This window comes from Providencia sp. PROV129 (assembly GCF_028482245.1).
In the GTDB taxonomy this organism is placed as follows: Bacteria; Pseudomonadota; Gammaproteobacteria; order Enterobacterales; family Enterobacteriaceae; genus Providencia; species Providencia vermicola.
The window spans coordinates 115,343-173,013 of sequence record NZ_JAMPQD010000015.1 but is presented as its reverse complement, the minus strand read 5'-3'; the positions used below and the strand labels follow the sequence as shown (position 1 = coordinate 173,013).

General features: G+C 43.0%; 51 protein-coding genes (2 of these 51 running past the window's edge). 34 read left to right on the top strand and 17 right to left on the bottom strand.

Annotated features, from left to right (window positions below):
- A protein-coding gene (narX, locus tag PSF27_RS11585; protein WP_272539359.1) for a nitrate/nitrite two-component system sensor histidine kinase NarX crosses the window boundary here: on the bottom strand, positions 1–94 show its 5' end (the start). The gene continues 1,634 nt to the left of window position 1, outside the view; 94 of the gene's 1,728 nt are visible here — the first part of the coding sequence; it begins with the start codon at positions 92–94; its stop codon lies beyond the left edge, outside the window.
- A 334-nt stretch (positions 95–428) separates the two neighbouring features.
- On the opposite strand from narX, the gene PSF27_RS11580 reads away from it, so the two are divergent.
- From PSF27_RS11580 to narI, 5 genes are all read left to right on the top strand, one after another.
- Positions 429–1,826 carry a NarK family nitrate/nitrite MFS transporter gene (locus tag PSF27_RS11580; protein ID WP_272539358.1) on the top strand — a complete coding sequence of 466 codons (1,398 nt, stop codon included), beginning with the start codon at positions 429–431 and terminating at the stop codon, positions 1,824–1,826.
- A 69-nt stretch (positions 1,827–1,895) separates the two neighbouring features.
- Positions 1,896–5,657 carry a nitrate reductase subunit alpha gene (locus PSF27_RS11575; RefSeq protein ID WP_272681488.1) on the top strand — a complete coding sequence of 1,254 codons (3,762 nt, stop codon included), beginning with the start codon at positions 1,896–1,898 and terminating at the stop codon, positions 5,655–5,657.
- The gene (narH, locus tag PSF27_RS11570) at positions 5,657–7,198 is read left to right on the top strand and encodes a nitrate reductase subunit beta (protein WP_206083358.1); all 1,542 of its coding nucleotides are present in this window, start codon (positions 5,657–5,659) and stop codon (positions 7,196–7,198) included. The genes PSF27_RS11575 and narH overlap by 1 nt, the downstream gene beginning before the upstream one ends.
- Entirely contained in the window at positions 7,195–7,917 is a 723-nt protein-coding gene (gene narJ, locus PSF27_RS11565) for a nitrate reductase molybdenum cofactor assembly chaperone (protein ID WP_272681487.1), read from the top strand. The genes narH and narJ overlap by 4 nt, the downstream gene beginning before the upstream one ends.
- Entirely contained in the window at positions 7,914–8,591 is a 678-nt protein-coding gene (gene narI, locus PSF27_RS11560) for a respiratory nitrate reductase subunit gamma (RefSeq protein WP_206083360.1), read from the top strand. The genes narJ and narI overlap by 4 nt, the downstream gene beginning before the upstream one ends.
- Positions 8,592–8,711: 120 nt before the next feature.
- Here narI and PSF27_RS11555 read toward each other — a convergent pair whose 3' ends face one another.
- A complete protein-coding gene (locus tag PSF27_RS11555; RefSeq protein ID WP_225820483.1) occupies positions 8,712–9,494 on the bottom strand; it encodes an IclR family transcriptional regulator in 783 nt (260 codons plus the stop codon).
- A gap of 253 nt (positions 9,495–9,747) precedes the next feature.
- Here PSF27_RS11555 and PSF27_RS11550 point away from each other — a divergent pair, with 253 nt between their 5' ends.
- The 20 genes from PSF27_RS11550 to PSF27_RS11455 all read left to right on the top strand — a co-directional run bounded on the left by PSF27_RS11550 (position 9,748) and on the right by PSF27_RS11455 (position 29,480).
- On the top strand, positions 9,748–10,743 hold the full coding sequence (locus PSF27_RS11550) for a 2-dehydro-3-deoxygalactonokinase (protein WP_272681486.1): 996 nt from the start codon (positions 9,748–9,750) through the stop codon (positions 10,741–10,743).
- 32 nt (positions 10,744–10,775) lie between these two features.
- A complete protein-coding gene (locus PSF27_RS11545) occupies positions 10,776–11,402 on the top strand; it encodes a 2-dehydro-3-deoxy-6-phosphogalactonate aldolase (protein WP_272681485.1) in 627 nt (208 codons plus the stop codon).
- Between the two features lie 18 nt (positions 11,403–11,420).
- Entirely contained in the window at positions 11,421–12,857 is a 1,437-nt protein-coding gene (locus PSF27_RS11540; protein ID WP_272539356.1) for an N-acyl-D-amino-acid deacylase family protein, read from the top strand.
- Positions 12,858–12,869: 12 nt separating this feature from the next.
- Positions 12,870–13,265 carry a RidA family protein gene (locus PSF27_RS11535; protein WP_206083793.1) on the top strand — a complete coding sequence of 132 codons (396 nt, stop codon included), beginning with the start codon at positions 12,870–12,872 and terminating at the stop codon, positions 13,263–13,265.
- Between the two features lie 24 nt (positions 13,266–13,289).
- On the top strand, positions 13,290–14,741 hold the full coding sequence (locus tag PSF27_RS11530; protein WP_206083365.1) for a sodium:solute symporter family protein: 1,452 nt from the start codon (positions 13,290–13,292) through the stop codon (positions 14,739–14,741).
- A 22-nt stretch (positions 14,742–14,763) separates the two neighbouring features.
- A complete protein-coding gene (locus tag PSF27_RS11525; protein ID WP_272681484.1) occupies positions 14,764–16,020 on the top strand; it encodes an amino acid deaminase in 1,257 nt (418 codons plus the stop codon).
- A gap of 1,455 nt (positions 16,021–17,475) precedes the next feature.
- Positions 17,476–18,006, top strand: coding sequence for a fimbrial protein (locus PSF27_RS11520; protein WP_206083367.1), 531 nt, complete (start codon positions 17,476–17,478; stop codon positions 18,004–18,006).
- A gap of 79 nt (positions 18,007–18,085) precedes the next feature.
- Positions 18,086–18,637 carry a fimbrial protein gene (locus PSF27_RS11515; RefSeq protein ID WP_225818672.1) on the top strand — a complete coding sequence of 184 codons (552 nt, stop codon included), beginning with the start codon at positions 18,086–18,088 and terminating at the stop codon, positions 18,635–18,637.
- A 20-nt stretch (positions 18,638–18,657) separates the two neighbouring features.
- Complete coding sequence (locus PSF27_RS11510) at positions 18,658–21,348, top strand: outer membrane usher protein (RefSeq protein WP_206083369.1); 2,691 nt, start codon at positions 18,658–18,660, stop codon at positions 21,346–21,348.
- Positions 21,349–21,383: 35 nt separating this feature from the next.
- Positions 21,384–22,136 carry a fimbria/pilus periplasmic chaperone gene (locus PSF27_RS11505; protein WP_206083370.1) on the top strand — a complete coding sequence of 251 codons (753 nt, stop codon included), beginning with the start codon at positions 21,384–21,386 and terminating at the stop codon, positions 22,134–22,136.
- Between the two features lie 13 nt (positions 22,137–22,149).
- On the top strand, positions 22,150–22,731 hold the full coding sequence (locus PSF27_RS11500; protein ID WP_206083371.1) for a fimbrial protein: 582 nt from the start codon (positions 22,150–22,152) through the stop codon (positions 22,729–22,731).
- Complete coding sequence (locus PSF27_RS11495; protein WP_206083372.1) at positions 22,724–23,278, top strand: fimbrial protein; 555 nt, start codon at positions 22,724–22,726, stop codon at positions 23,276–23,278. Before PSF27_RS11500 ends, PSF27_RS11495 begins: the two co-directional genes overlap by 8 nt.
- Before the next feature lie 11 nt (positions 23,279–23,289).
- Positions 23,290–23,775 carry a fimbrial protein gene (locus PSF27_RS11490; protein ID WP_241016808.1) on the top strand — a complete coding sequence of 162 codons (486 nt, stop codon included), beginning with the start codon at positions 23,290–23,292 and terminating at the stop codon, positions 23,773–23,775.
- The gene (locus tag PSF27_RS11485; protein ID WP_206083373.1) at positions 23,775–24,305 is read left to right on the top strand and encodes a fimbrial protein; all 531 of its coding nucleotides are present in this window, start codon (positions 23,775–23,777) and stop codon (positions 24,303–24,305) included. Before PSF27_RS11490 ends, PSF27_RS11485 begins: the two co-directional genes overlap by 1 nt.
- Positions 24,306–24,322: 17 nt before the next feature.
- Positions 24,323–25,165, top strand: a complete 843-nt coding sequence (locus PSF27_RS11480) for an MrpH family fimbial adhesin (RefSeq protein WP_272539353.1) — start codon at positions 24,323–24,325, stop codon at positions 25,163–25,165.
- Between the two features lie 14 nt (positions 25,166–25,179).
- Positions 25,180–25,452, top strand: coding sequence for a helix-turn-helix domain-containing protein (locus tag PSF27_RS11475; protein ID WP_206083375.1), 273 nt, complete (start codon positions 25,180–25,182; stop codon positions 25,450–25,452).
- 357 nt (positions 25,453–25,809) lie between these two features.
- Positions 25,810–26,778 (top strand): siderophore ABC transporter substrate-binding protein, encoded by a 969-nt coding sequence (locus PSF27_RS11470; protein WP_206083376.1) that lies wholly within the window; start codon positions 25,810–25,812, stop codon positions 26,776–26,778.
- A 3-nt stretch (positions 26,779–26,781) separates the two neighbouring features.
- Positions 26,782–27,744: an ABC transporter permease gene (locus tag PSF27_RS11465; protein ID WP_206083377.1), complete on the top strand. Its 963-nt coding sequence runs from the start codon at positions 26,782–26,784 to the stop codon at positions 27,742–27,744.
- On the top strand, positions 27,731–28,720 hold the full coding sequence (locus tag PSF27_RS11460; protein WP_047757179.1) for an iron chelate uptake ABC transporter family permease subunit: 990 nt from the start codon (positions 27,731–27,733) through the stop codon (positions 28,718–28,720). The genes PSF27_RS11465 and PSF27_RS11460 overlap by 14 nt, the downstream gene beginning before the upstream one ends.
- Before the next feature lies 1 nt (position 28,721).
- Positions 28,722–29,480 carry an iron ABC transporter ATP-binding protein gene (locus PSF27_RS11455; RefSeq protein WP_206083378.1) on the top strand — a complete coding sequence of 253 codons (759 nt, stop codon included), beginning with the start codon at positions 28,722–28,724 and terminating at the stop codon, positions 29,478–29,480.
- Between the two features lie 89 nt (positions 29,481–29,569).
- On the opposite strand, the gene PSF27_RS11450 is transcribed toward PSF27_RS11455, so the two are convergent.
- The 4 genes from PSF27_RS11450 to PSF27_RS11435 form a co-directional block, all read right to left on the bottom strand.
- Complete coding sequence (locus PSF27_RS11450) at positions 29,570–31,033, bottom strand: hypothetical protein (RefSeq protein WP_272681483.1); 1,464 nt, start codon at positions 31,031–31,033, stop codon at positions 29,570–29,572.
- A 211-nt stretch (positions 31,034–31,244) separates the two neighbouring features.
- Positions 31,245–31,745, bottom strand: coding sequence for a RidA family protein (locus PSF27_RS11445; RefSeq protein ID WP_206083380.1), 501 nt, complete (start codon positions 31,743–31,745; stop codon positions 31,245–31,247).
- A 124-nt stretch (positions 31,746–31,869) separates the two neighbouring features.
- Positions 31,870–33,288: an NAD(P)/FAD-dependent oxidoreductase gene (locus tag PSF27_RS11440; protein ID WP_272681482.1), complete on the bottom strand. Its 1,419-nt coding sequence runs from the start codon at positions 33,286–33,288 to the stop codon at positions 31,870–31,872.
- 883 nt (positions 33,289–34,171) lie between these two features.
- Entirely contained in the window at positions 34,172–34,834 is a 663-nt protein-coding gene (locus PSF27_RS11435) for a DUF1028 domain-containing protein (RefSeq protein ID WP_272681481.1), read from the bottom strand.
- Positions 34,835–34,995: 161 nt separating this feature from the next.
- Between PSF27_RS11435 and PSF27_RS11430 the strand changes: the two genes are divergently transcribed.
- The 6 genes from PSF27_RS11430 to PSF27_RS11405 are packed head-to-tail and all read left to right on the top strand — an operon-like array spanning position 34,996 to position 41,970.
- A complete protein-coding gene (locus tag PSF27_RS11430; protein WP_272681480.1) occupies positions 34,996–36,555 on the top strand; it encodes an ABC transporter substrate-binding protein in 1,560 nt (519 codons plus the stop codon).
- 18 nt (positions 36,556–36,573) lie between these two features.
- The gene (locus tag PSF27_RS11425) at positions 36,574–37,521 is read left to right on the top strand and encodes an ABC transporter permease (RefSeq protein ID WP_206083795.1); all 948 of its coding nucleotides are present in this window, start codon (positions 36,574–36,576) and stop codon (positions 37,519–37,521) included.
- Positions 37,518–39,335: a dipeptide/oligopeptide/nickel ABC transporter permease/ATP-binding protein gene (locus PSF27_RS11420; RefSeq protein WP_272539347.1), complete on the top strand. Its 1,818-nt coding sequence runs from the start codon at positions 37,518–37,520 to the stop codon at positions 39,333–39,335. Before PSF27_RS11425 ends, PSF27_RS11420 begins: the two co-directional genes overlap by 4 nt.
- Positions 39,332–40,126, top strand: coding sequence for an ATP-binding cassette domain-containing protein (locus tag PSF27_RS11415; protein WP_206083385.1), 795 nt, complete (start codon positions 39,332–39,334; stop codon positions 40,124–40,126). The genes PSF27_RS11420 and PSF27_RS11415 overlap by 4 nt, the downstream gene beginning before the upstream one ends.
- An 18-nt stretch (positions 40,127–40,144) precedes the next feature.
- The gene (locus tag PSF27_RS11410; protein WP_272681479.1) at positions 40,145–40,915 is read left to right on the top strand and encodes a FadR/GntR family transcriptional regulator; all 771 of its coding nucleotides are present in this window, start codon (positions 40,145–40,147) and stop codon (positions 40,913–40,915) included.
- Positions 40,916–40,920: 5 nt separating this feature from the next.
- Positions 40,921–41,970, top strand: a complete 1,050-nt coding sequence (locus PSF27_RS11405) for an osmoprotectant NAGGN system M42 family peptidase (protein WP_206083387.1) — start codon at positions 40,921–40,923, stop codon at positions 41,968–41,970.
- A 43-nt stretch (positions 41,971–42,013) separates the two neighbouring features.
- On the opposite strand, the gene dsdA is transcribed toward PSF27_RS11405, so the two are convergent.
- Together dsdA and dsdX are read right to left on the bottom strand one after the other, a co-directional pair.
- A complete protein-coding gene (dsdA, locus tag PSF27_RS11400) occupies positions 42,014–43,348 on the bottom strand; it encodes a D-serine ammonia-lyase (protein ID WP_272539346.1) in 1,335 nt (444 codons plus the stop codon).
- Positions 43,349–43,360: 12 nt separating this feature from the next.
- A complete protein-coding gene (gene dsdX, locus PSF27_RS11395; RefSeq protein ID WP_272681478.1) occupies positions 43,361–44,698 on the bottom strand; it encodes a D-serine transporter DsdX in 1,338 nt (445 codons plus the stop codon).
- Between the two features lie 209 nt (positions 44,699–44,907).
- Between dsdX and dsdC the strand changes: the two genes are divergently transcribed.
- Positions 44,908–45,861 carry a DNA-binding transcriptional regulator DsdC gene (dsdC, locus tag PSF27_RS11390; RefSeq protein ID WP_272681477.1) on the top strand — a complete coding sequence of 318 codons (954 nt, stop codon included), beginning with the start codon at positions 44,908–44,910 and terminating at the stop codon, positions 45,859–45,861.
- An 80-nt stretch (positions 45,862–45,941) separates the two neighbouring features.
- Positions 45,942–46,964: a LacI family DNA-binding transcriptional regulator gene (locus tag PSF27_RS11385; protein WP_272539344.1), complete on the top strand. Its 1,023-nt coding sequence runs from the start codon at positions 45,942–45,944 to the stop codon at positions 46,962–46,964.
- A 49-nt stretch (positions 46,965–47,013) separates the two neighbouring features.
- On the opposite strand, the gene PSF27_RS11380 is transcribed toward PSF27_RS11385, so the two are convergent.
- Genes PSF27_RS11380 through PSF27_RS11365 form a run of 4 tightly spaced genes read right to left on the bottom strand, consistent with a single transcriptional unit; the run spans position 47,014 to position 51,040 of the window.
- A complete protein-coding gene (locus tag PSF27_RS11380; RefSeq protein WP_272681476.1) occupies positions 47,014–47,994 on the bottom strand; it encodes an NAD(P)-dependent oxidoreductase in 981 nt (326 codons plus the stop codon).
- Between the two features lie 12 nt (positions 47,995–48,006).
- On the bottom strand, positions 48,007–49,287 hold the full coding sequence (locus tag PSF27_RS11375) for an MFS transporter (RefSeq protein ID WP_272681475.1): 1,281 nt from the start codon (positions 49,285–49,287) through the stop codon (positions 48,007–48,009).
- A 13-nt stretch (positions 49,288–49,300) separates the two neighbouring features.
- Positions 49,301–50,284 carry a sugar kinase gene (locus PSF27_RS11370; protein ID WP_272681474.1) on the bottom strand — a complete coding sequence of 328 codons (984 nt, stop codon included), beginning with the start codon at positions 50,282–50,284 and terminating at the stop codon, positions 49,301–49,303.
- Positions 50,285–50,287: 3 nt separating this feature from the next.
- Entirely contained in the window at positions 50,288–51,040 is a 753-nt protein-coding gene (locus tag PSF27_RS11365) for a sugar phosphate isomerase/epimerase family protein (RefSeq protein ID WP_272681473.1), read from the bottom strand.
- A 514-nt stretch (positions 51,041–51,554) separates the two neighbouring features.
- On the opposite strand from PSF27_RS11365, the gene PSF27_RS11360 reads away from it, so the two are divergent.
- On the top strand, positions 51,555–52,898 hold the full coding sequence (locus PSF27_RS11360) for a phosphoethanolamine transferase (protein ID WP_272539341.1): 1,344 nt from the start codon (positions 51,555–51,557) through the stop codon (positions 52,896–52,898).
- A 58-nt stretch (positions 52,899–52,956) separates the two neighbouring features.
- Here the strand turns inward: PSF27_RS11360 and PSF27_RS11355 are convergent, their stop codons facing one another.
- The 5 genes in view from PSF27_RS11355 to PSF27_RS11335 are tightly spaced (at most 19 nt apart) and all read right to left on the bottom strand, a layout consistent with a single transcriptional unit that may run on beyond the window.
- Entirely contained in the window at positions 52,957–54,432 is a 1,476-nt protein-coding gene (locus PSF27_RS11355; protein ID WP_272681472.1) for an FGGY-family carbohydrate kinase, read from the bottom strand.
- A gap of 11 nt (positions 54,433–54,443) precedes the next feature.
- The gene (locus tag PSF27_RS11350; protein WP_206083398.1) at positions 54,444–55,307 is read right to left on the bottom strand and encodes an L-ribulose-5-phosphate 3-epimerase; all 864 of its coding nucleotides are present in this window, start codon (positions 55,305–55,307) and stop codon (positions 54,444–54,446) included.
- 19 nt (positions 55,308–55,326) lie between these two features.
- Entirely contained in the window at positions 55,327–56,361 is a 1,035-nt protein-coding gene (locus tag PSF27_RS11345) for an ABC transporter permease (protein ID WP_206083399.1), read from the bottom strand.
- A gap of 13 nt (positions 56,362–56,374) precedes the next feature.
- Entirely contained in the window at positions 56,375–57,364 is a 990-nt protein-coding gene (locus tag PSF27_RS11340; RefSeq protein WP_206083400.1) for an ABC transporter permease, read from the bottom strand.
- On the bottom strand, positions 57,357–57,671 hold the final stretch of the coding sequence (locus PSF27_RS11335; RefSeq protein WP_206083401.1) for a sugar ABC transporter ATP-binding protein. 1,203 nt of this gene lie beyond the right edge of the window; 315 of the gene's 1,518 nt are visible here — the last part of the coding sequence; its start codon lies off the right edge, out of view — the gene reads right to left on this strand; its stop codon occupies positions 57,357–57,359. The genes PSF27_RS11340 and PSF27_RS11335 overlap by 8 nt, the downstream gene beginning before the upstream one ends.

Below are 57,671 nucleotides of genomic sequence, written 5' to 3'. Positions count from 1 at the left end.
AAATTGTCATGCCAATAATACCGAGTACAGCAATCAATAACATTAAGCCAATAACTTGGTTAATGATTGAAAATCGGCGGTTCGCAGTTGGCATACATAATCCTTAATTCCATGACATCATTATTCAATATTTTTTATAACGCTATTATTGTTCCTCTATTAGACAAAATTGAATATGCCACTTCGGTATTACTCCCTAATATCTCGCCGAGTCTTTTTGCTAAAATTTGCATCAATGAATGTTTTTAATGTATTAAATTATTCGTTTATATTTAATTGGTTAACTAAAAATACCCCTAATACTCCTCTGGTGGACGGTCTGAATTTCGTGCCAAATTTGATTTAAATCTACCTTGATTTAGATCAGCTTCATGCTGGCTTATTCGCCACACACTGCGCTCAGAAAATCGTATTTATCGGGGTGAATTATGTCTCAACGAGAGAGGATTAATAATACGGCTGTGCAGCCAAAAGGTGTTATTCAGGATTGGCGTCCTGAAGAAAGCCAATTTTGGCAGCAAACAGGCCAGCGAATTGCCAAACGTAATTTGTGGATTTCAATTCCGTGTTTATTGCTTGCATTCTGTGTATGGATGCTATTTAGTGCGGTTGCTGTTAATTTAAATAAAGTAGGTTTTAATTTTACCACTGACCAATTATTTTTATTAACCGCACTGCCTTCCGTTTCTGGCGCCTTATTACGCGTGCCCTATTCTTTTGTTATTCCTATCTTTGGTGGTCGTCGTTGGACGGCAATTAGCACTGTATTTCTGATTATTCCGTGTATTTGGTTGGGGTATGCGATTCAAGACCCAACAACGCCATACCAAGTATTTGTGATTATTTCCCTGCTTTGTGGTTTTGCTGGGGCAAACTTTGCATCAAGCATGGCGAATATCAGTTTCTTTTTTCCGAAAGCTCGCCAAGGTGGTGCGCTGGGCTTAAATGGTGGTCTAGGAAATCTAGGTGTTAGCGTGATGCAGTTAGTCGCCCCGTTTATTGTCGGTGTGGGGGTGTTTGCTTTTGCGGGTGGAACAGGAGCGGTTCAGCCTGACGGTTCTGTACTTTGGCTGGAAAATGCAGCGTGGGTTTGGGTGCCATTCTTGCTGTTCTTTACGGCGATGGCATGGTTTGGCATGAACGATTTGGCAGCAAATAAAGCCTCTTTAAAACAGCAACTTCCTGTTTTAAAACGTGGACATCTGTGGATTTTAAGCCTGTTGTACCTCTCAACATTTGGTTCATTTATCGGTTTTTCCGCGGGCTTTGCCATGCTGTCGAAAACCCAGTTTCCCGATATCGTCATCTTGAAATTTGCCTTTTTTGGCCCATTCCTTGGTGCATTAGCCCGCCCACTTGGCGGCATGCTGTCTGACCGTTTTGGCGGCGTCAAAGTAACTTTCCTGAACTTTATCGCCATGGCTATTTTTTCAGGGCTACTGTTCTTTACCTTGCCAGAAAATGGCCAAGGCGGCTCCTTCGGTGCGTTTTACGGTGTGTTTATGGTGCTGTTTTTAACGGCAGGTTTAGGCAGTGGTTCCACATTCCAAATGATTGCCGTGGTTTTTCGCAAATTAACCATGGACAAGGCTTTATTAAGAGGTGCTTCAGAGCAAGAAGCACAAAAAGAAGCAGTAACAGAAAGTGCGGCAGCGCTTGGGTTTATCTCTGCCATTGGTGCAATTGGTGGCTTTTTTATTCCAAAAGCCTTTGGGACGTCGTTAACCCTGACAGGCTCACCCGCTGATGCCATGAAAGTGTTCTTTGTGTTCTATCTCTCTTGTGTGTTTATCACGTGGTTAGTTTACGGACGTACCCACAAATAATAACAAGTTATAAAAATCCTTTTTAAGCAATGTACGGCGGCGGTCGCCGTCTCTTTGGAGGCAATCCGAATGAGTAAATTTTTAGATAGATTTCGTTATTTTAAGCAGCTGGGTGATACCTTCGCAGGCGACCATGGGCAAGAGCTCAATGTTAACCGTGATTGGGAGGATAGTTACCGTAGTCGCTGGCAGCACGATAAAGTCGTACGTTCGACCCACGGTGTTAACTGCACTGGTTCATGTAGCTGGAAAATTTACGTCAAAAATGGCCTTGTGACGTGGGAAACACAACAAACTGACTACCCACGCACCCGCCCAGATTTACCTGATCACGAGCCTCGTGGTTGTCCGCGTGGTGCCAGCTATTCATGGTATTTATACAGTGCAAACCGCGTGAAATACCCGATGATGCGTAAGCGTTTACTGAAATTATGGCGCGATGCAAAAGCAGAGCACCAAGACCCCGTCGCAGCATGGTTATCCATCATTAGCGACCCAGAAAAAGCGCAGAGTTACAAACAAGCTCGTGGTCGCGGTGGTTTTGTTCGCTCCAGCTGGCAGGAAGTGAACGAGTTAATTGCAGCTGCTAACGTGGCGACGATTAAGGAATTTGGTCCTGATCGCATTGTCGGTTTTTCGCCTATTCCTGCGATGTCGATGGTGTCTTATGCGTCAGGCGCCCGTTATTTATCTCTCATTGGTGGGGCTTGCCTGAGCTTCTACGATTGGTACTGCGACTTACCGCCTGCATCCCCAATGACGTGGGGGGAGCAAACGGACGTACCAGAATCCGCAGACTGGTATAACTCATCTTACATTATTGCTTGGGGCTCGAACGTCCCGCAAACTCGTACGCCTGATGCTCACTTCTTTGCAGAAGTCCGCTACAAAGGGACGAAAACTGTTGCTGTCACGCCAGATTACGCCGAAATCACCAAATTCTGCGACCATTGGCTGAACCCAAAACAAGGGACTGACAGTGCCATGGCGATGGCAATGGGGCATGTCATCCTCAATGAGTTCCACGTCAAACGTGAAGCGGAATATTTCCGTGAATATGTTCGCACTTACACCGATATGCCGATGTTGGTGATGCTCGATAAACATGAAAACGGTGCGTATGTTGCTGGGCGTATGCTGCGTGCTTCGGATCTCGTTGATTCTTTAGGCGAAGAGAAAAATGCCGAATGGAAAACCATCGCGATTGATGAAGAAACAGGGGCACTGTGCGCCCCTCAAGGCTCGATGGGGTTCCGTTGGGATGACAGCCAAAAATGGAACTTAGAACCGCGCGCAGGGCAAGATGCACACCAGATCAAAATGCAACTCAGCCTTGCAGATACGCACGATGAATTTGTTGAGGTTGGCTTCCCATACTTTGGTGGTTTAGAAAGCGAACATTTCCAACGTGTTGAATTGAAAGATGTTTTGTTGCACAAATTACCCGCGAAACGTATTCAGCTTGCGGATGGCAGTGAGTCACTGGTTACTAGTGTGTATGATTTGATGCTTGCTAACTACGGCATTGACCGTGGTTTCGGTGATGAAAACTGTGCCGTTGATTACGATGATATGAAAGCCTATTCCCCTGCATGGGCTGAAAAAGTCACTGGGGTGAGCCGCCAAAATATCATTCGCATCGCCCGTGAATTTGCGGACACCGCAGAGAAAACCCACGGCCGTGCGATGGTAATTGTTGGGGCTGGTATCAACCACTGGTACCACATGGATATGACTTACCGCGCAATTATCAACATGCTGATTTTCTGTGGCTGCGTGGGGCAAAGCGGCGGTGGTTGGTCACATTACGTCGGCCAGGAAAAATTGCGCCCACAAACAGGCTGGACGCCACTAGCTTTTGGTCTTGATTGGCAGCGTCCACCACGCCATATGAACAGCACATCATTCTTCTATAACCATTCAAGCCAATGGCGTTATGAAACGGTAGGGACGGAAGAGTTACTCTCACCTTTAGCGGATAAAAAAGCATTTAGCGGCAGTTTAGTGGACATGAATGTGCGTGCTGAAAGAATGGGCTGGTTGCCATCTGCACCACAATTAAGTGTTAACCCAATCAATATTGCTAAACAGGCACAAGACGTGGGGCTTTCCCCAGTAGATTATACCGTTAAGCAATTGAAGGACGGCAATATTCGTTTTGCAGCAGAACAGCCAGATGACCCACAAAATTTCCCACGTAATCTGTTTATTTGGCGCTCAAACTTATTGGGTTCCGCAGGGAAGGGCCATGAATATTTATTGAAATATTTGCTGGGTACTGAAAACGGTATTCAAGGCAAAGATTTAGGTCAACAAGGTGGCGTCAAACCTGAGGAAGTAGAATGGCAAGATACAGCAGCACAAGGGAAAGTGGACTTAGTGGTGACTCTCGATTTCAGAATGTCGAGCACCTGCCTGTTCTCAGACGTTATTTTACCGACCGCCACTTGGTATGAAAAAGACGATATGAATACCTCGGATATGCATCCGTTTATTCACCCATTATCCGCCGCGGTTGACCCTGCTTGGGAATCGAAAAGCGATTGGGAAATCTACAAAGGCATTGCCAAAGCTTTCTCAGATGTCAGTGTCGGCCATCTAGGCAAAGAAACGGATGTCGTCACACTGCCGATCCAGCACGACAGTAAAGCTGAAATGGCGCAACCTTTTGATGTGAGAGATTGGAAAAAAGGCCAGTGCGAGCTGATCCCTGGAAAAACGGCGCCGCACATTATTTGTGTTGAACGTGACTACCCCAATACTTACGCACGTTTTACCTCCCTTGGTCCATTAATGGACAAATTAGGTAACGGTGGGAAAGGCATCAGTTGGAATACGCAAGATGAAGTTGAGTTCCTGAAAAAGCTGAACAAAACCCAGCCAGAAGGGGCTAATGCAGGCCGCCCTAAAATTGACACTGCCATTGATGCTGCCGAGGTGATTTTAACTTTAGCCCCCGAAACCAATGGGCAAGTGGCAGTGAAAGCATGGGATGCGTTAAGCAAGGTGACAGGGCGCGACCATACGCATTTAGCACGCTACAAAGAAGATGAGAAAATTCGCTTCCGCGATATTGTGGCACAGCCACGTAAGATCATTTCCAGCCCAACGTGGTCAGGCTTAGAAGATGAACATGTCTCTTACAACGCTTGTTATACCAACGTTCACGAGATGATCCCATGGCGTACACTTAGTGGTCGTCAGCAGTTATATCAAGATCATGAATGGATGCGTGCCTTTGGTGAAAGTCTCGTGGTATATCGCCCGCCAATTGATACGCGTGCGGCTCAGCCATTAATGGGTAAAAAATCCAACGGTTACCCTGAAAAAGCGTTGAATTTCCTAACGCCACACCAAAAATGGGGTATTCACTCCACTTATAGCGACAACTTATTGATGTTGACGCTCGGTCGTGGTGGTCCTGTGGTTTGGCTAAGTGAGGACGATGCTCGCGAGTTAGGCATTGAAGATAATGATTGGGTTGAAGCGTTTAACAGCAATGGGGCGCTGACAGCAAAAGCGATCGTCAGCCAACGGATCCCTGATGGCATGATCATGATGTACCACGCGCAAGAACGGTTGATCAATTTGCCGGGGTCAGAAATTACGGCGCAGCGCGGGGGTATTCATAACTCAGTAACACGTGTTTGCCCGAAACCAACCCATATGATTGGCGGTTACGCCCATCTAGCTTATAGCTTCAATTACTACGGAACCGTGGGTTCTAACCGTGATGAATTTGTGGTTGTTCGCAAAATGAAACAGGTCGACTGGCTGGATGGGGAAAACGATGCCTATCAGCAGACCTTGAGCGGAAAGGAGAAAGCATAATGAAAATTCGTTCTCAAGTCGGCATGGTGCTAAACCTCGATAAATGTATTGGTTGCCATACATGCTCAGTGACCTGTAAAAATGTCTGGACCAGTCGCGAAGGTGTTGAATACGCATGGTTTAATAATGTCGAGACCAAACCAGGTATCGGCTATCCCCATCACTGGGAAGATCAGGAAAAATGGAAAGGCGGTTGGATCCGTACCATCAAAGGCAAGCTGGTTCCTCGTATGGGGAACAAAGTGGGCGTGTTGTCTAAAATCTTTGCTAATCCTGATGTACCTGCTTTGGATGATTATTATGAGCCATTTAATTATGACTACGGCCATTTAAAAAATGCCAAAGAAGGCAAACATGTGCCAACTGCGCGTCCACGGTCATTGATCACAGGCGAACGGATGAGCAACGTGAAAATGGGGCCTAACTGGGAAGATGACCTTGGTGGCGAATTTGCGAAACGCGCCGCAGACAAAAACTTTGAGCACATCCAAAAAGAGATGTATGGGCAATTTGAAAATACTTTCATGATGTATTTGCCACGCCTGTGTGAACATTGTTTGAACCCTGCTTGTGTTGCAACGTGCCCAAGCGGTGCGATTTACAAACGCTCTGAAGACGGTATCGTCTTGATTGACCAAGATAAATGCCGTGGCTGGCGTATGTGCCTGACAGGCTGCCCGTACAAAAAAATCTACTTTAACTGGAAAAGCGGCAAGTCAGAAAAATGTATTTTCTGTTACCCTCGCATTGAATCTGGCATGCCAACGGTTTGCTCGGAAACCTGTGTTGGGCGTATCCGTTATTTAGGTGTGTTGCTGTATGACGCCGATAAAATTGAATCGGCGGCGAGTGTAGAAAAAGAAACGGATCTGTATCAAAGTCAGCTCGATGTCTTCCTTGATCCACACGATCCTAAAGTGATTGAAGAAGCGCAAAAACAGGGGATCCCATTAAGTGTGATCGACGCTGCTCAGAAATCGCCAGTGTATAAAATGGCGATGGAGTGGAAACTAGCGCTGCCGCTGCATCCTGAATATCGCACATTACCGATGGTGTGGTATGTGCCACCTCTGTCACCCATTCAATCTGTCGCTGACTCGGGTTTATTGGCTAACAATGGCGTATTGCCTGATGTGGAAAGCCTGCGCATTCCAGTGCAGTACCTCGCCAATTTATTGACGGCTGGGGACACAGAGCCTGTGCTGTTAGCACTAAAACGTATGTTAGCGATGCGCCATTATAAACGTGCTGAAACCGTAGAAAACCAGTGTGATACCAGTGCGTTGGAGCAAGTGGGATTAACGGAAGAGCAAGCCCAAGAAATGTACCGTTATTTGGCAATTGCTAACTATGAAGACCGTTTTGTGATTCCATCCAGTCATCGTGAATTAGCACGTGAAGCGTTCCCTGAAGCCAAAGCTTGTGGCTTTAGTTTTGGTGATGGTTGCCATGGTAGTGATAGCAAAACCAATCTGTTTAATAGTAGACGTATTGATGCCATTGATGTGACGCCAAAAACAGCGCAGGAGAACACACTATGATGACGTTAAGAGTGATTTCTCGGCTGTTAGAATACCCTTCAGAGGCGCTTTGGCAGCACCGCGATGAGTTAATCGAAGCATTAGAGCAAGCAGATGAATTACCTGTTACTCGTGCTATTCAGTTGATGATGTTTGTGCGCGAATATCTCAATGACGACTTGTTAGATATGCAGGCGCAATATTGTGAGCTGTTTGATAGAGGGCGCGCAACATCGTTACTGTTATTCGAGCATGTTCATGGGGAATCCCGCGACCGCGGTCAAGCAATGGTCGATTTAATGGGGCAGTACCAGCAGCATGGCTTGCAAATTGATTGCAAAGAGCTACCCGACTATTTGCCTATTTACTTGGAGTATCTCACTGTTTTACCACCGCAAGAAACTGTGGGGGGCTTGCACGATATCGCACCAATCTTAGCGTTACTAGGGGAGCGATTAAAACAGCGTGAAAGCCGCTTTGCGAGCTTGTTTGAGATATTACTTGAGTTATCCAATAGCGAAATTACCACTGAGCAACTTAGCGAAAAAGTGGCATCAGAAGCGCGGGATGACACGCCTCAAGCCCTTGATGCGGTGTGGGAAGAGGAACAAGTGAAGTTTTTTGCGGATGAGAAAACCTGCGGTGGGGAAGTCACCGCCCATCAACACCGTTTTGCCAATGCCGTCACGCCGCAATACTTGGACCTTGGTACGAGCAGCCATGTAGGAGTGCAAAAATGAATTTTCTCAATCAATTCTTCTTCGACATCTATCCGTATATTGCAGGCACCGTGTTTATTGTCGGTAGCTGGCTGCGTTATGACTACGGTCAATACACATGGCGTGCGGGTTCGAGTCAAATGTTAGATAAAAAGAATATGCGTCTGGCATCCAATTTATTCCATTTGGGGATTATTGGGATTTTTGTCGGCCATTTTCTGGGGATGTTAACACCACATTGGATGTATGAATCTTTCCTACCAATGCATATCAAGCAGTTGATGGCGATGATCGGGGGCGGCTCTGCGGGGGTGATGATGTTAATTGGTGGAGCGATGTTACTGAAACGCCGACTGACTAACCCACGTATTCGCGCCACATCTTCCTTTGGTGACATCATGATTATGGTATTGCTGGTGGTGCAAGTGTGTTTAGGGCTACTCACTATTCCATTCTCTGCGCAGCACATGGATGGCAGTGAAATGTTGAAGTTAGTGGGATGGGCGCAATCAGTTGTGACATTCCATTGGGGCGCGTCGAATTACCTTGAAGGCGTTGGCATCGTGTTCAAGTTACATATCGTGTTGGGGATGACAATATTCTTACTCTTCCCATTCTGCCGTTTAGTGCACATCTGGAGTGCACCTATCGAATACCTAAGTCGTCGGTATCAGTTGGTGAGAAATCGCCACTAAGTTCGGGTTTCACAGGGAAGTGAGCCAGTACATTGCTCTTGTGTAATTGATTCTTGTGTAAACAACAAATATGGCTATTTTGGCACCCCACCTAACATGTTAGATGGGGTTTTTTTGTGTTTATTTGCTGACGGCGGGTTCGATATAGCCCAGGCGGCGAGAAATCAGCAAACAAACATGGGCAAGTTCATCGTTGACCCTATCTATTTTGGGTAACATACGGTGTGTTGGGCCTGCAACACTGATAGCCCCAACAATGTTGCCAGTGTAGTTAAATATTGGCCTTGCAACACACGTTAGCCCTTCTTCATTTTCTTCATCATCTAAAGAAAAGCCTTTCAAACGAATATCTGCCAACAATTCATACAGTTTCATTCTATCGACAACGGTTTTTTCCGTGAATTTCACCAGAGGTTTATCCAGAACCTCATCAATTTCTTCCAACGGTTGGAACGCTAAAAGCGCTTTCCCAATCCCTGTGCAATAGGCGGGTAGCCTTGCCCCTAATTTTGCAGTTGTTTGAATTGAGAGGGTACCTTCACTTTTATACAGGTACACCACATGCCCGCTGTTATAGACCCCTAAAAAACAGGTTTCGAATGTTGAGCTCGATAGTGTTTTTAAATAAGGGATTGAAACTTCAACTAAATTGACATTCATTAAACCTTTAATGCCAAGTTCAAGGCTTTTTAAATCAAGGTTATAACGCTCTGTAAGGTGATCGATACTGACATATTGGCGTTCTTTTAACGTCTCTAATATCCGAAACGCAGTGGTTTTGGCGATCCCTGTGTTTTTAACTAATTCTGCCAATGAAATTCCATCGGAATGATTACTTATCTCTTCAAGGATGGTCAGTACTCTATCAATGTTTGATGAGTTTGCTTGGCTGTCTTTCGTCATTGTTGGCTCCTTACATGCGCTGGGGGTCATTGTACGCACAATTTCATGTGAATTAAACGTCGTTCCATTTTCTCCTTGTTGTGACTCTTTTTGTGTGTAAAGGCGGGATATCTGTAATTAATTGATAAGCCTTGTCTTTACGTTACTGATTGTGATCACGATCGTCATTCTTATAAAAACGGAACGACATTCCTATAATTTGATGTATCTTATAAAAAAAGGAACGGCGTTCCGTTATTTTAAAGGGATAAATATGTTGATAGTGACCATTGATACAGGGACAACAAATACCCGCGTGAGAGCATGGCGAAACAATATGGTTGTGGGAGAGCTGAGCGCGGAAGTTGGGATTCGGGATTGTGCGAAAAATGGAAATAATGTGCGTTTAATTCAATCAATAAAAACGCTTTTGGCACAACTTTTAGCAAAGTTTAGTGATGAAGAAAGGGAAAATTATCGCTTAGTGGCATCGGGTATGATTACTTCAGAAATTGGGTTATGCCATTTGCCTCATGAAGTGACTCCAGTTTCGATGAGACAGCTCGCACAAAAGGCCAGTGCGCGCGTGGTAAATGAAATTAGCGAAAAGCCAATTATTTTTATACCAGGAATTAAAAATAAAACCACGGAATTAACGTTTGACTCTATTGAAAGCATGGATGTGATGCGCGGTGAAGAGGTTGAGATCTTCGGTATCTTATCACAGCAGCCAGATTTAGGCGCTTCGCTGGTTATCTTACCAGGTTCGCATTCAAAGTTTGTTCGCATTGATGACAATAAAAATGTGATTGCACTGGCAACCACGATGGCAGGGGAAATCTTCGATACGCTGACGCACCAAACGATACTCGCAAGCTCATTAGAGCATCAATTTGTTCAGCAACTTGATCGCGAATATTTACTTAAGGGTGCCGAGTTAAGTCAGCAAGTAGGGATTGCCAGAAGCTGTTTTTCAGTCAGATTATTAGATCTTTTTACGGAAGCTACTCTTGACCAAAAATCGAGTTTTTTATTAGGCGCGATTTTAGCATCAGATTTACTTGCGATAAAAAACAGCCAGGCCTTATGTGTGACTAACGATATAAAAATTGTGATTAGTGGAAAACCTATCTTAGCAAATGCGCTTCAATTATTAATTAAAAATGATAGTTATTTCACGGGTGAAATCAGCGTATTAAAAGATAAAAAGGAACAGCCGTATTCTGGGTTAGGTGCAATTTCAATATTAAACCTTACAGAATATAAATAAGCATTCTTAATAATTTGTTATTAGGTGATTATATGAATCTTGAAAATGAAATTCCTTTAATTGCAATATTGCGTGGGATTAAACCTGAAGAGGTTTTAGAACATATTTCAATACTGGCGGAAGAAGGTTTTCAATATATAGAAATTCCGTTGAATTCCCCTGAATGGGAAAAGAGTATTCCATTGGCTATTCAGCACTATGGCAATAAATTAAAAATAGGGGCAGGAACTGTCCTGAATCAACAGAATGTTGAAAAATTAGCAGCAATGAACGCAAAGATTATTGTCACACCGAATATTAATGTTTCGGTGATCAAATCATCTTTAGCAAACAAGATGGAAATATACCCAGGCTGTGCAACAGCCACTGAGGCATTTACAGCGATTGATGCAGGTGCTTGTAACTTAAAAATATTTCCAACTGCGCCGCTAGGAGTTAACTACGTTAAGTCACTGATGTCAGTGATCCCTAAAGATATAGCTATTTATGCCGTTGGTGGCGTAACGCCACAAAATTTACATGAGTACCTAAGCATTGGCTGTTATGGCGCAGGGCTTGGGAACGACCTTTACCGTGCAGGCCAATCACCAGAGAAAACCAGAGAAAACGCGAAAGCATTTATATCTGCATATATCGCATTTAAAAATTTAAATTATTAATTTAAAAGAGATATTAAAATGAAATTCGATTATGTTTTTAAAAGTGCCACTGTTATTGATGGCAGTGGTAAAAATGAATTTATTAGCGATGTGGCAATTAAAAATGGCCGTATTATTAAAATTGCTGAAAATATTAACGAAGAGTCTGAAAAAATAATTGATTGTTCAGGGTTAATTTTATCGCCTGGGTTTATTGATGTTCATACGCATGATGATTTAATTGTCATAGATAAACCAGAATATATTGAAAAAACATCACAGGGTGTTACCACCATTATTGTTGGTAACTGTGGGATCAGTGCTGCATGCGCCACATTAAAAGATGAAGTTCCTGACCCAATTAATTTGCTGGGGGAATTAAATGAATTTAATTTCGCAGATTTGGCTAGCTATAAGCAGAAAATTAATGAAATTACGCCGACCGTTAATGTAGCGACATTGATTGGCCATACCACATTAAGAAATAACTGTGTTTCGGATTTATTAAAACCTGCAACCCAGAGCAATATTGCACAGATGAAGCGGGTTTTAGAATCTGCATTAAATGAAGGTGCTTTAGGGCTAAGCACAGGGCTGTCTTACGGTAATGCCATTAACTCATCCACGGAAGAAATCTGTGAGCTGGCCGAATTATTAGCAGAGCATCAGGGCATTTACACCACGCATATGCGTACTGAATATGATGGAATCATCGATGCAATGCATGAAGCTTTTCATATTGGCCGCCATGCAAAAGTACCTGTGCAAATTTCTCACCATAAGTGTGCTGGGGCAAAAAACTGGGGACGTACTAAAGAGACGCTTGCGTTAATCGAAAAATATCAAGCAATGCAAGATATTAACTGTGATTGCTACCCCTATAGAGCGGGCTCTTCAAACTTAGATATCACGCAAGTCACTGAGGATTATGACATCCTAGTGACTTGGTCAACGCCATTCCCTGATGTTGCAGGTAAGACACTAAAAGATATCGCCATAATGTGGAATATCGATATTTACCAAGTGGCGGAAAAAATTGTCCCTGCGGGCGCTATTTATTTTCAAATGCATGAAGACGATGTTCGCCGTGTATTGCAGCACCCAAGCAGCATGGTTGGTTCAGATGGCTTACCCCGCGACCCTAATCCGCACCCACGTTTATGGGGCACCTTTCCACGCGTAATTAGTCACTACAGCCGTGATGAGAAACTGTTCCCAATGACCACCGCAATTTACAAGATGACGGGCATGTCGGCTCAGCGTTTTTCTTTGAAGGATAGAGGACTTATCAAAGAAAACTTTTTTGCAGATATCGTCTTATTTGACCCAATAAAAATTAATGAAACCTCGACGTTCCAAGATCCAAAGCAGAAAGCAGATGGCATTGAATATGTTTTTGTTAATGGTGTTCTGACCTATACCGCAAAAGAAATGACTGGGGATAGAGCAGGTAAATTCTTAGAAAGAAATAAATAAAAGAGAGAAATAATAATGATTAAACGATTTGGCGTTGAAGGTTCAAAAGGGACTGGTGGGCAATCATTACCTTTTTCGAAAGCTGTGCTAGCGGACGGCTGGTTATATGTGTCAGGCCAAACACCGATGGTTGATGGTGAAGTGATTGATGGCGGCATTATTGCACAATCAAAACTGGCTATCGAAAACTGTTTAAACATCATGAAGGACGCGGGCTTTGAGCGCCAAGATATTGTGCATATGAAAGTGGTTTTGAGTGATGCTCGATACTTTCAGTCCTTTAATAAAGTGTTTCAGCAATTCTTTGCTGAGCATCCACCAGCAAGAGTCTGTTTTGTTGCGGATCTTGTGGTTGATTGCATGGTTGAAGTGGACATCACCTGCTTTAACAGCAAGTTCAAATCTTAATCGCTGAGACGATGAGGGGCTATTATGGAACATAATAATTTCTTAATGTGGTTTTTGCTGTATGCGTTCGTCATGATGTTCATTGGCTGGTATGTAACAAGGCATCAAAAGACAGGTGAAGATTTCATTCTTGGCGGCAGAAAATTACCGATGTTACTCACCTTAGGGTCTACTGTCGGAACGATGGTGGGAACAGGGTCAAGTATTGGTGCGGTGAGTTTCGGTTATTCGAATGGTTGGGCTGGTATGTTATATGGCATCGGCGGCGCAACGGGGATCTTACTCACCGCTTGGTTATTTGCGCCAGTAAGAAACTATCGCTTTATGACAATGAGTGAGGAAATTTGTTACTACACAGGTGGCAGCCGCTTAGTCAAAAACCTGGTTGCGATATTAATTTTCTTAGCATCAATTGGTTGGTTAGGTGCGCACATCCTTGGGGGCGGCTTATACTTGGCATGGGCTGCAGACATTGATATCACAGTAGCGAAGATCATCATTGCTGTCGGGTTTGTATTCTATGTGGGTATCGGTGGTTATAAAGCTGTTTCATGGATCGATACATTACAATCCATCGTCTTATTCCTCGGGTTTATTATTCTTGCCGTCGCCTCAGTGAGCTACGTCGGCGGATGGGATGTCGTTGTACAAAATACGGATCCGAAGGCGTTCACGTTATTTGGGATTGGTAAACTTGGTATGCTACCTGCTATTTCACTTGCAATTGTGATTGGTATTGGTGTTCTAGCGACACCTTCCTATCGTCAGCGTATTTATTCAGCAGCGTCAACAAAAGCCATTCGCCAATCATTCATTATTACTGGCGTCTTATATATGGGGTTCTCGTTCTTACCTGCAATTATCGGCATGGCAACCCATGTAATGGAACCTAATTTAGAAAACAGCAGTTTTGCTTTCTTATATGCAACCAATGCATTACCGCATGTACTGGCAATGGTGGTATTGATCGCAGGTATGTCAGCTAATATGTCATCAGGTAGCTCTGACGCCATCGCAGGGGTTTCGATAATCCTACGTGATATCTATACGATGGTAACAGGGAAAATGCCACCACCAGAGAAAGCCATTAACTTATCTCGGATCTTCTTACTTGGCGTTATCTTGCTTGCACTGGTATTCGCATTGACCTCAAATGACATCATTGGTTATATCACTAAAATGATTTCAATGATTATGTCAGGGCTTTGTGTCACCGTGTTATTAGGTAAATTTTGGCATCGCTTTAACTGGCAAGGTTGTATAGCCGCGCTGGTGGCGGGAAGCTCAACATCGTTAACGATTATTTTAACGCCAGAGTGGTCTGCAAAATTAGGTAACCCCGTGATCCCTGCATTATTGATCAGCTTGGTTTGTGCGGTGGTTGTCACTTTAGTGACACCAAAAAATAAACTCAGCCGTGAGGAAGTTTTAGAAAACATTACCCACGAAAGAGAAAATACGGCGAAAAGTAAATAAATGTCCAAATTGAGAGATGCAAATGACGAAATATAATTTTCTCGAAGAGATAAAGCATAAGTCGGCGAGGTTGCCTAACTCAGAGAGTGTGCAGATAAACATTCTTCACGAGGACGTGTGTTTACCTGCGGTGGTCGTGAAACAGCGTGAATTAGAAAATAATATTGCATGGATGCAATATTATGCGAACACCGTAAATGTGTCGTTATCACCTCATGGTAAAACGACGATGACTCCCGCAATTTTCAAACGCCAAATCGCACAAGGTGCGTGGGGGTTGAGTGTTGGAACTGTTTATCAGGCAAAGGTGGCAATTGAATCGGGTATTAAGCACATTGTGATTGCTAATCAGGTTGTTGGTAAAACGAATATTCGGTTACTTGGCGAACTGGTTAAACTCAATCAAGCCAACTTGTATTGTTGTGTTGATAGTATTCAAAATGCGAAACAACTTGCCGAGGTTTTTTCACGCGAAAACCAAACATTGAATGTTTTGATTGAACTGGGTGTTAATGGTGGGCGTTGTGGTTGTCGTACAGAGGATGAAGCACTGTTGTTAGCCGAAGAATTAAAAGCATTACCCTCTCTAGTCATTGCTGGAATTGAATTTTATGAGGGTGTTATTCATAGCGATGATGCAGAAAAAGACATTAATGAGGTGCAGCAATTCTTACAGCGAGTCTTAGCGACGAGCCAAAAACTCGATAGATTGGGGGTGTTTGATAGATATCAGGGAGAGGTATTACTCACAGGAGCAGGTTCAGTTTGGTATGACCTTGTGAGTAAGAAGGTGGCAGAGTTTACCTTTTCAAAGGCTTTTCGCTTTGTCATTCGCCCTGGTTGTTATATTACACATGACCATGGTATTTATGATGAGGCTCAACAAGCCCTAAAAGCGCGGGATAGTATCGCTTGTCAGTTAGAAGGAGACTTGATGCCCGCAATGGAAATTGTGGCATTAGTACAGTCGGTTCCTGAAAAAGGGCGGGCAATTGTTAATTTTGGTAAAAGAGATGTCGCATTTGATGCTGGGTTACCTCAACCTTTAGCACAATATCGAGATGGTCAGCGGCTTTCATTCCAACGAGGAAGTGCAAAAACGTTTGGCTTAATGGACCAACATGCCATTTTATCTTTTGATGAAAGTTGTAATTTTCAAGTAGGGGACATCCTCGTTTTTGGTACATCGCACCCGTGCATTACGTTTGATAAGTGGAAAGTTATTTATCTGACGGATGATGAATATAACGTGCTAGAAGATATGCCAACATTTTTCTAAACCGCATTCTTGTTTGTTAATTAAAACCAGCTTCTTTGTTAAGTAGCTGGTTTTTTTTATTTATTTTTGTAATGCCAACTGGCTGTGTTATTGGATATTAGCGTACAACGTTTGAATTGCCAGCTTTAGAGTCTTACCTCATAAAGTAATTTTACGATATCAGAGGTATTTCAGTTTTTACTGACAAGACAGTGGCAGGAATTGATGTTTTATCACTATAAATTAAACGATAGGTGTCAGGTATATTCAATTTTTCTAGTGCAGATAAAGGATTCCCTTGACATAAATCAAAGGGTATTTAAGGAGATCTTAAAAAGATGATGTTAAGTTAATATTAGATAAAATGAGGATAATAATAGATGGTAGCACCTTCATTATTACGTAATCATCGCTAGTGTAAGGTATAAATTAATAATTATGAATAATATTTAAATGATGAAACTATTCAGTACTATTTAATCATTATAATTCCTAGCATTTTGGGGGGGCATCGAGAGTAGATGAGTTTATTGGCTTATGTAAGGTTTCTTAATACCTTCATTCATTAATGTTGTTGACTTTGATTTTGTCTTTTATAAATGGATTTTATGGTTTTTTTATTCCATAATTAATATTGAAAGTTACAAAAAAACACACTTTGAATATTTTTGTAATGCTTTTCTTAGTGTTTTAATACGACTTGATATTTTTTTACTATTTTTTATTTAATGATTTTCTGTTGTGTTGTTTTATTTTTACTATATATATATGAGTGTGATTAATCATTAGTAATTGTTAATCACACATATTTCTACTCGTTTTTTGTTATATGGTTATTTTGGAGTAACTATTTGTAATTTAATGTTTTATTTTTTATTTTCATTTAAATTAACACATTAAATGTGTAACAGAAGGTAATATTGGAAACATTATGAAATTATTTAATGTTTAAAATTAAGATGTTTCTTATTAAAGTAAAAACATAGTTAAATGTTTTTTTGTTATTTATTTCTGATTTTTAGTTATATTTTATTTTTAGTCATTTTTTTTCACTAATAAGCACCCGTTTTATGAGTATAAAAAACTTTATTATTGAAGAATGGAGTTATTTTGTGGTTTTTTATTAAAAAAAGTCTATTTAAATTGAAGTGTGGTTACTTGATTATCCTATATTAGAGTATTTAATGGCTGTAATTTTTGAATTATTTTATATATTTCACAAGCTTACCTCTCTGGGTTGTTTATTAACTCTATAATTTGACATAATTAAAATGAGATATAATAATGGCTTCGCATTGATACATTGTTTAATTATCTGGTTTATTAGCGGAGCCTAATAAATTAGGGATAGTTAGCATGTCAATTTTTAATGTTTACTAACCAAACATATTTTAAGAAAAAATTAAAATAATCAGATTAATAATAACTCGTTATTTTAATTTGTGTCGTCTTTTTTATCTAATGGAAATGTATAAAATGAAATTAAATAAACTTGCTTTAGTATTAGGTTTAGGTCTGGCTGTTGTTGCTGGTTCTGCTTCTGCAAACCAAGGTTCTGGTACTGTAACTTTTAAAGGTTCAATCATTGATGCTCCTTGCTCAATCCCACCAGGTTCTGAAGCATTTGAAGTTAAGATGGGTGCTATCGCAACTTCAGCATTAAACGGCGGCGGTAAAAGTGTTGCTCGTCCTTTCAATATTGAGTTAGAACAGTGTGATATCACTACTCTGAAAACTGTACAAACTACATTCACAGGTACGCCAAGTACTTCTGTTAATGGTGGTTTAGCTATCGCTGGTACAGCTAAAAATGCGGGTATCGTTATCACTGACGTTAATGGCGACAAAATTGATTTAGGCGCTAAATCTCCATCTCAAACTCTGTTTACTGGTGCTAACACACTGCGCTTCACTGCATTCTTACAAGGTGATGCAGACGCGACAAACAAACCTGCTGTTCCGGGTGAATTTGATGCAATCGCAACATTTGCTCTGAGCTACCAGTAATTGGTACCGCCCGTACAAGGATGTATGGGCACTAATTTTAATGAATTGAAATTGCTCATTAAGTTGAAATGGAGTCGTTATGAATCACTTTGGCACAATTGTCATGGTGCTTTCAGGAATAATGTTTGCCCCAATAGTTAGTGCACAAAATCAAATTTCTCGGGCACAAGGTCCATTCGAAGGAACCGTCACAATGGGTGGTTCAATTATCGAAACCCCCTGTGCAATTGATGCAGATAGCCGAGATCAATCAGTAAGCATAACTACTGTGCCTGTTAGTCAAATAATTCATGACAGAGAAAGTCCAGTTCGTAATTTCTCGATACGTCTTATTAATTGTGTTCTAACACCGGTAACGCCTGGAACTCCTAATTGGCAAACTTTCAATATTACATTTGATGGTCCGACAGATGGTCGCAATTTTGATGTTTTCGGTCACGCAAATGGATTGTCAGTAAAAATTTCTGATGCTGATGGAAATGTTGCAATCCCTGGTAAGGCGATGCCTGATTTGCCTATCAAAGCAGGTGAAACAACACTTCACTATAACGTGCGTGTTGTGCCTAATAATAAACGTTTAAAGCCAGGAAACTATCAGACCACTATCCGTTTTAAGATGGATTATTACTGAGTTATTACTAAGGGACTATTATGGCTCTGTTATTAAAAAGTAAAAATAAAGTATCTAATAACTCAGTAAGTTATTTTTTAACACCTGTAGCGGCTATGGTGTTCATTGCAATTGCTCATATAAATTTAGCTAATGCGAATAATGATAGTATTGAGTTTAATACCGATGTTTTAGATCTTCAGGATAAAAGCAATATTTCTTTAAATGAGTTCTCTCGTGCTGGCTATGTGATGCCAGGGAAATATCCATTTAAGGTTAATTTAAATAACCGAGACCTCGCTGATAGCTTTGATATTGAATATATCGCTGATCCCAATGATCCTAGTATCACTACGCCATGCTTGACGGCAAATATTGTCGATAGCATTGCTTTACGAGACGAATGGAAAAAAAAGGTTCAGTTTGATAGCAAAGGGCAATGTTTAATTCCTGAAAGTATTCCAGGAATGACAATAGCTGGCTCGTTGGCTAAAGAAACTGTCACGTTGACTGTACCACAGGCTTATATTGAGTTTACTTCTGATAATTGGGATCCGCCATCCCGCTGGGACGAAGGTGTACCTGCCTTACTTTTTGACTATAACTTGAATGCTAACATCACAAGACCTGCAGATTCAGCCAATACCCAATCATTAACAGGGAATGGAACAACTGGCTTTAACTTAGGTGCATGGCGCTTTAGAGCAGATTGGCAAGCAAGTTATAATCGCACTAATGGGCAATCCACAGACCGTCGTTGGGATTGGAGCCAATATTACGCTTACCGAGCTGTAAAAGAGCTAAATGCAAAGCTGACAATGGGTGAACAGTTTTTGCGTTCAGGGCTGTTTGATTCATTCCGTTATATGGGGGCAAGTTTGATCTCTGATGAGAGAATGCTGCCGCCAAACTTACGTGGTTACGCACCTGAAGTTACAGGTGTTGCAAGAACAAATGCAAAAGTCATTGTAACTCAGCAAGGGCGAGTGATTTACGAAACCCAAGTCGCACCAGGGCCTTTTCGTATCCAAGATTTAAGTGATGCTGTTAATGGTAAGTTAGATGTACGGGTTGAAGAACAAGACGGCTCAGTACAAGAATTCCAGATGAATACTGCATCAATACCGTATTTGACTCGACCTGGTTCAGTGCTTTTCAAAGTTGCGGGTGGTCGCCCAAATAATATGGATCATAAAACCGAAGGGCAAGGGTTCGTCATGGGCGAATTCAGTTGGGGTATCTCTAACGGTTGGTCATTATTCGGTGGTGGGCTTGCAGCAGGTGACTATAACGCATTATCACTCGGTGTTGGTCGAGATTTGCTAGCCTTCGGTGCTATCTCATTCGATGTGACTGAATCACGCGCAAAACTAAAAACGGATAACAAAATTTATACAGGTGCATCGTATCGTTTAAGTTATTCAAAACGTTTCGAAGATTATGATAGCCAAGTGACGTTCGCAGGTTACCGATTCTCTGAGCGTGACTTTATGAGTATGAATCAATACTTAGATCGTCGCTACAGAGGCGTGGAGTTTGATAACAGTAAAGAGTTATACACCATTACGTTTAATAAATACTTTACAACTGCAGATCTGACGGCATATCTGAACTATAACCATGAAACGTATTGGAATAAACCAGCAGCAAAACGTTACAACCTTTCCGTTGCTAAATATTTTGATCTTGGTCGCTTTAAAAATATTAACTTAAGTCTCACGGCATTTCGTAACAAATTTGATAATAAAAACAATGATGATGGGTTATACATGAACCTGTCTGTGCCTTGGGCGGATAGAGCGTCCATAAGCTACAACAACATGATCACAAAAGACGGTAACTCACACACTGTCAGCTATTTTGACGCCATTGATGATAAGACAAATTATCGTGTTGGAACTGGGTTGAGTAGTCGAGGTCGTGGAACTATCGATGGCTTCTACACGCGTTATGCTGATTTGGCAACGATGACAGCGAGTACGAGCTATATCAATGGTGATACATCTTCAGCAGCATTCTCATTACAGGGTGGTGCAACTGTAACAGGCCACGGTGCTGCATTACACCGTATCAATACACCAGGCGGAAGCCGAGTCATGGTGAGTACAGAAGGTGTGGGGAACGTGCCTATTCAAGGTTTTGGGCCAAATACAGAAACTAATATGTTCGGTAAAGCTGTCGTTGCAGATATCAGTGACTATTACCGTACCAGTACGCGAATTGATGTGACTAACTTGCCTGACAATGTGGAAGCAGTTCGAACATCTCAGCCAATTACACTGACAGAAGGTGCCGTCGCTTACCGTGAGTTTGAAGTGTTATCAGGGATAAAAACGATGGTTAGGCTTGCGCTTGCAGATGGTAGCTATCCACCATTTGGTGCAACAGTACGAAATGAGAAAAACAGAGAGTTAGGTATCGTTACGGATAATGGTTCTGTGTATATCTCAGGTGTGAATCCAAATGAAGTGTTGGATGTTTATTGGGATGGTAGCGTGCAATGCAAGATTCAGATTCCTGAAAATATTAGCACGGCAGAGTTTAATTCCCTGTTATTACCCTGTACTAACAGCCCGAATGCCAAGCCTGGTTATATACCAGCAAAAGCGGTACCCGTGGGGAAACCAGCGCCAGCTTATAAGCCAGCGCCAATTCAGCAGGGAGTCGCACCGAGTCAGCGTTGGTTATTGAAGCCACCAGATCTCGCTCAAATTATCGATTATACCGAGTAAACCGGGTTATTAGAGTTTAAAAAGAGTTGGTACTTATGAATATTAAAAAAATTGCGTTTTTTACGACAACAATTACGTTATCGACTGTGCTGTGCGGCCAGGCGTTAGCTGCCATTGCACTGGATAGAACCCGTGTCATTTATAATGGCGCTGATAAGACTATCAGCTTAAATATTAAAAACGAAAACACTGAATTACCTTATCTTGCGCAAGGTTGGATTGAAGATGAGAATGGTAACAAAATTGAAAGTCCATTAACGGTTTTACCGCCAGTTCAACGCGTAGAAGCAGGTGAAAGTAGCCAAGTTAAGATTCAATCGCTCCCTGATGTATCCGCATTGCCACAAGATAGAGAAAGTGTTTACTACTTTAACTTACGTGAAATTCCACCACGTAGTAAAGAAGCTAACGTATTGCAAATTGCACTGCAGACACGCATTAAGTTGTTTTATCGACCAAAAGCGCTATATGCCACACGTACTGACCTCGAAAACCCATGGCAGGAAAAAATTACGTTAACGCGCAAAGGTGATGCTTATGAAGTCAGTAATCCAACGGCTTATTTTGTCACCATTGTGGATGCCAGTTCAAAAGTGGGTGGTGATACGGTTAAACAATTTGAACCAGTGATGATTTCGCCAAAAAGTAATGGAATGCTAAAAGGCAGTGCAAGTTCAATGGGTGCAAAACCAGTTCTAACGTATATCAATGACTATGGCGGAAGGCCAAAATTAACGTTCGGCTGTGCAGGCACAACATGTAAAGTTGAATCTTCGACGGACAGATAACGGAGAATAATGTATGAAAAGGACTCTCCTGTTTAGCGCTATTATATTCAGCGTCGCGCCTGTGTTTACCAGCAGCGCAGATAGTTGGGATATAGAGGGTTTACATGGAACATTGACAGTAAATGGCATGATGACAGAAGCAGCTTGTACTATGGATGTGACTAATTCAATGCGCCAAGAAGTGTCTCTAGGGGAGATCCCTTCATCTTCACTCCGTAAACCAGGTGATAGAGCTGAGCCTGTCTCATTCGAATTAGAATTTAGGCATTGCATTCGCACGGCAAGCCGAATGAGAGACATTCGAACCGATACGCCAATTTGGGATGCGATGCAACCTGTGATAACCGTCTCTTTTGTTGCGGTATCAGATAAATATTTCCCTGAAATGTTGAGTGTTAAAGGTGTCTCTGGTTTGGCATTAGAAGTCACTGATGCGCAAAGAGGTGATATTCGGCTTGGAAGCCAAGGGCGTCCTCAGTTTCTTGATGCACCACAGGGTACTCTTCAATATTTTGTCACGCCAGTGAGGACCCCCGAAAAACTAACGGAAGGAAGTTTCAGCGCTGTAATGGACTTTAAGGTGGATTATGAGTGATTTAAATAAGCAGAGGTACCTGCTGGCATTCTGCCTTGCTGGAATATTTTCAACGTCAGCTTCATATGCAGGGCTACCAGACTCACGTATTAGCCCTTCAGCGGGAACAAGGGCAACGATAACTCCTGGTATGGTGACCGTTCCGATTAAAGGCGTTGTTTTAGCACCACCACCTTGCGTCATTAATAACGGTAATATTGTCAAGGTGGACTTTCAAGAAATCATGAGCACGCGGATTGATGGCTCTGCTTACGCTAAGCCAGTTAATTACAATATAAAGTGCGATAAAAGACCCACTGAACAAATGAAAATGACCCTGGTTGGGATCCCAATATCTTTTGATTCAGGGGCAGTTGAAACGGATATTCCTGGCTTAGGTATTGCGTTTCGTTATAACGGAAACAAACTTCGCTTAAATCAAGAAATTAAGTTTGTTTATCCCAATGCACCTCAATTTGAAGCGATACCTGTTCGCGATCTATCGAAAACACTGACACAAGGTGGTGCTTTTCGTGCAGGTGTCACTATCAAACTTGATTATCAATAAGGGGAAGAACAATGCAAAAATTCATAAAAAAGCTTCCTCTGGTAATGAGTTTGTTAGTTATACCTACGGGTATAGCTATTGCTGATGACGTGGAATTTACAGGCACTTTATTAATACCACCTCCGTGTACTGTATTTGAAGATAAAGTGGAAGTTATTGATTATAAAGATATTGGCTTACATAAAATTGATGGTACTAACTTCACAAAACCGATTAATTATGCGTTGAAATGTGATGCGAATTTAAAAGGTTGGGATTTAATACTCACTATTAAGGGGACGGCAACTGATTTTGACAAAGCCGCTCTGCAAACCAATATTCAAGACCTTGGAATGCGCATTACACAAAATGGCCTTGGTTTTGAAATTAATAAGCCAATGAAAATTGTTTATGGGCAAGCGCCTGTTCTCGCGGTGGTGCCTGTGAAGAAACCAGGCATTACGTTGCCAGAAGGAAGCTTTACCGCAACAGGGACATTGCTCGCGGAGTACCAATAATGAACAAATTAATTCAATGTGCAGTTGCTGGTGCTTTATTCATAAATGTGAATGCGGCTTTTGCTGTACCAGATAACTTAAAAATTATCGGTAACTTAGTGGAAGAACCCTGCACAATTTTACCTGGTGATGAAAATATCCCGATGGATTTTTTTGATACGCCAGAAAAGAACTTTTATGCCTATGGCGAAACGGTACCGAGGGAGTTTGCGATTAAATTAGCAGACTGTGATACCACAATTGGTAAATCTGTTGAGGTGACTTTCTCAGGAACACCAAACCTCGCATTACCTGGTTTTTTAGCGCTTTCAACAAGCAGTGTGGCATCAGGTTTTGCTGTGGGACTGCAAAACAGTGATAAAACAGCGCTCGATATCGAAAAAAAAGGCGCGAAGATTACATTACAAAATGGGGCTAACCAACTGCGCTTTTATGCCTATTTAAAAGGTGAGCCTGAAGCGATTAAGAACAAGACAATTAAAGTGGGGCCATACAGTGCCGTGGCCACATTTAAATTAGATTATGAATAATAAGGCTGTGAACTAATATGAAAGTTTTCTTATCTCTATTAATTGGTGCAGTCATGTTTTCATCTTCTGCATCGGCATCCATATTCTCTTATATCACAGAGTCAAAGCCAGGAGCCAATCCAGCTAGAGGGGATGCAGACTATAAATATGTTATAGCCCGTTGGGATCCTGAATCACCCAGTGTGATGAACCCTTGCTATGGTTGGTCTCAATGTTACCTCACCATTAGCCATAAACATACAGCGAATGGAACGCCTGGTGCGGCAACAGTAAATATTGCTGAAATTTCTAAGTACCGGACGATGAGAGAGGTTCAGAACATCCCTGGAGTGATGACTAAAGCACTGGCTCCTGCAACACAATGGGCTGTACACACAGGTGTCAGGTTACAGAATAACCAAGAATGTGTGGGATTATTTTATCAAGAGACGACAGGCGTGACAAATAATGGAGGGTTAATCCCTGGTTCATTATGTGGTATTGCACCTCCACCAATTGGCGCCTGTAAGATCAATAACAGTATCCCAGATATTAACTTTGGTGCAATTAGTGAAGCTGATCTCGCAGGGCAAGCAAAAGAAGTCCCCATCACTGTAACATGTAATCTAGCGATGGATGTGCTGGTTGTCGCAACAGGGGTTAACGTTACAAATGGTCGGGTTAACTTAAAGCCAGATGGTAGTTTATATGCCAACTTATTTTTAGGGGCGAATAACACGCCAGGAGAGGCGGGTTATAAATTTTATGTACCTGCTGGGGGAACAAATACCGTCAACCTGAAAGCCGTATTAGGGACGAATGGTCGTGTTCAACCTGGCACATTTGAAGGCGCGGCAGCCCTTATTCTAACTGTACCTTAATAAATGGTGAAAATATGTATTCAGAAAACGGTAGTGAAAAAATCCATTATATGGTCGGTCAAAGGATCTTAGAGAAACGCAGAGAGCTCGGTTATACGGGTTTTCAACTGGCTCAACTGCTAGGTGTAAGCCAGCAACAAATCTCTCGTTATGAAAGAGGGAAGATCAAAATTGACCTGTTTCATTTATTTAAACTTTCATTTTTGATGGAAACACCAATTGATTGGTTTCTGGAAGATATCAGCTCCCAACTCATTGAAAATGGGCGGCTAGATGACATTCATTGATGAGCGTTTAAATTGGTATTAATGATAAATAGGCTGGGATTATAATTTCTGTCGTTCGTTATAATTGAGCTGCCAGAATGCAAATGTAGTTGAAGACTCAGCCTATTTATTTTTGCCCTGTATTTAGGGCGTTGATTATCCATCATTTCAATGAGTTCCTTTCCAATATTTCTTTCCTACGCTTTATTTTGATTGATATCCATTTATAGAATTGGTGATTTTGTGCGTTCTAACATCTTTTTAGCAAATGCAAATGCAAACTAATATCATTAGCGCTTAATAACGTGTAAGATACTCCCTCTTCGAGACGTTGACATTTTATCGTCAGTACTTTTATAGATGGATGGAGGAAATAAGATGTTTGCAAAATCATTAGTTTCAGGTCTTGCCTTATTATCCGCTTTAGTTTTGGCGGGTTGCGATAACGCAAAAGAAACGCCAGAAACAACCCAAGCGGCAGAGAAACAAACCATTACAATTGAACATGTACAAGGCAAAACTGAAATTCCTCGCCATCCACAAAAAGTGATTGTCATGAACATGGAAACACTGGACATCATGGATGCATTAGGTGCACCCGTCGCAGGGGTTCCACAAACCAACGTACGTTTTCCTGAATTCTTAACGAAATACAGTGGCTCTGAGTATGTGAATGGCGGAACGCTGTTTGAACCTGCTTATGAAACATTAAGTAACGCAAAACCTGACCTGATTTTAGGTGGTAGTCGTGCTCGTGATGCATATGATAAATTGAGCGGCGTTGCTCCAACGATTTCTTTAGATATCGACAACAAAAACTTTATCGGTAGCTTAACTGAGCGTACTAATGAGCTTGGCGCCCTGTTTGGTAAAGAAGAAGAAGCAAAAAAACTGATTGCCGATTTCAATACCAAAATTGATGGTATTAAAACTAAAGCCCCAACTGCGGGTAAAGCGATGGTGATTTTAGTCAGTGGCGGTAAAATTTCTGCTTATGGCCCAGGTTCACGTTTTGGCTTTATTTTTGATGTGTTAGGTTTCGAGCCTGCGTATGTCTTTGAAGAAAACACGGGTCGTCACGGTAACATCGTCAATGCTGAATTACTGGTAAAATTAAACCCAGATTGGCTGTTTGTGATTGACCGTGATAGCGCGATTGGTAAAGCAGACGCACAACCTGCAGCGGAAGTACTTGATAACGCATTAGTGAGAAAAACAGCTGCATGGGAAAAAGGCCAGATTACTTACCTTGACCCAACAGCGGTATACATCTCAGGTGGTATCCAGACCTATTCCAAATTAATGGATGATATCAATAACGCATTAGAGAAGAGCCAAGCAAAATAACCAATGAAAACGCTTTATCTTTTTTGTGGAATTATCACGTTATTGGTTTTAGCGGTATTAAGCTTGTTTGTTGGAGCGGGTGACGTGTCACCCGTTTCGCTTTTCACCGACCCAGAGATGCAAGACATCTTTTTTATTAGCCGAATTCCTCGAACCGTCTCCCTAATTCTAGCCGGCAGTGCCATGAGTGTTGCAGGGCTTATCATGCAATTACTCACACAAAACCGCTTCGTTGAGCCCTCGCTTGCGGGTACAACACAGTCTGCCAGTTTAGGCTTACTGGTCGTGATGATTCTATTCCCAGCGGCAAGTATTATGACCAAAATGGTCGTTGCAAGTGGCTTTGCCCTGATTGGCACGATGCTGTTTATGCTGTTATTACGCCGTGTCATTTTAAAATCAGCGCTGATAGTACCATTAGTGGGTATCATGTTAGGTGCGGTGATTAGCGCGTTAACTATCTTTACAGCCTATTATTTTGACTTACTTCAGTCCCTTGGGGCATGGATGAGCGGCGACTTTTCTAGCATCATTCAGGGTCGCTATGAATTGCTTTGGCTGGTGGGCATTCTCACGTTAATCGCCTGCTGGATTGCAGATAGTTTTACTGTTGCTGGTATGGGCCGTGAATTTTCCATTAATGTGGGGCTCAATTATCGTAAAGTCATGACCATCGGCTTATCCATTATCGCGCTGATTAGCGGTGTCGTGGTCGTTGTGGTTGGTGCGTTACCTTTCCTAGGCTTAATTATTCCAAATCTTGTGAGCTTAGTGATGGGGGATAACATTCGCAAAACCATTCCGTGGATATGTATTGCGGGTGGTGGTTTAGTTTTACTGTGCGACATTATTGGGCGTTTGATCCGCTATCCATTTGAAATCCCTGCGAGTGTGATTCTAGGTGTGGTTGGCGCTGTTATTTTCTTATATTTATTGTTGAAGCAACAACGTTATGCAAAAAGTTAACTCCGCAATTGCGTTAGCAAAACCTAAAAAAGGGTTAACGCCACTGCAAAGAATATGGATATTGTTGGCTTTATCGCTGCTATCCATTGTGCTTTATATGACAATCAACTTAGGCAATAACCTTGCGTATATTCTACCGCATCGTGGTTATATCGTGTTGACCATGATTGTTGTGGCGTTTGCAGCGGGGGTATCGACAGTATTGTTCCAAACCATTGCAAATAATAAAATATTGACGCCATCAATCATGGGGCTTGAGGCTTTGTTTGTCTTGTTGCAAACCGTCTTTATTTTTTATACTGACAGCTTCCCTGCTTCATGGTTACTAAATATCGGTAAGTTCCTGTTGGAATCGACTTTGCTTGTGCTGTTTTCGGTTCTGCTTTATCGCTGGTTATTTGTCTCTGTGAAAATGAATATCAACCTGGTATTGATGGTAGGTATCATTTTAGGCACGTTATTTCGCAGTGTGGCCACATTACTCCAGCGTCTAATGGATCCAAATGAGTTTTCCATTTTACAAAGCCGCATGTTTGCAACGTTCACTCGAGGTACGCCAGAGCTTATTTTCTTTACCTTGCTTATTACTGTTGTCGTTGGCGTTCTCTTGTGGCGGATGCGTTATTGCTTTGATGTCTTGGCATTAGGGCAGGCCAATGCCGTTAATTTAGGGATTAATTATCGCCAACAAGTCACGGTTATTTTACTGCTGATTTCCATCTTAGTCGCTATCTCAACCGCCTTGGTTGGGCCTTTAACCTTCTTAGGACTGATGGTGGCAAACTTGGCTTACTTTATCAGTGGGAGTAGCCAGCACCGCTATTTATTACCCGTGTCTTTCTTGTTAGGTGTGATAGCGCTGATTGGCGGACAGCTCGTTCTTGAATATGGTTTAAATATGGCGGGAACCTTGTCCGTTGTTATTGAGTTTGTTGGCGGAATATTCTTTATTTATATGGTGTTAAGAAGGTTTTAGTATGATTGAGATTAGTCAGATATCGAAAAGTTATCAGGATACTAAGGTCTTAGATAACGTCACAACAACCATTAAAAATAGCGGTATCACTTCGATTATTGGGCCCAATGGGGCAGGTAAATCCACCTTACTGTCGATTATAGGCCGTTTGTTAACACCCGATGAAGGCGGCCATGTTAAGGTCAATGAATTAGATGTTTCGACAACACCAAGCGATAAGTTAGCCAAATGTTTATCTGTCTTGCGCCAAGAAAACCAGTTTGCGAGCCGTTTAACAGTAGAAGAGCTTGTGGGGTTCGGGCGCTATCCCTACACTAAAGGGCGTTTAAACCTTGAAGATAAACAGAAAATTGATGAATCACTGTCATTTCTGAATTTATCTGATTTACGCCACCGCTATTTAGATGAGCTTTCTGGTGGACAACGCCAGCGTGCTTATGTGGCAATGGTTCTGTGTCAAGATACCGAATACGTTCTACTGGATGAGCCCTTAAATAACCTCGACATGAAACACGCAGTGATCATGATGAAGTTATTGCGCCGCGCCGCAGATGAGCTGGGTAAAACGATTATTTTAGTGATCCACGATATCAACTTCGCATCCGTGTATTCAGACTACATTGTTGCATTAAGAAATGGCCGTTTGTCTTATCATGGCAAGCCTGAAGACATCATGAAATCAGAAATTATTGAGGATATCTTTGACACGCCGGTTGATATTAAGCAGGTGGATGACCAGTATATTGCTTTGTACTATTAACTCTTTTAAATTTTCGTCATCCTTTAGGTTGTAGCCGTGGCGGCTACAACCTAAATTAGTCAAAATAATAGGATAGGAAAATAAAACGCCTACGGTGAAATCTCAATATCTTCATCGGTTGTCAGTAAGTCTAGTGACTGCAACACTTCTAAACGTTTTATCCCATCGGCATTGACTACTAAGCGCGCCAGTTCATTGTAGGTTTTTTTATTAATAGTGACGCGGCGGCAAAGGTAAATGTGATACACCTTTTCACCAATAATTGCAGGTTCATCATCATTGACAGTTAATTCTTCATAACTGATATCAATATATTTCAGGAAATCCGAAATATTAAAACGCGTAATATCAGCGATTGATGACTGGTTTTTTTCAAACACTGAATGGCGGTTATGCAGTAGCACATCTTTGCGATAATACAGGATATCTTCCATTCGCTGGACATTAACTAAATTGACCCAATGGGATTTTTGCCTCATCTCTCGGATATCTGGGGAGAGTGAGTTTTCACTAATAAAGCGAAAAGACTCTTTACAAATACCCACAGGTGCTTTTACACCCTCACGATAAATACGTAATTGGCGGTCAGGGATCCATTTTTGGAATAGGCGATACAACTGCTCTCGACCTACTTCTTTCAGCCTATCTTTGAAGATATAACCGATGACCATCGCCAAAAATAAATTTGCACTTAAGGCTCCATATTTTCCCTGCCAGAAAAAGGCGATAACAGTAGCGAAAAGCATTGAAATTGCAGCAGCAATACCATAAATAGAGTGTAATAGCAGGGGAAGTCCCCGTTTATGACGAATTTCTAAATAGAGATATCGATTGATATATTTTTTCAATAAATTACGACGATAAGTCACCAACTCAGCATCGGTTTCATCACTGGGGAAACAATCAGGGTATTGTTTTTTCAGGTAACGCATTTCTTGATACCAAAAATGACGTATTTCTTCCCGTAATGGCATGTGTTTATCGGCTAACAAATCACGTAAATAATTTATGGTGTAGTAAGTCATAAACTCGTCACAGTATGAAAACGCGTTGGAATGAATATGTTTTTCAATCAGGGTGGCCTGAGTGGCGAGCTCACGATAAACAGATAGGCATTTTGCAATATTTGCCATTAATTCCGTTAAATATTCCGCAGTCTTCCGTTGTGGGTTTTGGCTCACCATTTTGATATTAATTCGTACGGTTCGCTTAAAGGTTAAGGTATAGCGCTTAAGCCTATTTTCATACTCATCTAGGGAGGGGGGATTGAGTGGATCACACTGCTCCAACCAACGTTTTAAATCGTCTAACTCCCCGTTTTGTTCCGGTAAAGCAGACAGTTTTACCGTAGGAGGGCTGAGCCGAATGTAATTTTTAAGGCTGCGCTGTAGGCTAGAGGCTGTGTATAAGTCAGGATTGATTTGCAGCGAAGAAGGCAAAAAGAAAAAGGTCTCTACTTGGTAGCGGATCTCTTTAGACTTACGTGGAATTGACACTTTTTGTTTAATCTCAAACTGTTTTTTTCCATGGATCTTGAGAGATTCTTTAATCATATTACGCCTTTATTGGGAACTTTTATCTTTTTTGCTTCTTTATCAATCAATGAAGCATAACATGGTTTTATAAAAACCATAAAATAGCGGAAATCACGGTGACAGTCTGTGAAAGACAATGAAAAAGTATTGCGAGGGAAGGGGGAAGAGAAAAAATATAACGAGGCATATTGCTATGCCCCATTATCGATTCGCTATTCGTTAGAATAACTTATTTTTTCGCAGCAGGACGAACCGCTGTTACTTCAATTTCCACTCTCCAAGCTGGGTTAGCCAGTTTAGCGACTTGGAAAGTTGAACGAGCTGGTAGGTTAGTCACTTTCTCAGACTCATAGAACTTGTTGTAACCAGCCATAAAGCCAGCAAAGTCCATAGTCCCTTGAGTTTCTTCACCACCAACTAAGAATACTTGCATTTTAACAACGTCGTTCATAGTCAAACCCATACCTTCAAGGTTAGCTTGGATTTGTTTTAACACGTTGATAGTTTGTGCTTCGGTATTACCGTAAGACTCTAAAACGCCTTCTTTGGCATCTGCAGAGATTTTAGAAGGAACTTTTCCGCTTAGGAAAATAAGGTTGCCCGCGCTGATTTCTACTGATTCAGAGATAGGGAATCCTTTCACAGGAACGCGTTTAACATCTTCAGCTGCATTTGCACTCGCTACACCTAAAATCAAAGGCAGAGAAAGCAATAAAGTTTTATAGCGCATGTAAACTCCTTAACATTATCAAAGTAAACGGGAACTATCAGTTTCACTTAAGGCCAGTTTTTAGTTTAGCCTAATTCCATTGACTGATAGATCCCAGTAAAAAAAAACGCGACTTTTTCGCTTATTAGTTAAAACGAGAAAGTTTGTACGGCGTTGGATCGATAAATGGTGTTTCACCCATTAACAATTCAGCCGTTAAGCGACCAGATGCAGGACTTTCAGTCATACCCCAACCTGTTGCGGTATTGATGACTAAACCTGGATACTGTTCGACTGTTGAAATAATTGGAATTTCATCATCTGTTGGTGCAACGGTACCACCCCAACGTTCAACTACTTTAGACTCTTTAAATACTGGGAATTCTTTTCTCAGTCTTTCCAGAACGCCATCTAAGTGTTCATTGTTTGGTGTATTGGTTGCAGTACGGAATTCTTCAAATGGTGTTTTCTCATCTAAATTCCAAGATGTCGACATCATGAAGGAGTTAAATAAGTCTTTACCAATAGAGAATTCTAATGGTAATTCTCCGCCGCCTAATACGTGTAGGAATCTTGGGCCTAACAGGAAGCTATCTTTAACGATAGAGCTGGTAAAGATACGTGGTGCAACCGCGTAGGTACCATCTGCTTGTTCACGGAAGTGAATACCGTTAGGTAAGTGGACGTTGCCTTTCGGTGCACCAGGAACGCCTGAAATACGTTGTTGTGACAGATAAACGTTCAGTGTTGGAACATCAACACCTAAGTTACCCATAAACAGGCGAGACCAAATACCACCAGTCAGAACGACGCGAGAGGTTTTGATAGCGCCTTTTTCAGTCACAACATCAGAAATTTTACCGCCCGCTGTTTCAATGCCGCGTACTGCACAATTGGTATAGATACGGATACCGATTGATTTTGCGTAGTTTGCCATTGCTGGGGTGACGGTTTCTGGGTCAAGGCTACCTGAATCTTCTTCAAATCCACCGATTTTCCATGGAGTTTGAGCATCAACCAGGCGATTTGCCAGTTCAGTACCTTCAATCATACGGGTACGTAATGGGGTATCGAAACCTGGGTTTTCAGAAGCAGCTTTGATCCAAGCTCTTGCAACTTCTAAATCTTCTTCGCTTGAAGGAACTTCAACACGGCCTTGAACACGGTAGCTAGTATCAGCACCGATTTTTTCGTTCATACCGAGCCATTGGATTTTTCCGTAGTGGTGTAAAGGGAAAATCGCTGGTGAGGTTTTATAGCTGATGATTTGGCTATATGCACGGCCTGATTGCTCACCGCCGACAACGCCTTTTTCACAAATAACAACATTCAAACCTTTTTCAGCAAGGTTAATGGCTGTCATGATCCCTTGAAGGCCAGCACCGATGATGACTGCATCTGCAGACTCAGGTAATTTGCCTTCAGTGCCAGCAACAGCTGGTACGCGCGATGGTGTAGATTCGAAACGGCCTTCACGACGGATCATCGGAACAACTGTTGCACCCCCTGCCAGAACACCAGCAGCACCAACCCCTAATAATAGCTTTCTTCTCGAGATTTTCATCTATAACCTCAATAACAATCTTGTTTTTTATATAGTAAATAATTTCAAATTGAGATAATGATCTTATCATATATTTTGAAATTGTTAAGTGGGGGTAGCATTTGTTAATAAAAGTCGATTAAATGAATGTGAACGTAAATTGGTGTGCTCAGTGCTGTAAAGGGTTTGTCGGAGATCATTCAAATTTATGTATTAGCTAATTAATGATTTTGAAATATTAATGTAATTAAAAGTGTACGGGTGTAAAGTTAATTATTGTACTTAAGTTGTGCTTTTTGGTATTAATGCAGTGAAAAATTAAAATAATGAATGACAGAACAAAATGCTAAATATAGGTTAAGTCATGTAGCTAATCATATAATATAAAAATAATTTTTTAATTAAATGCTTGCGCTAATTTTATTCAACTTTTGGTTAATTAAACGACAGATTTCATCTTCTGAATGGTAATACTCTGGTTTGGTGTATTAACTTTACTTTTTGATTTGCTCATGAATCTATCATTATGAAAAATAATAGTTTTAAAATTTATTTTTAATTAATGAATGACCTAGTGTTGATGAGGGTAATAACTTGGGGGATTTAAAATGATTTATTTCACGATGAAAAATAAATATAACCAACGCGTTGTTTATTTGAGCGAATACTCAGATATATCAGAATGTGAAATAGGTGAGATAAATATAGTGGGATTAAAGATCGAATTGTTTAATTAAATATTATTAATAAATCTATTAATTAATAATATATTTATAAAATTTCTTGTGATAAAAATACAAAAATATTAAGCACCTATCAATTAGATGGAAAAATAACCATCTAATAATGGGGTGTATATCATTCAGTTATTTTACTTTATTGGTCGATATACACCACATAGAGGTTAATTATTAGTAATATATTCATTTCCTGTGGGGATCTGAGCGAAAAAATCAGCATAATCTTCGGCACGAACCTGTTGAAGGATGATCTCTAGCTTAGTTAAGGGGGCTTCTGACCAGTCACAACGTATATCAATATCGGCATATTGGCGGTTACTCCATATTTTTAGCGCGGCTGAACGTATGCCACGATAATCCCCACCTGATTTTGCGCCTGCTTGCATAGCGAGTAATAGCCTATCGGCGAGTTCAAGACCCCTATTTTTCTGGTAGCACTGGTACATGGCATCAATGACTTGTTCACTCACTAACATATTTCCCGCTATTGCAACATTTTTTTCTGACAAGCTCCCGCACCAAGGCAAACAAGCTTGCCCAGTCCAATCTGCACTATTGCCAGCATTGTCGATAATAACCCACTGCCGTCGTTCAGGAGTTTCATCTTCCGTTAACAATCTGTTGAGGCATGAACTTGCAAATAGACCATGCTGTAAGTGCTCAATTCCCCTTAAACCTGCAATGGGATTTGTCATGGCTTGTGTGGCGATTGCACCAGCATAACTTGCACCATGCAGGACTAACGCCCCCACAGCAGGGCCGCCAGTTGCCGTTGCTGCACCAATTTTCCCTGTTTGTGGACAACGCGCCACAATTGAAAATGTCATTTTACACCTCATAAATTAGACATCGATCAAATTTATCATTATAAATTGTTGCGTGAAATATAATTTATCATCATAAATAAAGAAAAAGATAAAATAATTAACAAAATTGACACAAATCACATTTCAAATACCACATAGCACGGTTAACACTGGGGGGTTGTATGAGAATACGTTTAGGTAGGTGGGTTGCAGCTGTTTTGCTGCTCTCTTTGTTTTCATTACCGACTCAGGCGTCAAAATATAATGATGTGCTGCTGTTAGGGCAGGTTGCAGAACCGCAATCTCTAGACCCTCAAGTGGCAACGGCAGCGAATGACTCACGGATTTTAGTCAATATCTATGAAGGGCTGGTACGCAATACGGATGGCACGTTGACGCTTGAACCTGCTCTCGCAAAGTCATGGAACGTCAGTGATGATGGGCTAACTTATACTTTCCAGTTACGCGACAATATTCGGTTTCATGATGGTAGCCCATTTAATGCGCAAGCCGTGAAGTTTACATTTGAACGTATGTTGGATAATCAGCACCCTTACTATTTTACTGGGCCATTTCCGCTGTCGTTTTTCTTTTCTGCTATCGACAAGATTGATACCCCCGATGATTTAACTGTGGTTTTTACGTTAAAAGAACCTTTTGCACCTTTTTTGTCGAATTTAGCGACACCCGCAGGCCTGATTGTGTCACCTGCTGCGGTTAAGCAATACGGTAAAGATTTTAGTCGCCACCCAAGTGGTACAGGGCCTTTTAAATTCGATGAGTGGACTGCCAACCAACGAGTGGTTGTGTCAGCTAATGACAACTATTGGGAGGGTAAACCAGCCCTAAAACACGTGGTTTTTCGTCCAATTACTGATGCCAATACGCGCGTAGCAGAGATGTTGTCTGGGGGCATTGATGCAATGGTTGAAGTCCCTGCTGATAATGTTCCCCTTTTTGCAAGGGATAGTCGCTTTCGGGTATACGAAGCTACAGGCCCTCATGTGTGGTACAGCATGTTAAATGCTTCATTACCACCGTTTGATGATGTGCGTGTTCGCCAAGCGGTGAACTATGCAGTGAATAAGCAAAATATTGTTAAATATATTCTTCAAGACTCTGCGGATGTCGCGGAAGGTCCGATCCCTTCCGCGTTCGATTGGGCATTTGATAAAGAAACCTCAGCATATCCTTATGATCCGAAAAAAGCCCGCGAGCTTATTAAAGAGGCTGGAGCCGAAGGGCAGAAAATTGTGTTTTACGTGACCGAAGGGGGCTCAGGCATGTTAGACCCTATTCCGATGGCAACAGCAATCCAAGCGGATTTAAAAGCGGTTGGGTTATCGGTGGAAATTCAAACTTTTGAATGGAATACCTATCTGTCGAAAGTCAATGCGGGGCTAAAAGAGGCGCACATGGCGGAGATGGCATGGATGACCAATGATCCTGATACATTGCCCTTCTTGACCTTACATTCCGCCTCTTGGCCTGATAAAGGCGGGTTCAATTCAGGTTATTACAGTAATAAACAACTTGATGCATTGTTGGATAAGGCGCGGGTCACCAATAGCCTTAAAGAGCGTGCTGCACTGTATCAACAAGTGCAAAAAATTGTTCATCAAGATGCACCTTGGTTATTTGTCGCTAACTGGAAGCAAAATGCCGTGGCAAGTGAGCATGTTCAGCACTTCAAATTACAACCGAACTTTAATTTATTACTTAAAGATGTTCGTAAAGACTAATTTTATGGGGAAAAAATGATGTGGTTATACTGTTTAAAGCGCATTTTAGCGACCATTCCCATATTGATTGGTTTGACGCTGATTGTCTTTTTGATCATGGCGATGATCCCTGGTGACCCAGCTCAAGCGCTCCTTGGGCCTTGGGCGACACCTGAGAATGTTTCGCGTGTAAAAGCGGAGCTTGGTTTAGATAAACCGTTATACCAACAGTATTTTATTTGGATGCAGAATTTAATATCGGGGGACTTTGGCCGCTCGTTTGTACTGAACCGCCCCGTCGTTGATGAAGTATTAGAACGTTTTTCGGCGACCTTAGTCCTGGGGGGGAGCGCTTTATTATTGAGCTCCGTGTTGGGCTTATTGGCAGGGATCATTTCTGCTATTCGCCAGTTTAGTTGGAGTGATAGATTCATTACTTTAGCGGTTTTATTAGGGATTTCAATGCCATCCTTCTGGATTGGGTTATTGATGATTATGGTTTTTTCCGTTCAACTGCAATGGTTCCCTGCATCAGGGATGTATGATATTTGGCAAGGTGGCGGCTTAGGGGATTTATTGCATCACCTTGTATTACCTGTCATTACGCTATCACTTGTTGCTACTGGCGTCATTGCCCGATTAACACGAACGGCCATGCTAGAAGTTTTACGCCTCGATTTCATTCGAACCGCGAGAGCCAAAGGGCTCAGTGAGCGTAAAGTCATTTTCCGTCATGCCTTTCGTATGGCACTGGTTTCCGTTATCCCCGTCATTGGGATTCAAGCGGGTTTTGTGTTTGGTGGCGCGGTGTATATCGAAACTGTTTTTCAGTGGCCAGGGCTAGGTGCAATGTTGGTCAAAGCCGTGGCAACCCGAGACTTATTCTTAGTTCAAGGGGGCGTCTTGATTGCAGCGGCGTCTTACGTGTTTATCAATTTGTTTGCTGATGTCCTGCAAGCCATGTTAGATCCGAGGTTGAAATCATGAGCCAAACGACAACACCGATTATTCAACATCGCCATCGACAATCTATTGGCTCGCTATTGCTAGCGAACCGTCTTGCGACGATTGGGTTGGTAATTTTAATGGTCATCATACTACTGGCATTATTGGCGCCTTGGCTACCATTGGATAACCCAGATGAAACCAATCTAGTGAACCGCTTATTACCTGTTTTTTCATCGGGGCATGTTTTAGGTACCGACCATTTGGGGCGTGATATTTTATCGCGTTTATTATGGGGGACAAGAGTATCACTGATGGTGGGGATCTCTGCCACGCTTATTGCTGCCGTTTTTGGAACGTTAATAGGCTTAATTGCAGGTTATGTTGGTCACCGTACAGACACTATATTGATGCGTTGTATCGATATGCTTATGGCATTTCCTTATATTTTATTGGCACTGGCCATTGTCGCGGTATTAGGGCCAGGCTTATTAAATGCGTTATATGCGATTGCTTTAGTCAATATTCCCTTTTTTGCACGAAATATCCGTGGGTTAACGGTCGGGCTGCGTGATAGAGATTTCATTCAGGCAGCAAGATTGTCAGGTAAGAATCATTTACAGGTGTTATTAACTGAGGTTTTACCTAATGTACTGCCAATTATCGTGGTCACTATGTCGACGACTATTGGTTGGATGATTTTAGAAACCGCAGGGCTTTCGTTTTTAGGTTTAGGCACACAACCGCCGAATGCTGATCTCGGTTCGATGTTAGGGCAAGGGCGCGCACAAATGTTTGTGGCGCCTCATGTCGCTTTAGTGCCAGGTATTATGATTTTCCTAATTGTTATCAGTTTTAACTTATTGGGTGATGGCGTGCGTGATATTCTCGATCCACGTTTAAAATCAGGGGCTTTACACCGTTCACAGCCAATGACCCAAACAGATCGCGTGAATATCCCAGCTAAAACGGCAGGCACTCAGGCCGTGCTGGAAGTGAAAGACCTTGCGGTGGCATTTCGCCAAGGCCACCAGCTACGTCCAACCGTCAAAGGGATTAGTTTTACCGTTGGTGCTGGTGAGTGCCTTGGTCTCATAGGGGAAAGTGGCTCGGGTAAGAGCGTGACCGCGCTGTCCATTATGGGGTTGTTGGCTTCGCCGCCCGCGGTGATTACAGCGGGTGGGGTGTATGTGGAACATGAAGAGATGTTGTCCTTGCCGCTTTCTATTATGCAACGGCGGCGTGGCGCACGGGTGTCGTATATTTTCCAAGACCCACTGACGACACTGCATCCGCAGTTTACGATTGGCGTACAGCTTCAGGAGGCTATCACCGCTCACCAAGCGTTATCCAACCAAGTGGCGAAAGTGAAAGCTATCGAACTCCTTGATAGCGTGGGGATCCCTGATGCGGCTGACAGATTCAGTGCTTATCCTCATGAGTTATCAGGCGGGCAACGCCAGCGGGTGGGGATTGCCATGGCGCTGGCAAACGACCCCGTGCTTATCATAGCGGATGAACCGACAACGGCGCTGGATGTGACTGTTCAAGCAAGAATTTTAGAATTACTGAATAAACTGCGCCGCGAACGGGGTGTAGCACTGTTGTTTATTACCCATGATTTCGCCGTGATTAACCAAATTTGCGACCGGGTTGCTGTGATGCAACAAGGGGAAATAGTGGAAACGGGCGTGACTCAAACGGTATTGCAGCACCCGCAACACCCTTACACGCAACGGCTAATTGCTAGTGTTCCAAAACTGGGGGAAGGCCGTCAATTTTTAACGCAAGTGGCCGCGCTTTATCGCAATGAAACCGATGACAAAAGTCTAAACGCAGCGCAGGAGGCGCCATGAATACTGTGATTGAAGTGAATCAGCTAGTGAAAACATTTGGGCAGCCTCGTAGCCTATTTCATCCCAAAGGGCGGGAAGTCCATGCTCTGAAAAATATTTCACTGTCATTGTATGAAGGGGAAACATTGGCGGTTGTTGGCGAAAGTGGCTCAGGGAAAAGTACGCTCGCCCGCATTTTAGTGGGGCTGGAAAATGCCACCTCAGGGGACATTCAGGTTTTGGGTCAAAGCAAGGCACAGTGGCAAAAGCAAGGTGCTAAGGCCTTTGGACAAGCGATTCAGTACGTTTTTCAAGACCCTGTTGCATCGTTAAATCCACGAAAAACCATTGGGGAAACTTTATCGGTTCCATTGAAATATTTAAAGCACATGGCTCCCTCACAGCGTACTAATCGATTGGTAGAATTACTTGAAGCCGTCAATATGCCAATGGATTCATTAGCTTGCTACCCTCATGAGTTTTCAGGTGGGCAGGCTCAGCGCTTGGCGATAGCAAGGGCACTTGCTGCTGATGCGCGGGTATTGGTGCTTGATGAGCCCGTAAGTGCTTTGGATGTATCCGTGCAAGCCCAAGTTTTACTGCTTCTGGAAGAGTTAAAAGCGCAATTTTCACTCTCCTATTTATTTATTAGCCATGATTTAGCCGTCGTGGAATCAATCGCTGACAGAGTTGCCGTGCTGTATTTAGGGGATTTGCTTGAGTGCAGTGAAACCCGTCAGCTATTTGCGGCTCCTGAACATGCGTATACTCAAAACCTATTATCGAGTGCGCCACGTATTCGGACCTATTAAAACTTGTTGAGAGCAACTATGAGTATCGATAAGCCATCGGCAATTGAGCCGGTTCGCATTAAACGGACAGATGAAATTGTGAATGCCATTAAAGAAACCATTATGGCGGACAATCTCAGCCCCGGTGATCGGTTACCCCAAGAAAAAGACCTGATTGAGCGTTATAGCGCGAGTAAAAGCACGGTCAGGGAGGCGTTAAAATCCCTCGAAGTTCAAGGGCTGATAAAGACCAAAACGGGCCCAGGAGGCGGTGCATTTATTGATTCAATGACGGAATCACGGGCCATGAGCTTGTTATCTAACTATTTATTTACGCGGGATATTTCCATCAAGGATATCTATACATTGCGAAAATTGTTGGAGCCTGTTGTGGCAGTGAGTGCGATGGAAAAAATCGATAATGCAGGCATTCAAAAACTGTACGAAATCATCGCTATTTACGACCATGAACCTGCTGACGAAGAAGAGCGTTGGCAACAGCGGATGGCGGAGCTCGATTTCCACACGGTTGTCGCGAGCTATTCGGATAATGTGCTTTTAGTATTTACTTGTCATTTTCTTCAGCGGTTACTGAAAGATTTAGCCGTCTGTAAAGATATTTATTTGAAACCTGAACCCGTTGATAGACGCCAAGGTATTGAATACCAATACCAATTGATAGAAGCCTTGCGCCGCAAAGATGCACAAAAAGTACAAGCGGTCATGGAAGCGCACATGGATTATGCAGAACACGCCATGTTGGCTCTACAAGCCACCTTACAAGAACGTTTTTTAAGTGAAGATAGGTAATCATCATGATCGACACAGCATATCTAGCAAATGTATTACGCACATTGTTACAAACGCCGAGTCCTGTTGGGATGACTGATAAAGCGGTTGCGCAGACTCACCAATGGCTGACTGAATTGGGCTTCAAGCCACAGTATACGCGCCGTGGGGTACTGCACATTACATTAGGGTGGGATGAACCCAAACGTGCACTGGCCGCTCACTTAGATACCTTGGGAGCCATGGTCACCCAGTTAAAGTCTAACGGCCGCTTAGCGTTACGTAACACGGGGACATGGGCTGCGCGTTTTGCAGAAGGTGCAAGGGTGACAGTATTTAGTGATAACCACCAGTACCGCGGCACAATTTTGCCTTTAAAAGCATCAGGGCATCGCTTCAATACAGAGGTTGACACTCAAGTGGCGGATTGGGATAACCTCGAAATCCGCTTAGATGCTCCTTGTTATAACCTTGCTGATCTGCAATCTCACGGTTTGAACGTGGGAGACATTGTTGCGGTAGATGCTCAACCTGAATTTATTGATAACGGTTTTATTGTTTCTCGTCATTTGGATGACAAAGCAGGCTGTGCCGTCATGTTAGCTGCTCTGAAATCGCTGGTGGATGATGGCGTTGTGCCTGCGGTTTCTTGCCAAATGATGTTCACGATTTCTGAGGAAGTTGGTATTGGTGGAACCCATGGTTTTGGCTCACAAGTGCAAGAGTTATTGGCGATAGATAACTCAGTATCAGGGCCAGACCAAGCAACGCGGGATGATTCACTGACGCTAGCGTTTCGCGATAGAACAGGGCCATTTGATTTGGCAATCACCCGCCATTTATTGCAACTGTGCCAGCAATACGATATTCCCCATGTTCGCGATACGTTCAAACATTACCGCTCAGACAGTGCCGCGGCGATTGATGCAGGGTGGGATATTCGTGCGGCATTGGCGTGTTTTGCACTCGACAGTTCCCATGGTTGGGAAAGAACACACATGGATTCATTGGTGGCATTAGCCACGCTAGTCAGGCGTTATATTGAAAGTGATTTAGTTCCACTGCCTGGGCAGTAATCGATGAGAAATCCCCTCCACAGTATTGAAGGGGGTAGGATGATTAACTCAGTTTGGCTTGTGCTAAATATTTTTGCATTTCGTCACTCGGTACCATGCCGCCACCTGTTGCCCAAACAAGGTGAGTGGCATTCGCCATTTGCTGTGCACTAAGGCCTTTAGACTGCCAGTAATTAGTATTCTGTGTGACATGCACGCAGCCTGTCATACCCGCAAGAGCAGAGGGTTCTAGTTTGATGCCTTCTGTTTTGTTGAGTAACCCTAACAAGTTATACATGTCTTGGTCATCAAGGGTGTAATACCCGTCGATTAACCGCTCCATCGCACGGCCTACAAAGCCAGAGGCTCGCCCTACAGCAAGGCCATCTGCGGCAGTGATATTATCAATACCAATTTCTTGTACAGAAATACCATCGTGTAATCCAGTGTGGACGCCCAAAAGCATGCACGGTGAATGCGTCGGTTCCGCGAACAGGCAGTGTGCGTCGTCACCAAATGCCAGTTTCAACCCAAAGGCAACCCCGCCAGGGCCACCGCCGACACCGCAAGGCAGGTAGACAAACAGTGGGTGGTCTTTATCAACAATAACACCTTGTTCCGCAAATTGTTTTTTCAGACGCAGCCCCGCGACGGCATAACCTAAAAATAGGGTTGTGGAGTTTTCGTCATCAATAAAGAAACAATTTGGGTCTTGTTCTGCTTCTTTACGACCTTGTTCAACGGCAATGCTGTAATCTTGTTCATATTCAACGACATTAACGCCATGTGAGCGTAGTTTGTCTTTCTTCCACTGGCGCGCATCCGCAGACATATGCACACTGACGCTAAAGCCTAATTTGGCACTCATGATGCCGATAGACATCCCTAAGTTACCTGTTGAGCCAACCGCGATACTATATTGGCTAAAGAACTGGCGGAATTTATCAGAAAATAGAACTTCATAATTATCATCAATGGATAACAACCCTGCCCCAAGTGCTAGTTTTTCGGCGTGAGTGAGTACTTCATAAATCCCCCCGCGCGCTTTGATAGAGCCAGAAATAGGCAAGTGGCTATCTTTCTTTAATAAAATTTTCCCGGTGATTGGCGTTTGGTAACGCGCTTCGAGCGCGGTTTGCATATTGGCGATTGCAACTACATCAGATTCGATAATCCCTTGAGTAGCTTGTGTTTCTGGGAACGCTTTCATCAAATACGGTGCAAAACGGTTTAAACGCGCTTCGGCATCTTGAACATCACTAATGGTCAGCCCCACATAAGGTAAACCCGCTTCTGTGGTGGTGGCGTTAGGGTTGAACCATGCCACGTGTTTTAAATTGATTAAGTCCTGAACTAAAGGGTAGTCAGCAATTAACTTATTCACGTTTATCTGAGTCATAATTACTCTCTTTTAAATCAAAAATGAAAGTGCAAAGGTGCCTGCCAGCGCAACAAGGGATGCGATAAGGGTGGCGACACTATAAAAACGGAATGTTTCAGCCAAGGTGGCATTACAATATTGTTTAACCAGCCAGAACAGGGAGTCTGTGACGATAGTACAACCAATCGCACCAGAACCAATGGCTAATGTCATAATTTCTGGGCTGATGTGTGGGTACATTGGCATTAACGGTGCCACAATGGCGGTGGCGCCCATCATGGCAACAGTGGCGGAGCCGACAGCAGCGTGTAGAATAATCGCCACTAACCATGCCAGCAAAATTGGGTGCATGTCGATACCAGAAAGCACTAACGCAAGAGAATCACTCAGTCCGCTACCTTTTAAAATGCCGTTAAATGCACCACCTGCACCAATAATCAGTAAGATATTGGCGATCGAACTAAAGCTTTCTTCGGTTTTACTGAGCAATACGCTCATGCCCATATTACGGCGAATACCTAGCATGTAATACGCGACAAACGCGGCAATAAACATGGCGGTAATGGGGTTACCGATAAACTGTAGTAAGGTATATAACTGATTGTCTTTACTCATGTTTAAATCAGCAGCTGTTTTGATTAACATGAGAATAATTGGCAGTAAAACGGTAAATAATGTGGCACTTAAAGAGGGTAAGTCTTTTTCGTCACGCACCTCGAGGTCAGAAAATGCCTCTGGTACGGTTTTAAACGGTAAACGCTCACCTAGGAATTTCAGAAATAGTGGCCCACCCACTAATGAAGCCACTAGCCCCACAGCCAACCCTGCAACAATTACCGTACCAATATCTGCACCTAATTCATTGGTGACAAATAGCGCGGCAGGGTGTGGTGGCACGATGCAATGCACTGCCATCAGTGCAGTACAAAGTGGAATAGCGAGTTTTAATAACGAGGTATTGGTTCTTTTGGCAATGGAAAACGCCAGTGGGATCAATAACACCACACCGACTTCAACAAACAGGGTGATACCGCAGATTAAACCAATTAACACCATGGTGACATCGGGGGTTAACCAGCGGCTTTTTTGTAAGGTGACGCCGATGCGTTCCGCAGCCCCCGAGATTTCCATCATTTTTCCGAGGATAGTCCCCAGCCCGATAATGACGGCGAGGAAACCAAGTGTACCACCAATCCCATTTTCAATGGTATTTACCATTTCTAACGGGTTCATTTTCATGGAGATACCGACAAAGAAGCTGGCGAGTAAAAGGGCTAAAAAAGGGTGAAACTTAAATTTAATAATTGAAACGATGATCAGCAAGATACTAATAACCAGCGTGCCGAGCATCCACATTGTAGAGTCCATATCCTACCCCTAATCATTTTGTTGTTGTGCCTATATTGGATAATAAATATGCAGGAGTGACAAACGATGAAACTTAAGTCTTAGGTGAATTAAATTAACTCAATGGCGTGATATTGGTCATAAAAAAGGGTGATTTACCGATTTGCATCATAATAATTCATGTTAAACGCGCTATTCTGGAAAAATGCAGAACTGACCGAGGAGGTTCGATGTCACCTAATCTTAATCCCTTTGAGCAATCGGGTTTTATTCAATGGCATAAGCGGCTGTCAAGCCATCAGCTTTCCCGTTTACACACTTTTGAAGCGGCGGCTCGTCATTGTTCTTTTGCCCTTGCATCACAAGAATTGGCGCTAACGCCTAGTGCAGTGAGCCACCGAATTAATACCCTTGAAGAGGAATTAGGCTTTAAGTTATTTGAGCGTTTTCATCGGCGTATTGAGCTAACCGCGGACGGCGAGCGGATTTATTGGGCACTGCGCAAAAACTTGGATGATATCAACCAAGAAATTCTGGATATTAAAAACCAAGAGATTTCAGGGGAATTGACCGTGTATTCACGGCCTTCTATTGCCCAGTGTTGGCTTATCCCTAAAATTGCTGACTTTACTAACCAATACCCGTCAATTCAGCTCAATTTATTAACGGGGAATGATGACGTTAATTTTCGTGGTTATGGTATTGATGTGGCGATTTATTACGATGATATTACGCGGCCTAACTTGTATTGCGAAGATTTAATGCCTGAATCCATTGTGCCTGTATGCAGCCCACAATATGCCAAACAGCATGATTTGATGGACAATTTTCATCAACTCAAAAACTGTACTTTGTTGCATGACAGGCAGGCTTGGAGCAGTAACTCCGATTATGATGAATGGAAAGCGTGGAGCGAACACTACCAGTTATCGTTATTTCCTCACCGTCGGAACCTGTGTTTTGACCGATCAGACTTGGCGATTGTAGCAGCCATGAACCATGCGGGCGTGGCAATGGGACGCAAGCAGTTGGTTGAAAAGCGCATTAAGCGCCAAGAGCTAGTGATGCCTTTTGGTGACATTGCACTCAAGTGTCAACAACGCCACTATTTTGCGATGTTAAATGAAAAACGTAACCCCAAAGCAGATATTTTTATTCAGTGGCTAAAACAGCAAGTTAGATGAATATGGCAAGAAAATTGCTGTTAATTCGAGTAAGATAAGGCATTAGCCTTTCTTTTCATCACATGGAAAAAACGCGCGCGATGGCACCGAAAATTCAAAAAGTAGCAACAATTAAAGATGTGGCTGCCAAAGCACAGGCAGGGAAAACCAGTATTTCACGTTATTTAAACGGTGAATTACATTTGCTGTCGGATAACATGCGCCAACGTATTGAAGCAGCAATCCAAGAATTGAATTATCGCCCAAACCAAATGGCGCGTAGCTTAAAGCATGGTCGTACAGGGTTGATAGGGTTGATTATTGCCGATATCGGAAATCCATTCTCGGTGGAGGTGCTCAAAGGGGTCGAGTCAGAGTCCATCAAGCAAGGGTTTATGACGGTGGTGTGCAATGCAAACAATAGCATTGAGCTGGAATGCCAATTTATTCAGTTATTAAAAGGCTACCGTGTTGATGGGTTAATTATTAATTCAGCGGGGGTAAACGCACAATTTATTGATGTGCTAAAACAAACCACATTGCCTTTTGTTTTACTCGATAGAAAAATCGAGGATTTCCCATGTGATATGGTCGGCTTAGATAACCCTGCATCTGCTGAGATGGCATTTAACCACTTGATAGAACAAGGTTTCGAGGCAATTTGCTTTGTGACCGAACCCATTGAATATAACAGCGCGCGTAAAGAGCGCCTGCAAACTTTCCAACGCTTGCTAAACCAGCAAGGGCAAGTGAAAGGCGAGTTTCACCAAATCACCTTACCAGACCCAGCGCAATTAGATTCCATCGTTGCCAACTTTTGCGCCTCGCACCGTGGTATGCGTAAAGCGATTGTGGCGGCAAATGGTGTGTTAACCTTGCAGCTTGCCTATGTGATGAACCAACAAGGGTTACGTTGGGGGGCAGATATTGGCTTTCTCAGTTTTGATAACCTCGAATGGGCGGCCTTTGCTGGGCAAGGGATCACCTCTGTTTCACAGCCTACAGCCGAAATGGGCCACAAAGCGGTTGAGTGTTTATTAGAAAAGCTGGAAAATCCCGAAAAAGCTCCAACACAATATCTGTTCCATGGTGAGTTAGTGGTGAGGAATTCAACCACATTGTAAGGCAGGATAACACAAATAGGGGAGCGCCTCTTTGTGTTATCGATAGAAACTAGCGTGCTTGTATCGCGCTTATATTGGCGCAATTTTCGCTAAGGTCACCGTTTAGTGCGGCAATGAGGTTATCGACTGCACATTCGACCATCGCATAGCGCGTTTCATGGGTGGCAGAACCGATGTGGGGCAGGGCAACCACATTCGGTAATGTGAGCAGTTTAGAATCTGTTGGTAGTGGCTCTACCTCAAACACATCCAAGCCCGCACCGCGTATCGTGCCATTTTCTAAGGCTGCAATCAGCGCCGTTTCATCAATAATCTTCCCGCGAGAACCATTGATCAAAAATGCGCTAGGTTTCATTTTCGCCAGCTCGGTTTTACCGATCAGTTTTTCCGTGGATGGCAATAATGGGACTACCACGCAAACAAAGTCAGACTCTTTCAGTAGCGTATCTAAATCACAGCGTCGGGCATTCAGTTTTGTCTCAGCCTCTGCATGTGCATGGTTGCTGTAATAGAGAACAGGCATGCCAAAGCCTGCATTTGCGCGCTTTGCCACGGCATAACCAATACGACCCATACCTAAAATACCGATGGTTTTGCCATTCACGTTACTGCCGTAATCACTTTCGCCAATGCTTTTTGTCCATTGACCATTTTTCACCATTTCCGCCATTTCAATAATGCGGCGGGCACTGCAAAGTACTAAGGTGAAAATAGTGTCTGCGGTGGTTTCAGTGAGCACATTGGGGGTGTGCATTAAGGGGATTTTACGAGCATTCATAGCGTCAATGTCAAACTGGTCAACACCAACTGAAATGGTTGATGCTGCTTTTAAGTGTGGCGCAAGGGCTAGCTCTTTTGCCGTAATCGGGTAGCTTGCGCCAATAATACCCTCTGCGGTACTTAATGCTTGCTGGAAACTCGCTCTGTTTTCTTCTGTCACTTCATCAAAAACAGTAACATTAAATTGCTGCTGTAAGCGTGCAAGTTGCGTATTGGGGATCGTTTTATACAAAATAACATTCTTTTTCATGGTTGCCCCTTATTAAGCGTGTTTGGCGATAGCGGAACTGTTGTTCGGTTCTTGGTTGGGTTTCACAATTAGCGTAAAGAACACTGAGGCTAATAATGCTAGACCCATAAACATATAGGAAGCACTTGGGCTTCCTGTGGCACCATTGAGGTAACCGACAAACCATGAGCCAAAGAATGACCCCAAGGCCCCCATGCTGTTGATCAGCGCCATTGCGCCCCCAGCCACGTTTTTCGGTAACATTTCAGGGATAATCGCAAAAAATGGGCCATAAGGTGCGTACATGGCGGCACCCGCAATCACCAGTAATGTATAAGATAACCAGAAATTTGAATTGCCTAGCATGTAAGAACCAAGAAAGCACACTGCGCCGATTAAGAGCATTGGCCAGACAAATAATTTACGGTTATGCATACGGTCTGAAGCCCATGATACCAAAATCATCGCCAACGTGGCGGCAAGATATGGCACCGCAGAGAGCCAGCCTGTTTCTACCATGCCTAAGTTTGATGCACCGCGAATAATCGAAGGTAGCCATAACACAAAGCCATAAACCCCGATACTCCAGCAGAAATATTGTGCGCACAGCAGCACAACATTGCGTGATTTGAACGCCTCGCGGTAATTGCGTACAGGTTTAATATTTTTTTGTTCATCACTGAGGATTTTGTCTAAATCGTCTTTTTCTTGTTGGCTTAACCAATTAACTTGGCTTGGTTTATCACGTGCAGTTCGCCACCAGAAAAATGCCCATAAAACCGCGGGAACACCTTCAATGATGAACATTTCACGCCAACCAAAAGCTTGGATTAAGTAACCCGATAACACTGACATCCATAATACTGTTACGGGATTACCTAAAATTAAAAAGGTATTCGCTCGTGAGCGTTCGGATTGAGTGAACCAGTTACTGATGTAGATAAGCATGGCTGGCATGACCGCGGCTTCGACCACACCTAAGCTGAAACGGATAATCACCAACATGGGGATATTGCTGACCATCCCTGTCAAGCTGGCAAACATACCCCACAGGAAAATACAGGCAAAAATCAGTTTTCTGACGCTGCGTTTCTCCGCGTAGATAGCCCCAGGGATTTGGAAGAAAAAGTACCCCAAGAAAAATAGAGAACCAAGCAGGGAGGACATCCCTTTGGTAATCCCTAGGTCGGCGTTGATCCCTGCGGCAGCGGCAAAGCTATAGTTAGCGCGGTCGAGGTAGGCAAGGCTGTAGGTGATAAACACGATTGGCATAATGCGCCACCAACGTGACATCGCAGGAGCTCTGGTTGTCATAATCTATTCCTTCTTAGCACGCAGCATCTGCGGTGGTTGAGGGGGAAAATGCCATTATTTCTTGCTGTAACTGCGCTTTCGTCGGTAAGCCTTCACTATCACCAATCACTTGGATAGCCCTTGCACCGATAAAGTTTCCTCTTTCGACGGCTTGAGGTAAAGATAACCCTTCGAGAAGCGCGCTAATAACCCCAACGGCAAAGCCATCGCCAGCGCCAACGGTATCCACCACATTTTTGACTAAGTAAGCAGGGACGATACCTTGCTGGTTATTTGATGTTTTATAATAAGCGCCTTGCTCACCTGTTTTGATGACAACGGCTTCTACCCCTTGCGAGAGGTAAAAATCGGCAATGGATTCGGGTTGGTCAAAACCTGTGAGGATTTTCCCCTCTTTTAAACCTGGCAAGACCCAATTGGCGTGAAAGGCTAACTGGTTTAATTGCGCCACCATTTCATTTTCACTGCGCCATAACGATGGGCGCAAGTTAGGGTCAAAAGATAATGTTTTTCCTACATTTCGCATCCATTTCGCAGCATAGAGTGATAATTGGTAACTGGTGGCAGAAAGCGCTGCGGCGACGCCGCTTAAATGTAAGTGGCGTGCAGAGGAAAAATAATCTTCATTGAAATCAGTGAGGTCTAAATGACTTGCTGCTGAACCTTTACGGAAATACTCCACTTTGGGATCGGTTCCATTTTCAGCTTTAGATTTAAGCTGAAAGCCCGTTGGGTAATTTTCATCGAATTTAACACATTGATGATCAACATGTTCTTTATCTAGTGTACTTTGGATAAAGCGCCCAAAAGAATCATTGCCTAGGCGACTTACCCAGCCGCTTTTTAAGCCGATACGAGAAAGACCTATCGCCACATTCAGTTCTGCTCCCGCAGCACGGCGAACAAAGCTTTCAACTTCATGGAGCTCACCAGTATTTATCGCCACAAACATCATCATGGCTTCGCCAAGGGTTACAACATCTAATTGATTTTTCATGAATTAAATCTCCTTTAACAGAGAAACATAGTGTTCAGTTTCCGCGCGTAGGTCATCACCCTCAAGAGGGAATTCAATCCCGCGGGGAACGTTGTTAGGTAGTAATTTTAAGACGGCTTTCCATGATCCGTTGCTATCATCAAGGGCAACAGCAACGCGTTTATTATCTGCACGTAACTGGCTGGCTTTTACGTGGATGTAGGCGACCAAAGGGGCAAAGTGTTGTGCGGCAACGACAGGGTTTTCACCGAGCCAGTGCCAATTGGCCATATCGAATGCCATTTTGATTGGCATATTTTGTGCCACGACATCCTTAAAAAAGCGTCTGAGTGGGGCAATATGACCACCGACCTCTGTTTGGTCATTTTCGATAACTAGCTGGGTGGAATAATGTTTGAGCAGGTTGATAACGTCCGTTAAATCGTACTGTTCTGGCAGGTCACCTAACGAGAGTTTAAGGAAACAGGCATTCAACTTTTTTGCATCGTCGAAATAACGCTGTAGTTTTGTGATTTCAATCGGTAAATGGTGCTGAAATAAGGTATCTGGCACAGAATAGACCGCGCTGAGTTGCCTTGTTTGCAGCCCATTAGCGATATCATCAAGGTTATCGTTGGGGAGCAATAACTCTTGACGGATCTCGACACCATCAGCGTTTGCCCCTTGAATAACATCAAATAAAGCCTGTTGACCCCCCAGCTGTTTTACGGTTTGTGCGCCGTAGGCGGCGGTAACGACAATAATCTCTTTGCTCATGACTTTCCTCTGTCTTCTTGGAGGGGACAAACCCCATTGCCATTGCTAATAACTTATTATGGAATCGGTTCCATTTTGGTTTCTAGCGAGGAAAATGGAAAATAAGAGCTATATCACTAATCCAGGCTTGGTAAACGCTGAATTACCGATCTCCATCACAACTCTTAATGTAATGAATGCAAGTGAAAAAAATGCCGAATAGGAAGGCAGCTATAACTCAGTAATTATTTGTTTAATAAAGAAATTAAAAGCTGAGTAAAGGTCGTGATAACACAAACAAGGTATTTTTCTCTCCATTTTAGATATTTTTTATTGGTACTTGTATCCCAATTTCTTAACCTAACGCTTTCAATGAAATATTATTTCAATATATTGACTGAGTGATGAAATTTTGGTGCATGCTGTTATGACAAAAAGCTATGGAAAAAGTTATGCGAAAAGCCATGCAAAAAAATTTTATCGGTTTGCTCCATCAGTATAGAAAAAATAAACGATAAAAATGAAGGATCTGGAGATGAAATTAATCAATACCACCGCATTCTACAGCACGCTGTTACTGACCACAGTTTCATGGGCGCAGGCGAACACCACCGAAAATGCAGGAGTGTATACCAAAGCATGTACGCCTGAACTCATACAAGCAGCAAAATCCAACGCCGATCTTTGTTATGGCGTGAATACCAAAACAGATATTCAAATTACCAAGAAAAATGCGGACAAATACAAGATAAAGGTTGTCATCATCGGGGAAAGTACCAATAAAAACTATATGCACACCTATGGCTATCCATTGGAAAACACGCCGTTTCTGTCTTCAGTAAATGGTCGTTTTTTTAACCACTTTATCAGCGCTGCGTCGAATACTGTACCAACGCTGACTCGTGCATTAGCCAAAAATGATCTCAGCACTATTACTGAGCACCACGAAAAGCCATATTACAACAATAATTCCATTGTTGACCTTGCCAACCAAGCGGGCTATGAAACCTACTATATTGGTAATAACGGTAGTTTTGGGGACGATGAAATCGGTTTTACGAACTACTTTTTAAAAGCCAATTATTTTTTACCCGTAAGGGACAGTAAAGCTGGGTTTGAAAACTTGTTTGTACAAGAGAAATTTACGGTTGACGATAGTGTGAATAAACTCACTAACGACTTCAAAATGCTGCCCGCCTTTAAGGCTGCATTAAATAACCCGTCAGACAAAGAAAAAGTGATTTTTGTGCATATGTGGGGGCCACATCATGATGGCTGGCCAAAAGGCGCATGTGGGCTTATCAAAGAGAACTACAACATCAATCCTGAGCAGTTTGATACAGGGTGGGGCAGTCTGGTGAATTGTTATGTCTCAGGGATAAAACTCAGTGATGATTTTATTGGTGACGTGTATAACATTTTGCAAGAAAACAATAAAAATGGTGAAAACCCATTCTCCATCCTGTATTTTGCTGACCATGGGCAAGGTTTAGTGAAAGCGAATAAGCAGCATGTTGCGGCTTTGGAGGCAGAATATAAAGGCTTCATTAAAGAGGGCAACTTGTATCTACGCCACGGACAATTGGTGAAAGGGGCGTATCAAATTCCGCTAGTGGTGATGAATTCGGACGATACACAACGTGAATTCCGTGATGAAACGTTAAGTGAGTGGAATTTGTTTGATTACTTTGCGTCTTGGTTAGGGGTTGAAACGAACCTGACATCACCAGCAAAAAGTATTGTCGCGGACACTATCACACCAGAAAAAGATATCGATGTGTTTGTTTTCCCACGAGATGAGTTTGTGAAATATGACAGCTTACCGCAGGATACCGTGCTTTCCCCTGCAACGGTTAACACAAAAGTTGTTGCGGATTAATTGAACAAAAATAAAGGCAGGGCTTAATATCAGCGCTGCCTTTATGATTTTCGTGTATTTAATGACGACTTAATGCATCCGCGACCGCTTTAAAACGCGTGAATTTATCACGTAATTGCTGGTGACCTAGCGCATTAGGTTGGTAAGTGGTGATTCTGGGCGTACTCGCGGCAATCGCCTCATCAAAACCTGAATAATACCCACTCCCTACCGCAGCACACAATGCCGCAGCTTGGCAGCCAGATTGTTGCACGTTCACAACATCTAGCGGCAAATTACTGGCATCACAGAACATCTGCATCCACAGTGGTGATTGTGTTGGCCCACCCGTGAAACGGATGGATTCAGTGGCATTATCAAGGCCAACAATGCGGTCTTGGTGCAGTAAATGCGAGAACACGATGCCTTGGTAAATAGCGTAAACAATGTCCGCGTCGGTGTGGTGTGAGCTCAACCCTAATAAGCCGCCATGTAGGTTACTGTGGTAGTTCGAACCGTACAGCCAGGGAAAGAACAAAATATCGTTTTTCCGTGTTGCCCCTTCGGCAACGCAATGGTTTAGCACGTCATAATCTTGCAACCGTTGGTTGAAGAAATTGCGAGTAAACCATGCCAAATTACTGGCTGACGTTGGGCTGCCCTCATGGACAAAATAGGTGCCTGGAATACAGTATTTGCTCCAAACATACGGGTAGTCTGAGGGAACAATTTCGTCGAAAACACGAGTGGAAATTGTCCATGTTCCTGCAACTGCGCTGAGTTTGTCTTTTTGACTGACACCCGATGCTAATGCTGCGCCAACGACATCAAAGAAGCCGCCAAATACAGGCGTTCCTTCCATAAGGCCTGATTCTTCAGCCGCTTGGCGAGTAACTGTCCCCGCAAGCTCTGCGGAATTGATAACAGGGGCGAGCTTATCATTCACCTCATCAATGCCGAAAAGTTGGCAAAGTTTAGGGTCATAACCCGATTGGATTTGGTTAAACAGCTGGCTACCTGAAATATTGGTTTCTTCACACGCAATTTGTTCAGTTAGGCGGTACCGAATATAGTCGTGTACCATCAAAATATGGCCCGTATCGCAGTAGTTATCGGGCTCGTTTTCTTTTAACCAACGCAGTAATGCGACAGGGTGTGAAGCCCACAGCTGCTGCAAACTCAGCGGATAAGCGTTGTCTGCGGTGCCATTTTGATGCCATTTATCGACAATGGCTTGGGCGCGTGAGTCCGAGGACACAATCCCTTTGCGAACAGGTTTACCCTGTTTATCTAATAAGTACAGGCCTTTACCGTGTGAGGAAAAACTGACGCCAGATATTTGGGATGCATTTAATCGGCTGTTTTTGATGGCATCGCGGATAACATGGCAAGAAGCTTGCCATAGTTCGTTCATATTCCGTTCGCTGAAGCCCGCCTCAGGGCTTTCGGTGGGAAACGGGTGTTCAGCAACAGTAATTTCTTGGCCTTCAGGCGTGTAGATCCCCGCTTTAATGACTGTCCCACCGAGGTCAACACCCATAAAAAATGTGCTCATTTTGGGCTCCTTTACGCGTTGTTCCAACCCGCTTGCTGCATTTTATCTTCCATCCACTGACGCGCTTTAATAATTTCGACTAGTGGCTCATCGGCTTTTTCCGTCCACATTTCAATTAAGAAAGTACCACGGTAATTTAGACGTTTTAACAGTTTGAATAAACTGACAAAGTCGACACAACCTTCACCAAATGGCACATCGCGAAATTGCCCTTTACAGGTGTCAGTGACAGCATAAGTATCTTTTAAATGAATAGCCGCGACATGTTCAATACCTTTTGTGAATTCTTGCTCTACATCATTACCCCAAGCAGTCAGGTTGCCGACATCTGGGTAAACGCTGAACCATGGTGAGCGAATTTTGTCGGATAATGCTTGCCATTTGCTAATGGAATTCATAAATGGTGTATCCATGATTTCCACCGCACACATTACTTGGGAAGCGGCTGCGATTTCACTGACCCATTGCATCCCTTTTTCAAAATTTGCAATGGTTTGGGCATCTTGCTCTTCATAGTAGACATCGTAGCCAGCCAACTGGATAGTGCGGATACCTAAGTCTTGAGCCAGTTTGATGGCTTTTTCCATTAAGGTATATGCCGTCAAGCGCGTGGCTTCATCATGGCTACCAAATGGGAAGCGACGATGACCAGATAAACACATACTTGGGATGCGAACGCCAGTGTCTTGCATGGCTTTGACGAGTGCTAAGCGCTCTGCTTGGCTCCAGTCTAATCGGGCAAGGCGCTCGTCAGTTTCATCCACCGACATTTCAACAAAATCAAATCCCGCGGCTTTGGCTATGGCTAACTTTTCTAACCAGCTGCTGTTTTTCGGTAAGGCTTTTTCATAAATTCCAATCGGATGCTTGCGCATAATAATCTCCCTGAAAAATTTAACTTTGTGACGATGCTTTATTGAGTTTTTGGTTACGGGTCATCGCACGTTTGGCGCTCCATTTTTCTTTAAAGAATTTGAACGCTAACGCCAAGATTAAGGTGATACCCCAAACCGCAAGGTTAAAGTGCAAGCTGATACCGAGCAGGCTTAAACCTGTAGCAATCACCTGCAAAACCAAGAGTGCACAGAACACACGGCTCACCTTACCAACTCCCCCGAATGGGTTGGTTCCGCCTAATACGATAGCAAGGATGGTCAGTAATAAATAAGAGTCACCGTATCCCATACGCGCCGAGTTAAAGCGCGCCATCATAATCAGCCCTGCCAGCACACACAGCAGGCTCGAAATGGTGTAAATCGCTATCATCACACGGTCAGTTCGAATGCCACTGAACCACGTTGCGTTAATATTGCTGCCGCTCATGTAGATGTTTTTACCCAAGCGGGTACAGCCTAAGAACAGCGCCAATAAAACAGCGGTGACAATAAAGATAATCATGGCAATCGGTACACCAAAGACGGTATCAGAACCGATAGCGCGTACAATCGGTGGCATCCCACTGAGCGCCGCACCTTTGGTCAGGTATACGCCAATACCGCTGATGATGGTCATTGTCCCTAAAGTCACGAGGATAGGGTGGGCACCGATATGGGAAATCATTAACCCCGTTAAGCTACCGATAATCACGGCGATCACTGTGGCGCCCACTAAAGCTATCACGAGCCACATAATCTGCGTGCCCGTACCTGCATCGACGGGGAGATAGTTGATAAATACCCATGCCATAAACAACCCAGTTAAGTTGGCAGTACTGATGATCGCAAGGTTCAAGCCGCCGCTTAACATAGGCACGAACATGGCAAATGTCAGTAACCCCAACTCAGGGAGCTGGAAGGTAATACTCAAAAATGTATTTTGAGTGAAAAAGTGCCCTGGCATCGCGATACTGAAGGCCGCGATAGCCAGTACAAAGATTGAAAGCAGTCCGATAACAGAGCCATCAATTTTAAAAAAAGCTTGTTTTTTCATGGTGATATTCCTGTTAAACAAAACCTACGTCCGTCTCTTTGCGTTTCTTATAGTGGGTAATACAAATCGCAATGAGAATAACCATACCGATGACGATATTGACGAAGTAGTTTGAGACACCAATCAGGTTAAGGCCGTTTTTCAAGATACCGATGAGGAATACCCCCATCAGCGTACCAATAACGCTTCCGCGCCCACCAGATAAACTTGCTCCCCCTAACACGGCTGCCGCGAGTACATCTAACTCACCTCCCACGAGAGCACTTGGCACGACTTCGCTCATACGGTAGGTTTGTAACATGCCGCCAATGGCCGCCATTGCACCAAGATAACCGTATGCAAACAGGTAAATTACCCATACCCGAATCCCGATGCGAGATGCTGATTCTTGACTACCCCCCACTGCATACAGTTGGCGACCAATGTGGGTTTTGTTCATTAAAATCCAGGTTAAACAGGCGATCCCCAACATAACAACGAGTGGCAAGCCAATTTGGTAATATTCCCCGTCTACCTCGAAAGGTAAGATGGTCACAGGATCAACCCACCAATCAGGCAGGTCATAAATGCTGTGCCCGTTAGTTAGCCACATCAACATACCAAATAGCAGTGATTGCATACTGATGGTGATAATGATCGACACCACATTCAGCGAGTAAATTAAAATCGCGTTGATTAAGCCAAAAGTGATCCCGATGATAATCGCCAGCGTAATGCTTAATGCTGGGCTGGCAATAAAGCCTTGAAGTAGCCATGTCGCTATGACGTACTGCACCACAGAAGCCACGGCAGCGAAGGAAATATCAATCCCGCCGGTGACTAAGACAACAAATAACCCTAATGCAAAGATGCCTGTAACCGCATAGCTTTCACTGAGGTCGAGTAAGTTTTGGATCGTCAGAAATTGCGGGCTCATGGTGGTAAAGAAAATCACCATAATTAGGATGACCCACGTTAACCAACCTTCGACAGATTGGGGACGAAGTTTTTGCCAATTAGCCATTGATGATTTCCTCCAATTGCTGCTCATTGATGGAATCCGTCACAATCTCTTTAACGATAGAACCTTGTTTCATATGTAGAATTCGGTCACAGTTGTAATAAGCTTCGGAGGCTTCATCGGTAATTAATAAAATGGAAATCCCCACACCTGATAAGCGGTGGATTAGCTTGTAAATACTGTCTTTTGCACCAATATCGACCCCAACGGTTGGTGAATCTAAAATTAACACTTTAGGGCGCGTTAAAATCCATTTCGCCAGTACCACTTTTTGTTGGTTACCGCCCGATAACGTCGAAAGGGCGTTATT

Coding starts and splice junctions, on each gene's coding strand:
- PSF27_RS11580 (WP_272539358.1), top strand. CDS start 429: ATGTCTCAACGAGAGAGGATTAATAATACGGCTGTGCAGCCAAAAGGT.
- PSF27_RS11575 (WP_272681488.1), top strand. CDS start 1,896: ATGAGTAAATTTTTAGATAGATTTCGTTATTTTAAGCAGCTGGGTGAT.
- narH (WP_206083358.1), top strand. CDS start 5,657: ATGAAAATTCGTTCTCAAGTCGGCATGGTGCTAAACCTCGATAAATGT.
- narJ (WP_272681487.1), top strand. CDS start 7,195: ATGATGACGTTAAGAGTGATTTCTCGGCTGTTAGAATACCCTTCAGAG.
- narI (WP_206083360.1), top strand. CDS start 7,914: ATGAATTTTCTCAATCAATTCTTCTTCGACATCTATCCGTATATTGCA.
- PSF27_RS11555 (WP_225820483.1), bottom strand. CDS start 9,494: ATGACGAAAGACAGCCAAGCAAACTCATCAAACATTGATAGAGTACTG.
- PSF27_RS11550 (WP_272681486.1), top strand. CDS start 9,748: ATGTTGATAGTGACCATTGATACAGGGACAACAAATACCCGCGTGAGA.
- PSF27_RS11545 (WP_272681485.1), top strand. CDS start 10,776: ATGAATCTTGAAAATGAAATTCCTTTAATTGCAATATTGCGTGGGATT.
- PSF27_RS11540 (WP_272539356.1), top strand. CDS start 11,421: ATGAAATTCGATTATGTTTTTAAAAGTGCCACTGTTATTGATGGCAGT.
- PSF27_RS11530 (WP_206083365.1), top strand. CDS start 13,290: ATGGAACATAATAATTTCTTAATGTGGTTTTTGCTGTATGCGTTCGTC.
- PSF27_RS11525 (WP_272681484.1), top strand. CDS start 14,764: ATGACGAAATATAATTTTCTCGAAGAGATAAAGCATAAGTCGGCGAGG.
- PSF27_RS11520 (WP_206083367.1), top strand. CDS start 17,476: ATGAAATTAAATAAACTTGCTTTAGTATTAGGTTTAGGTCTGGCTGTT.
- PSF27_RS11515 (WP_225818672.1), top strand. CDS start 18,086: ATGAATCACTTTGGCACAATTGTCATGGTGCTTTCAGGAATAATGTTT.
- PSF27_RS11510 (WP_206083369.1), top strand. CDS start 18,658: ATGGCTCTGTTATTAAAAAGTAAAAATAAAGTATCTAATAACTCAGTA.
- PSF27_RS11505 (WP_206083370.1), top strand. CDS start 21,384: ATGAATATTAAAAAAATTGCGTTTTTTACGACAACAATTACGTTATCG.
- PSF27_RS11500 (WP_206083371.1), top strand. CDS start 22,150: ATGAAAAGGACTCTCCTGTTTAGCGCTATTATATTCAGCGTCGCGCCT.
- PSF27_RS11495 (WP_206083372.1), top strand. CDS start 22,724: ATGAGTGATTTAAATAAGCAGAGGTACCTGCTGGCATTCTGCCTTGCT.
- PSF27_RS11490 (WP_241016808.1), top strand. CDS start 23,290: ATGCAAAAATTCATAAAAAAGCTTCCTCTGGTAATGAGTTTGTTAGTT.
- PSF27_RS11485 (WP_206083373.1), top strand. CDS start 23,775: ATGAACAAATTAATTCAATGTGCAGTTGCTGGTGCTTTATTCATAAAT.
- PSF27_RS11480 (WP_272539353.1), top strand. CDS start 24,323: ATGAAAGTTTTCTTATCTCTATTAATTGGTGCAGTCATGTTTTCATCT.
- PSF27_RS11475 (WP_206083375.1), top strand. CDS start 25,180: ATGTATTCAGAAAACGGTAGTGAAAAAATCCATTATATGGTCGGTCAA.
- PSF27_RS11470 (WP_206083376.1), top strand. CDS start 25,810: ATGTTTGCAAAATCATTAGTTTCAGGTCTTGCCTTATTATCCGCTTTA.
- PSF27_RS11465 (WP_206083377.1), top strand. CDS start 26,782: ATGAAAACGCTTTATCTTTTTTGTGGAATTATCACGTTATTGGTTTTA.
- PSF27_RS11460 (WP_047757179.1), top strand. CDS start 27,731: ATGCAAAAAGTTAACTCCGCAATTGCGTTAGCAAAACCTAAAAAAGGG.
- PSF27_RS11455 (WP_206083378.1), top strand. CDS start 28,722: ATGATTGAGATTAGTCAGATATCGAAAAGTTATCAGGATACTAAGGTC.
- PSF27_RS11450 (WP_272681483.1), bottom strand. CDS start 31,033: ATGATTAAAGAATCTCTCAAGATCCATGGAAAAAAACAGTTTGAGATT.
- PSF27_RS11445 (WP_206083380.1), bottom strand. CDS start 31,745: ATGCGCTATAAAACTTTATTGCTTTCTCTGCCTTTGATTTTAGGTGTA.
- PSF27_RS11440 (WP_272681482.1), bottom strand. CDS start 33,288: ATGAAAATCTCGAGAAGAAAGCTATTATTAGGGGTTGGTGCTGCTGGT.
- PSF27_RS11435 (WP_272681481.1), bottom strand. CDS start 34,834: ATGACATTTTCAATTGTGGCGCGTTGTCCACAAACAGGGAAAATTGGT.
- PSF27_RS11430 (WP_272681480.1), top strand. CDS start 34,996: ATGAGAATACGTTTAGGTAGGTGGGTTGCAGCTGTTTTGCTGCTCTCT.
- PSF27_RS11425 (WP_206083795.1), top strand. CDS start 36,574: ATGTGGTTATACTGTTTAAAGCGCATTTTAGCGACCATTCCCATATTG.
- PSF27_RS11420 (WP_272539347.1), top strand. CDS start 37,518: ATGAGCCAAACGACAACACCGATTATTCAACATCGCCATCGACAATCT.
- PSF27_RS11415 (WP_206083385.1), top strand. CDS start 39,332: ATGAATACTGTGATTGAAGTGAATCAGCTAGTGAAAACATTTGGGCAG.
- PSF27_RS11410 (WP_272681479.1), top strand. CDS start 40,145: ATGAGTATCGATAAGCCATCGGCAATTGAGCCGGTTCGCATTAAACGG.
- PSF27_RS11405 (WP_206083387.1), top strand. CDS start 40,921: ATGATCGACACAGCATATCTAGCAAATGTATTACGCACATTGTTACAA.
- dsdA (WP_272539346.1), bottom strand. CDS start 43,348: ATGACTCAGATAAACGTGAATAAGTTAATTGCTGACTACCCTTTAGTT.
- dsdX (WP_272681478.1), bottom strand. CDS start 44,698: ATGGACTCTACAATGTGGATGCTCGGCACGCTGGTTATTAGTATCTTG.
- dsdC (WP_272681477.1), top strand. CDS start 44,908: ATGTCACCTAATCTTAATCCCTTTGAGCAATCGGGTTTTATTCAATGG.
- PSF27_RS11385 (WP_272539344.1), top strand. CDS start 45,942: ATGGCACCGAAAATTCAAAAAGTAGCAACAATTAAAGATGTGGCTGCC.
- PSF27_RS11380 (WP_272681476.1), bottom strand. CDS start 47,994: ATGAAAAAGAATGTTATTTTGTATAAAACGATCCCCAATACGCAACTT.
- PSF27_RS11375 (WP_272681475.1), bottom strand. CDS start 49,287: ATGACAACCAGAGCTCCTGCGATGTCACGTTGGTGGCGCATTATGCCA.
- PSF27_RS11370 (WP_272681474.1), bottom strand. CDS start 50,284: ATGAAAAATCAATTAGATGTTGTAACCCTTGGCGAAGCCATGATGATG.
- PSF27_RS11365 (WP_272681473.1), bottom strand. CDS start 51,040: ATGAGCAAAGAGATTATTGTCGTTACCGCCGCCTACGGCGCACAAACC.
- PSF27_RS11360 (WP_272539341.1), top strand. CDS start 51,555: ATGAAATTAATCAATACCACCGCATTCTACAGCACGCTGTTACTGACC.
- PSF27_RS11355 (WP_272681472.1), bottom strand. CDS start 54,432: ATGAGCACATTTTTTATGGGTGTTGACCTCGGTGGGACAGTCATTAAA.
- PSF27_RS11350 (WP_206083398.1), bottom strand. CDS start 55,307: ATGCGCAAGCATCCGATTGGAATTTATGAAAAAGCCTTACCGAAAAAC.
- PSF27_RS11345 (WP_206083399.1), bottom strand. CDS start 56,361: ATGAAAAAACAAGCTTTTTTTAAAATTGATGGCTCTGTTATCGGACTG.
- PSF27_RS11340 (WP_206083400.1), bottom strand. CDS start 57,364: ATGGCTAATTGGCAAAAACTTCGTCCCCAATCTGTCGAAGGTTGGTTA.